Source organism: Pseudoalteromonas luteoviolacea CPMOR-1, from assembly GCF_001625685.1.
GTDB lineage: Bacteria > Pseudomonadota > Gammaproteobacteria > Enterobacterales > Alteromonadaceae > Pseudoalteromonas > Pseudoalteromonas luteoviolacea_K.
This window is the reverse complement of sequence record NZ_AUYC01000011.1, coordinates 1-57,174: the sequence shown is the minus strand read 5'-3', so window position 1 is coordinate 57,174 and position 57,174 is coordinate 1. Positions and strand designations below refer to the sequence as shown.

The following is a 57,174-nucleotide window of genomic DNA, read 5'->3' as shown; positions in this document are numbered from 1 at the left end:
CTGTTTTGGATAGAGAACACTGAAGTATATGGAGAAAAGCATGACAGTATTTTGCAATAAATGGTTTAAAAAAAAGCAGATCCTATTGAGTTATATATCTGTTCTGAGCGTTGTAAGTGTGTCGGCAGTTGCGAGTATACCCGCAGCGCCAAGGGTGACAGCCGCAGAGAGTAAGTTACCGCATTCGGAGCTACCTAATCTCGAAGTACCTTATATCGATTTTACGCCAGAAACGTTAAGCGATGGCATTCGAGTTGGCAATTTTGATCATATAAAAGCGGATAGGGCCATGCTGAATAAATTGGCCATGGAGGTGAGCACTCAAAAGCTCGGAAAGTATGATAGTTTGCTGGTCGTAAAAGGAGATACACTTATTTTTGAGTCGTATTATTTACGTGGGCGAATTGATAACCCCCACCCTCAAGCCTCTGTTACTAAAGCCATACTGAGTTTGGCGATAGGGCGAGCTATGGCTCTTGGTCATTTAACAATGGCGGACTTGGACAAGCCCATTGTATCGTTTTTCAATGACTTAAATTCTGAGGTGTTTTCTCCAGGTGCTCAGCGCATTACCTTGCATCAAGCTTTAACAATGCAATCAGGGCTACGCATTAAACGCGAATTATATGCGGCGTTAAGCACAAAGGTGGGGGGGAAAAGCACTCAAGCTCAGTTGCAAGCATTGCTATCTTCTTCATCACCGATTACGCCTTTAAAGCAAACTTTTAATTATCAAAGCGAAGATCCCGCACTTGCAATGCAGGTACTTAATAAGGTTGTGCCCAGTGGCGCAAAAGCATTTATCGAACAGGCGCTGTTCAATAAATTAGGGATTTTTAATTATCGATGGCGAGAAGAAGTCGACGGTCTACCTATTGGGGCATATGGCTCAGAGTTAACATCGAGGGATATGGTTAAGTTGGGGTTGTTGGCTAAATCAGACGGACAATGGCAAGGTGAGCAATTGATCCCTAAAGCATATTTGGCTCAATCATCAAATAAGATAGTCGCACTGAATGACAGTGATATCTTCTTCACTGGGAGTAAAGTAAAGCGTCCAAGTTATGGATACTATTGGTGGCAAGCGGACGTGCTGTTTGGTAATAAACGCTACTTTACACGTTCTGCACAGGGGGGCGGCGGGCAGTATATCGTTATCATTGATGAACTGGATTTAATCATTGTGACAACAGGTCATGAACGTGAAGAGCAAACTATGAAGATGATTGCTGAAAAGATATTGCCCGTATTTAATTAAAAAATTGCTATGGATAGTGTGTGGTTATTTTTATTCATTACTCTCTGATCTTCTTTATTTTCACCTTAAAATCACGTTTAAGGTGAAAATAACAAACAAACTGAAATTGGGGGCATTTGTTTATGTCGCATATTTCAACTTGTATTTATGTTTCAGTCAATTAAACACCAATAGGCAAGGCGTTTAGTTAGTAAGGTGAAAGTGCTTGGCGAGGGAGGTGCCATTGTTTGACTATCTGACTGATTGCACTTTTTTATACGTTTTGGGTATATGGTTTTAATTTTTGACTAAGGAGTAAGAAAGTTTTAAGTTGATACTGTTTACAATTTATTCAATAAAAGAGGGCAAAGCCAACGTTTGAGCTCACTTTAATTTTTCAAAGATGACAAATTAAAAATTTAAGTAATTGTTTTAATTTACCAAATAAAATTTTATCTATTTCTAGTTAATTGCTTTAGCGTCGGATATGCCCGATTTTTAATGAAGCAAATACTCCAAATTAACGTAATCTGTAAAATACAAAACTTGCAAGCTGGTTGTTTCTTTACTAATCGTTAAAGAAGTCATGCAGTTTAGGCAACAACGCCTATTGACAGTCATCCAATAATAAAAACCCCTTCAAGATTAAAATTATAAGGGATCGGAGACGTCACATGAATCTTGCGAATTTAAAGCTGTTCAATATCTTTGTCCCATTACTGGCAAGCTTCAGTGCAGCAGCCAGCGATTACAACATGCGTCAAGGGGTGACGGATGTCAGTAATGAGGTTTACCAGTTACATATGACGATCTTTCTGATTTGTTGTGTGATTGGCGCTATTGTCTTTTCGGTGATGTTTTGGGCGTTAATACATCACCGCAAGTCCAAAGGTGCTGAACCTGCTCAATTTCATGAGAGTACCAAAGTGGAAATTGTGTGGACCGCAATTCCATTTTTGATCTTGGTGGTGATGGCGATTCCGGCGACTAAAACGCTGATTGCAATGGAAGATACCAGCAAGTCTGATCTCACCATCAAGGTGACAGGGTCTCAATGGAAGTGGCATTACGAGTATATGGGCCATGATGTTGACTTTTTTTCTGTCCTATCGACGCCAAAAGATCAAATCGACAATTTGCAGGCGAAAGATGAGCACTACCTGTTAGAGGTCGATAAACCGCTGGTTATTCCTACCGACCGAAAAGTACGATTTTTACTGACCTCCGATGATGTTATCCACTCGTGGTGGGTGCCCGATTTTGCCGTAAAAAAAGACGCTAACCCTGGTTTTATCAATGAGGCGTGGACGCGGGTAAATGAGCAAGGAATTTATCGTGGCCAGTGTGCTGAGCTGTGCGGAAAAGATCATGGCTTTATGCCCGTTGTGGTTGATGCGCGCTCCCCCGAAGATTTTGATATTTGGCTCGCAGAGGCTAAGCAGGCTAAAGCTAAAGCGCTACAGGCTGAGGCAGCCTCTGTGGGTGTAACGCTTTCAAAAGATGAATTAATGGCAACAGGCGAAAAAGTGTACATGGCATATTGTGCTGCCTGTCATCAGCCAACAGGATTAGGGCTGCCGGGTGTTTTTCCTGCGATGAAGGGCAGTGCAGTCGTCAATGGTGAGTTAAAAGCGCATATTGACATACTTGTGAATGGGCGACCTGGTACAGCCATGCAAGCTTTTGGTAAGCAGCTCACGCTAACAGAAATTGCCGGTGTGATCACATACAAACGCAACAGCTGGGGTAATGATACTCAAGAGGTAGTTCAGCCTGGGCAAATTCAGGCCTTCATTGATGGGACTAAGGAGAAAGAATAATGTCGACTACCGCACAAGAGCAACCTGTATCTCATGAGCACCATCACGGTGCACCGTCGGGGCTAAAACGGTGGATTTTTACAACTAATCACAAAGACATAGGCTCTTTATATCTGCTTTTTTCGTTATTGATGTTTTTAACCGGTGGTGCCATGGCGATGGTTATCCGAGCCGAGTTATTTCAGCCGGGTATGCAGCTTGTTGACCCGCACTTTTTCAATCAAATGACGACGGTACATGGCTTAATAATGGTATTTGGTGCTGTTATGCCTGCATTCACAGGGCTTGCTAACTGGATGATCCCGATGATGATAGGGGCGCCTGATATGGCCTTACCGCGGATGAATAATTGGAGTTTTTGGATATTACCTTTTGCGTTTGCCATATTACTCGCTTCTTTATTTATGGAAGGCGGTGGTCCGGCTTTTGGCTGGACATTTTATGCACCTCTTTCCACGACTTATAGTAACGATAATACGGCGTTGTTTGTCTTTGCCGTGCATATTATGGGGGTGAGCTCAATAATGGGTGCCATCAATGTGATAGTCACCATTGTTAATATGCGTGCACCGGGTATGACTTGGATGAAGCTCCCGTTATTTGTTTGGACATGGCTAATCACTGCATTTTTATTGATTGCTGTCATGCCCGTATTGGCTGGTGCGGTGACCATGGTGTTAACCGATAAGTATTTTGGGACCAGCTTTTTTGATGCCGCAGGGGGCGGAGATCCGGTGATGTTCCAACATATATTCTGGTTCTTCGGGCACCCTGAAGTGTACATCATGATATTGCCTGCATTTGGTATTATCTCAACCATTGTGCCTACCTTTTCTCGCAAAAAACTGTTTGGTTATGCATCCATGGTGTATGCCACATCGTCGATTGCGTTATTGTCCTTTGTGGTGTGGGCACATCATATGTTTACGACAGGCATGCCATTGGCTGGTGAGCTTTTTTTCATGTATGCGACCATGCTGATCTCGGTGCCGACAGGTGTAAAAGTCTTTAATTGGGTTGCAACCATGTGGCGAGGTGCTATCAGCTTCGAAATTCCGATGATGTTTGCAATTGCGTTTATTGTTTTATTCACCCTGGGCGGTTTTTCTGGCCTTATGCTGGCCATCACACCCGCAGACTTTCAATATCATGATACGTATTTTGTGGTTGCCCATTTTCATTATGTCCTCGTAACCGGTGCCGTCTTTTCAATTATGGCTGCGGCGTATTACTGGTTGCCGAAATGGACAGGAAATATGTACAGCGAAACATTGGCACAGTGGCATTTTTGGCTCTCACTGGTGAGTGTCAACGTGCTGTTTTTCCCAATGCATTTCGTGGGGCTAGCCGGTATGCCAAGGCGTATTCCTGACTACGCACTGCAATTTGCAGATTTTAACGCCATTATCAGTATTGGAGGTTTTGCATTTGGCTTATCGCAGCTGCTATTCGTGGCGGTTGTTTTCAAATGTATCGCCGGGGGCAAACCTGCTGATAGCAAAGTATGGGACGGTGCTGAGGGGCTTGAGTGGCAAGTGGCATCACCTGCGCCATATCATACTTTCTCAACGCCGCCAAAGGTTGACTAATGCATACCGCGCTATTGCAAAAATTGGTGTTGACGGTACTAGGTATGTTTGCTTTCGCATTTGCCTTGGTGCCTCTTTACGATGTGTTTTGTGACATCACCGGCCTCAATGGCAAAGTGGATTTGGTCGTGGCGCAAAAAAGTGAAGGCGTTGATGCATCCCGAGAAGTTGAAGTGAGCTTCACGACGCATGCAAAGAGCACAACTCCTTTCAAAGTAAAAGCGCTGCAATACTCGGTGAGTGTTCAACCTGGCAAGTTATCGGAAGTAAAGTTTTTGGCGCAGAACACCAGCGATAGCGCGCGAATTATGCAAGCAATTCCCTCTGTGTCGCCTGGTCAAGCTGCCAAGTATCTACATAAACTGGCCTGTTTTTGTTTCGACCAGCAGCCCATGGCTGCAAATGCATCACTTGAATTTACATTGCGGTTTTATGTTGATACCGAATTACCCAAAGATGTACAAGAACTGACACTCTCTTACACCTTATACGACATCACAGAGAGCGTTACCGCAGGGAATATTGGGCAAACACCACAGGTGTTCACTCAACCGTTTATTTCGGTGATGTCATCTACTGTGCGAGGACCTCAAAATGGATAAGAGTTACCAAACCTACTATGTACCAGAGCAAAGCCCATGGCCTATTGTCGGTGCCATTGCAATGTTTTTTATTGCGGTTGGGGCAGGGTTAACGGTTATGCAGTTAGGTAAAGAAGCCAATTCGGGTCTGTGGACATTATTGATAGGTATTGTGGTGCTGATAGCGATGATCGTGGGTTGGTTTAGACATGTGATTGATGAGTCGATGAGCGGGCTCTATTCGGCGCAAATGGATCGCTCTTTTAGGCAAGGCATGGGGTGGTTTATATTCTCTGAAGTGATGTTTTTTGCCGCATTTTTTGGTGCTTTATTTTACGTCAGGATGTTTGCTGTGCCGTGGTTGGGTGGCGCGAGCAATAATTTGATGACCAATGAAGTACTGTGGCCTGATTTTGAAGCGGTTTGGCCATTGTTAGTCACACCAGATGGCACTGCGACGCAAGCCATGCCATGGCAAGGTTTACCACTCATCAATACCGTGATCTTACTTACTTCCTCGGTCACGTTGCATTTTGCGCACACGGCTATTGAGCGAGATGAACGAACAAAACTCAAAGTGTTTTTAGGGTTAACTATATTACTGGGGTTTATTTTTTTAGGTTTACAAGTTGAAGAGTACATACATGCTTATATCGAACTTGGGCTGAAACTGGACTCGGGAATTTATGGCAACACATTTTTTATGCTGACTGGGTTCCACGGTATGCATGTAACACTTGGCGCACTGATGTTGTTGGTTGTTTGGTTACGCGTGTTAAAGGGGCATTTAGACGCTAATCAACATTTTGCATTTCAGGCGTCGGCTTGGTACTGGCATTTTGTGGATGTTGTGTGGCTATGCTTGTTTGTTTTTGTGTATGTGCTTTAGAGGTTGGCTGAGCATTAAATGTAAAGAAGCCCAGTTGACTAGAGAGTGTGATGACGAGCATGGTAATTAGCGAAAAGAAAACCCGTTTTCCCAGAATTTTAGACATGTTTTTCGACTGTTCAGCGCCACTTAACATCACAAATAATGCGTGAAAAAGTTGGTATAGAATAACGAAAAGAAGTGCTGTGATAATCCATTTTATAAGCATTAGGGGGCCTGCCATTAGCGTGTTTACTAAAAAGGTTAGTACAATAATGCTGATTTTTGCAGTGGTGTTGGTGATGTCTATCTGCTTTAGATTGTCGTATTGGCAATGGCAAAGGGCACTCGATAAGCAAGCCCAGCTTATGATGTTGAGCGAGCAACCTGAAAATAAACGACTTTTGATAAACACGAACGCGGAGCTACTGCAAGGCGCTAAAGCCGTGTTAGTTGGGGAGTTCAGATCGGGTTATTGGTGGTTGCTTGATAACCAAATCGTCAACGGTCAAATTGGTTATGACTTGATAGCAATATTTGATGCGGGCGGGGTTGATGATCCCCTGATTATAAATTTGGGATTTGTAGCCGCGGGTAAAGATCGCGCTCAGTTGCCTATGATTGAGCTACCTGTTGGTCCCATTGAAATTGACGCTCAGTTTAAAATTGGCGAGTGGTCGGGGTTCACATTGGCAAAGTATCCAAACCAAAGCATTCACCATCGCAATGTCTTACAGTATTTAGAGCCGTCTTTTTTTAGCCGCGAAATAAACGCGGCGGTCTCGCCATTATTGGTAATAGCAAACCAAGCAGTGATGGCAGACGTTACTCCGCATTATCAGGCGGTTGTAATGAGCCCTGACAAACATCGAGCTTATGCACTGCAGTGGCTTTTGATCGGTTTATCGGCAGGCATCATCGCATTTTTTGCGACTAGGAAAAAATCCAAGGAGTTGATCAAATGAGTAAAACACTAGGGTTATTTATAGGTTGCTTTATCTTGCCAATCATTGCTGCTGTTACGGTGCTGAGTCTAGATTTAAGGCCCCAGAGCACCACGAATCATGGCGACTTTCTAGAGTCTGAAGTTTGGCTTCCTGTGCAATCAAAAGACAAGTTGTGGAACATTGTTTTAAATGTGCCAAAAGGGTGCCACTCAGCCTGTGATGTACAAAAAAATAATGTAGAAAATTTAGATGTTGCACTGGGTAAGCACCGTAATAAGGTTGCTATCGTAGTGGTTGGGGATGGTGATAATTCGGTAGAGCAAGATGCTCAGAATAAGCTGATGCCAGCAGCATTTTATTTAGTTGATAAGCATGGCCTAGTTGTTTTGGAATACCCTTACAAGTCAGATCCTGATGCGAATAGATTAGTTCTTAAGGGGCTCTTAAAGGACATGAAAAAACTCTTAAATTACGCTCGTTCTCAGTAAGGAGGCGTTATGTCTACTGTACTTCAAAGAACCATTACGTTTGCGTGTATGTTAGCTATTTGTGTCGTGGTGCTCGGTGCATATACTCGATTGAGTAATGCGGGGTTAGGGTGTCCAGATTGGCCTGGGTGTTATGGTTTTTTAACCGTACCCAACGAGGTGCATGAAATTTCGGCCGCGCAGTTAAAATATCCTAGTAGTACTATCGAGCCTCGAAAAGCCTGGATAGAAATGATCCACCGTTATTTTGCCGGTAGCTTAGCGTTGGTCGTCTTATTGCTATTTGTTGTGATCATCCGATCCAGAGCACAACAAGCGCCCAAGGTCTTAGCGGGTACTTTGGTGTTTATGATAGGAGTACAAGCGCTACTTGGTATGTGGACAGTGACGATGAACTTACAGCCATTTGTCGTGATGGGACATTTACTAGGGGGCTTCACCGTATTATCTCTGTTGACTTTGTTGTATTTGCGTTCTGCACCACCCGTAGTTGAATATGAGTCTCAAGCTGGTATGTGTTTGAAGGTTGGCGTGTTTTGTACAGGTGTGTTGGTATTGCAAATCGCATTGGGTGGTTGGCTCGCTGCAAACTATGCCGCGCCGCATTGTACAGGCCTGCCGCTATGCGCCAATAGTGAACTGTTTTCTTGGTCTAGTTTACTTGAGCTGCCAAAGCAATCAAGCACATACGAATATGGTGTCTTACCCTTTGAAACGCGCTTATCGATCCACCTGATGCATCGCATATGGGCCAGCGTTACCTTATTGGCGCTGGTCGCCATGGCCATCGTAATTCATTTTAAAATATCACAGCCCATTATTCGTAAAGCTGCTAACCAAGTTGCGATATTGGTGTTACTGCAGGTGGCAATTGGCGGGATCATTGTTTATTTCAAATTCCCTATTTTATTAACTTTATTTCATAACCTAATGGCAGCGCTGCTATTGTTGGCATTGATCAGAGCCTGCTTTTTGTTGTCACGAGCTAGGCAGGTGTGGATATGAATACTGAGCTTAGTAAATACACGTATGTGCTCGAAGGGGCAACAAAACAGATTCAAGCTTACTTTAATATATGCAAGCCAAAAGTGGTATTAATGCTGGTACTAACAGCCTGGGTTGGGATCGTTTTAGCGCCTGAGACTCAGCGCAGTGGCTGGTTTCAATTCGGGGCGTTGCTGGGTATTGGTTTGGTTTCTGCGGCTGCGGCTGCAATTAATCATATTCTGGATAGGGTCAGAGACAAACAGATGGCACGCACGCGGCACCGGCCGCTGGTGATGAACCAACTGAGTGTATCACAAGCTTACTTGTTTGCGTTGGTTATCGGTTCGCTCGGGGTTATTTTACTGCTGCTATTTAGTAACTGGTTGTGCACCTTACTGACCGTTTTGGCACTGTTTGGATATGCTGTGGTGTATACCGTATATTTAAAACATTCGACCCCGCAGAATATTGTAATTGGTGGGTTGGCAGGGGCTATGCCTCCGTTACTTGGGTGGGTGAGCGAAACACAGGCCTTAAGCGCCGAACCTTGGCTGTTGGTCATGATGATATTTACTTGGACACCACCGCACTTTTGGGCGTTGGCAATTGCTAGAAAACAGGATTATGAACGCGCCAATGTGCCCATGTTACCTGTCACACATGGTATTCGATTCACTAAATTATGCATGATTGCATATACCGTTTTATTGGTGTTGGTGTGTGTGTTGCCATATTTAATTGGCATGTCAGGGATACTATATCTTGCTGTCGCGTGCTTTTTAAATGCGCGTTTTTTACAAAAAGTGGTGCTTTTATATTTTGAATCAAACTCTGCGTCGGCAATGCAAGTTTTTCGTTTTTCGATCAGTTATTTGTTGTTACTCTTTAGTGCCTTATTCCTCGATAAGTTAGTGATCTAATGCGTTTAATATTATTGGTGTTATTATCAAGTTTACTACTGTCTTGCTCAAAGTCTGACAAGGTATCTGAGCTGACTGTGCAATATCCGAGCCCCAAATTATTAAAGCCGTTTGAATTAGTCGATCAAAACAACAATGTCGTGACAAATGCGCAGTTGCTGGGGCAATGGAATTTACTGTTTCTCGGTTATACCAGCTGCCCAGATATTTGCCCTATGACATTAGCCAAACTCAAACATATTAAAGGCAAGCTCAGTGCGCTCGAAAAAACGCAAGTGTGGTTTGTCTCTGTTGATCCCAGCCGGGATTCGGCGCAAAAACGTAAAGAATACATTGCGTACTTTGACGACTCATTTTTAGCGGTCACGCATTCTCATCAGCAATTGTTTCCCTTTGTGAGGGATATTGGCTTAATTTACGCCATTAACGATGCACAAGACACGGAGTATTACGTAGACCATAGTGCGTCGATTGCATTGATAAATCCAGCCGGTGAATTAAGCGCAATTTTTAAACCTGAATTCAAAAAGGGTCAGGTGCCAAGTGTGAATACTGACCAGATAGTTGCGGACTTTGAAATTATAACTCGTGCTAGAAGCACGGCCTTTTAATCGCACTTGGTTGTTTCTAAGTTAATAATATTTTTATTTCTTTTGCCTAATTTTTGGCAATTTTACTATCAACGTCTAATCTAATCTTATCTATAACTTTTACAGGGAATGTGCCAAGCGCATGATTAAACTTCCTTCTGAGTTAGCCATCAATAAAGTTGAAGAGCTCTATCAGATGTTTGTTCAAGAGCTGGAATCTGGGCAAGCAATCTGCATTGATATTAGTGATGTTTCAAAAGTTGATACTGCTTCGATTCAAATGTTGTGTGCATTGCAAAAACGGTTGTTGAATTTTGATCAGAAAATTACTTGGCATGGTGATAGCCCTATTTTGTTTGAGTCTGTAGAGCAACTTGGTTTAACCGAAATTTTATCCTTTAGCAGTAAGATTTAAGAGGTCAATATGAAAAAGATTTTAGCTGTGGATGATTCTGCTTCAATGCGACAAATGGTTGGATTTACTCTTAAAAAAGCAGGGTTTGACGTCACAGAAGCAAAGGACGGGAGTGAGGCATTAAATCTGGCCAAGCAGCAGGGGTTCGATGCTGTGATATCCGATGTGAACATGCCTGTGATGGATGGGATCACACTAATTAGAGAGCTGCGCAACCTACCAAATTACAAATTCACGCCGTTACTGATGCTAACGACGGAGTCTGGATTGGACAAAAAAAGTGAAGGCAAAGCCGCAGGGGCAACAGGCTGGATCGTAAAGCCTTTTAATCCGGATCAATTATTAGCTGTATTGAAGAAAGTCATCCGCTAGTACCAACGAGGTATAGGCATGAGCATAGATTTAAGCCAGTTTTTCGATGTGTTCTTTGAAGAAAGCTTTGAAGGTCTGGATGCAATGGAAGCTGAGCTTCTAAATCTAGAACCGGGCAAAGAAGATTCTGAGACCATAAATACAATTTTTAGAGCAGCCCACTCAATAAAAGGCGGCAGTGGTACGTTTGGGTTTGTGTCTGTGTCAGACTTTACTCATGTACTTGAAACATTGTTGGATCAAATCCGTGATGGACAAAGAGTACTTACTGCAGAGCATGTCAATTTGTTGCTCAAATCAGTTGACTGTGTTCGTGGCTTGTTGGGGGCATTACAAGCAGAGGAAGAGCCTGACTTAAGTGAGTCTAATGAGCTCAAAGCTCGGTTTGAAGCAATACTCGGTGGTGAATCTTCAGAGCCTACGGGGACTGAAGAGAATGAAGTTGCATCAGAAGCACAGCAAAGTACCACCTACCAAATAGATTTCAAACCAGAACCGCACTTATTTAAAACCGGCAATGAACCGCTTTACATGTTTTCAGAGCTGGCTGAACTAGGGCAATTGGAGGTCAGTGCATTCCATGACGGTATCCCTGACTTTTTAGAGTTCGACCCCGAAGACTGTTTTTTACATTGGCGTTTCTTTTTAACGACGACTAAGCCCGAACCTTGTATTTCGGAAATATTTGAGTGGGTTGAAGATGATGCGGATATTAAGATTGAAGCATGCGGTGGACTGTTCGAAGATGATACGCTTGATGCCCAAGATACGTCTGCTGAACCTATAAATAAACAACCAGAACAACCTGTTGTTGAAACACCAGCAAACACCAGTGCACAAGCAGAAGAAAACCTTGCTGCAGTACAGAAAAAAGTAGAGTCAGTTAAAACCAGTAAAGCGGAAAGCAGAAAGTCTAATGACTCGACAGCGACTTCTATTCGTGTTGGGATAGATAAAGTGGACTCATTAATCAACATGGTTGGTGAACTGGTAATAACACAGGCGATGTTGAGTCAAATTGGTGACCAAGAAATTACGGAGTCGAGCATTGCCGCATTGCAAGAAGGCTTAACTCAACTTGCTCACAATACGCGAGATTTGCAAGAAAATGTCATGCGAATTCGCATGCTGCCTATCAGCTTCGTGTTTAGTCGTTTTCCTAGGCTAGTCAGAGATACATCTCAAAAACTCAATAAACAAGTCGAACTTAAATTGGTTGGTGAGCAAACCGAACTAGATAAAACGGTCATGGAAAAGCTCTCGGATCCCATGGTGCACCTAGTCAGAAACTCATTAGATCATGGGTTGGAGACCCCTGAAGAGCGAATTGCCAACGGTAAGGACCCTGTCGGAACCGTGACACTTAACGCTTTCCATCAAGGTGGCAATATCGTGATCGAAATTATGGATGATGGCAAAGGCTTGGACACTGAAAAAATTCGCAGTAAGGCGATAGCCAATGGCCTGATCAACGAGGCAGATGATCTTAGCGTTGAAGAGGTTAATGAGCTTATCTTCATGCCGGGTTTCTCCACCGCAGACAGTGTGAGTGATATCTCGGGTCGTGGGGTCGGCATGGATGTGGTGAGAAGAAATATTCAAGCGCTAAATGGCTCGGTAGAAGTGACTTCAAAGCAAGGGGTTGGCTCCACATTCACCATCCGGTTACCACTCACTTTGGCTATTCTTGATGGGCAACTCGTGCAAGTAGCAACGCACACCTACATCATTCCACTGATATCTATTGTGGAGTCGTTACAAATTGATATTTCTAAAGTCAGTAAAGTGGGTAAAGGGTTAGAGGTGCTGCGCCTGCGTGATGAATATATACCGATATTGCGACTTTACGATATTTTTAGTCATCAAGGTGCGCGAGAAGAACTCGATAAAACACTGCTGGTCGTCGTGGAAAGTGATAACTACAAAATAGGGTTATTGGTTGATGACTTATTAGCTCAGCAGCAAGTCGTTATCAAGAGCTTAGAAGCGAATTATCAAAAGGTGGACGGCATTTCTGGGGCGACTATTTTAGGTGATGGTACGGTGTCGTTGATCATTGATATTAGTGGACTGATTAAATTGAGCGGTTTACGCAGGCCAGGATCAACTGAGCTATTGGTCGATTTGAAAGGTGAGGAGGCTGAGCCAGCATGATTGATCAAGTTGAAGTAAATCAGCAGCTGATGTTTGACGGTGAGTCGGATGAGAAGCAGTTCTTAACCTTTATGATGCACGACGAAGAATATGGCATGGATATTTTAGCAGTTCAGGAAATTAGGGGGTGGGAACCTGTTACCACAATTCCTAACTCGCCTAACTTTGTGAGAGGTGCAATGAACCTGCGAGGCACAATCGTCCCAATTATTGATTTGCGTATGCGCTTTGGCATCAGTGCGATTGAGTATGGTCCACTGACCGTAGTGATTGTGGTGTCAGTGCAAATAAAAGAGCAGCAAAAAATTATGGGGCTAGTAGTGGATGCCGTATCAGATGTCTACAGCATTGCTGAGGAAAAAGCGAAAGATGTACCTGATTTTCAGGATTCTGATAACGCTTATTTTGTTCATGGGCTAGTAAATGTAGGTCAAAAAATGGTTGTGCTTTTAAATCTAGAAAAGGTCTTAGATTTGAGTGATAAAAGTGGGCTCAAAGGCTAATTGGGGGTTGAAATGAGCGAACAGAGTATCCAAAGCAGTATTAATAACAAGATTCTAGTAGCAGGCATTATTCTGGTTATTAGTGTCATTGTTGGTGCTCAGCTAGGGTTAGCTGAATCAGAGCAAATACGGATGATATCATTTGCGGTTCCATTGCTGGGGACGATCGTTGCTTTAATCTTTTTGAAACATGGTTTGTCACCACTATCAGAGCAGCTTGTTGCCGTCTATTCAGCACTCCCATATATAGCCGTGAGTAACCGTGAACGGTTTGAACAATTAGACCTATCAGGGTTTCCTCAACTTTACCGCGTCTTATCACAAGTTGAAGTAAATGAAGATGATCACGTTGACGATCATACTGAAAGTTTGCTGTTGGCGCTTAAAGGCTGCCAAGCCAATATTATGGTTGCAGATGGTGACTTAAACATTGTGTATATGAATGACTCAGTCACAACTATGCTCAGACAAAATGAGCACCAATTACGTAAAGAATTACCGAGCTTTAACGTGGCTACAACCATTGGTACAAACATCGATATGTTTCATGCTAACCCTAGCCATCAACGTAATTTACTGGCCAATTTACGCGATGTATATAAAACCCAAATTACTGTGTCTGGGTTGACCTTTGATTTGATTGCAACACCTGTGTTTAACGGTAATAACGAGCGTATAGCGACATTAGTTGAGTGGAAAGACCTCACTGAGCAGCTCGCCTTTGAGCAAAACCAAAAAGCGGCAGCTCAGAGAAATGCCCGCATATCAAGTGCATTGAATGTGTGTCAAGCAAACGTGATGTTAGCAGATGATGATTACAACATCGTCTATGCCAATGAGTCTGTGATACGCATGTTGAGAAAGAATCAACCGCGCCTTCAAGAAGCTTTGCCTCGCCTAAATGTGGATGCATTGATAGGCCAAAATATAGATATATTCCACGTTAACCCGAGTCATCAAAGAAACTTGTTAGCCAATATGACCGAGGTGTATAAAACCAACATTGAAGTGGCCGGGTTTACCTTTGGCTTAATCGCCACACCGGTGCAAGACAGTGATGGTAATCGTCTAGGTACAGTCGTTGAGTGGGAAGATAAAACAGAGCGTTTGGCGCAAGAGCGCGAAGAAAGAAAAGCCGCAAATGAAAACCTGCGAGTAAGACGGGCATTGGATAACGTTGCGACGAACACCATGATCGCAGATGGTCATTTTAATATTGTCTATATGAATGATGCGGTCACGACCATGATGAAAAATGCGGAGCGTGATATACGTCAAGATCTACCTAATTTTGAGTGTGCCAAACTTATGGGCGCGAATATTGACGTATTCCATAAAAATCCAGCACACCAGCGTAATATGGTCACTAACCTGACAGAAACGTATAAGACGGAAATTAAAGTCGGAGGACGCACTTTTGGGTTAGTTGCGAATCCAATCGTGAGCGCGGAAGGTGATCGCATTGGTACGGTTGTTGAGTGGGAAGACCGCACTGATGAAGTGGCGATAGAGCTGGAAGTCAATGAACTGGTTGAGTCAGCACGTGACGGTAACCTGGCAGTTCGTCTTAACGAGAGTGATAAACAGGGTTTTTATCTCAGATTAGCAAAAGGATTGAATGGTTTAGTGTCTCTGGTTGACGACGCAGTCTCAGATACCGTGAATATGTTAGACGCGTTAGCCAATGGTGATTTGACGCAAAGAATTAATGCTGATTATAACGGGGCGTTTGATAAGTTGAAACAGGACGCCAATACAACAGCAGACAAACTAACAGAAGTGTTGAATCGGATCAGCTCATCAGCAGCGATGGTTGCGAGTGGCGCTGAGGAAATATCTCAGGGCAATGCGGATCTAAGTCAAAGAACTGAAGAGCAGGCATCTTCATTGGAAGAAACGGCTTCGAGTATGGAAGAGATGACCAGCACGGTTAGGCAAAATGCAGATAATGCAAAAGTAGCCAATGAATTAGCTGCTGAGACAAGTGAAAAGGCGGCGACGGGGGGCGAAGTTGTTAACCGTGCCGTGGCCAGTATGTCAGAAATCAATGAATCGAGTAAAAAGATAGCTGACATCATTAGTGTGATTGATGAGATTGCATTCCAAACTAACTTACTGGCATTAAATGCAGCGGTAGAGGCGGCAAGGGCTGGTGAACAAGGGCGTGGCTTTGCCGTGGTTGCTGGCGAAGTAAGAAATTTAGCACAGCGTTCTGCGGGGGCTGCCAAAGAGATCAAAGACTTGATCAGAGACAGTGTTGGTAAAGTTGAAGATGGCACATTATTGGTGAATGAGTCGGGCGCAACTTTGAAAGAGATCGTTGCTGCAGTTAAGCGGGTAACAGAGATGATATCCGATATCGCTGAGGCTTCAGAAGAGCAAAGTTCTGGTATTGAACAAGTGAACAAAGCGGTTTCGCAAATGGATGAAATGACCCAGCAAAATGCGGCACTGGTGGAGCAGGCATCTGCAGCTGGCGAGTCTATGGCGGAGCAAGCGAATGATATGCGCAGACTGTTAAACTTCTTTAATGTAGGTGATTCGGGCGCGCACAGCGCAGCACCTCAGGTGACAAGTGTACCCACAGAGCGGCTTACTACCCCTCCAAAAGCGCCAAATCACAACAATGGGAATAGGCAATTGAACAACACTTCTTCGGGAGCAACAGCAGATATATCTCAGCGAGTACCTGAGCCTGCAAACCGATTTGCTGATGACTCGGAAGAGTGGGAAGAGTTTTAACAGCACCCTAACTGAGTGCCCTAAAAACGTGGGCACTCTGATAGACATTAATAATTAGCCGTAGTCAATCAACATACGATTAAAGCTTTGTGAGCATATGAAAGAGTTTCCATTCACTGACACGGATTTTCAGAAAGTGTCTGAAAAAGTATATAGCGCATGTGGCATTGTGTTAGGACCGCACAAGCGTGAAATGGTGTATTCACGATTAGCCAGAAGAATTAGAGCTAATGGGTTAAGTAACTTTGAAGATTATCTCGCATTTTTAGATAGCAGCAGTGAGCAAGAGTTCAGTCATTTTATCAATGCGATAACGACTAACCTGACTTCTTTTTTTAGAGAGTCACATCATTTTGATTATCTGAAGAACAAACTGATCCCTAAAATTAAAGAAGATAATCGGCACTCAAGACGAGTTCGCGTTTGGTCCGCAGGTTGCTCTACGGGTGAAGAGCCTTACAGTATTGCGATGACTGTCGCGGGGGAGTTTCCCAGTGATTGGGACGTGAAAGTCTTAGCGACTGACTTGGACTCCAATGTCCTGCAAAAGGCATCGCAAGGCATTTATAGCAGTCAATCCGTGACAGGATTAGACGACGGACATTTAAGAAAATGGTTTTTAAAAAGTAGTGACGGTAGCCAATATCGCGTTAAAGATCAGTTGAAGAATTTGATTTTTTTTAAGCGTTTAAACTTATTGGAACCTTGGCCAATGCGAGGGCCCTTTGATCTGATCTTTTGCAGAAACGTATTAATTTATTTCGATAAAGAGACAAAAGATACATTGTTTGATGGTTATCACCGGATGCTTGAACCTACTCACGGGCACTTATTTATTGGTCATTCTGAAACCATGAGTAAAGAGCGCTGTGACTTCAAGAATTTAGGCAAAACTATGTATAAGAGGATAGATGCAGCATGAACCACTTTAGGCCGGTGATCAGGGGCTTTGAGCACGTTAAGCGGTTTTGGGATGCCGGACGCAATAAGGTTGTGGCCAAAGTCTTACCGGGCGAGTTTTATGTATCTAAGAATGATGAACTTATCTCCACAGTACTCGGGTCGTGCATCGCCGCATGTGTTTATGATGAAAAGCTTGGGATTGGAGGTATGAACCATTTTATGTTACCTGGCGCGCAAAAAATGAAGGATGTGACCAATGTTCACTCTGATGATTTTAACTGTCGTTATGGCAACTGGGCAATGGAGTTCTTGATTAACGAAGTGCTCAAAAATGGCGCCAGTCGTTCCAATCTTAAAGTGAAGCTATTTGGTGGCGGCAAAATTATCAGTGCGATGACAGATATTGGCGTGGGCAATATTCGATTTGCACAAGCCTACGTAGAGGAAGAAAATCTCGAGTTGGTTTCTCACGATGTTGGCGGGCCATGGCCGAGGAAAGTTGTGTTTCACCCTCAGTCAGGTACCGCTAAAGTCAAAAAGCTGAGACAAATGCATAACGATACGATTGAGAAACGAGAGGTTAAATACTTGCATGATATCGAAGCGCAGGATGCCACGACCGATATCGAGCTATTTTAGAGTAAGTTGCAATGATAAAGGTTTTGATAGTAGACGATTCCCCTTTGCTTAGAGCGGTTTTAAAAGCGGTTCTGGAGCAGGCGGGAGATATTGAGGTGGTCGGGGCCGCAAAAGATCCGTACGAGGCCAGAGATATGATTAAAGCACTTCAACCTGACGTGCTGACGCTCGATATCGAAATGCCTAAAATGGATGGGCTGAGTTTTTTGAAAAACTTAATGCGTTTGAGACCCATGCCCGTTGTAATGTTGTCTACGCTAACGCAAAAAGGGTCACCTGAAACATTGGAAGCGTTAGAAGTTGGGGCGGTCGATTTTATTGCTAAGCCCATGTCTAATGTTGCAGAGCAATTAGAAGCATACGCAGACGTACTTTACCAAAAAATACGCACAGCCAGTCGAGCTCGAGTGAGGGCATTTAAAGCGGATAAGCAAACAGGGGCAAGAACTGCACTGGCCGCGGGGAAGAAATTTCAATTACGTAGCGTGATGGCGATCGGGGCGTCCACAGGCGGCACAGAGGCGTTGCGTGAAGTATTAACAAAACTACCAAGTAATTGCCCACCTGTGGTGATCACGCAGCACATTCCGCCTGTGTTCAGCACTTCATTTGCACTTCGTATGGATAAATGCTGTGAGGTAAGTGTGAAAGAGGCTGAAGATGGTGATGAGCTCGGGGCAGGCAAAGTGTTTATTGCGCCGGGTGACAGGCATTTATTAATCGTCCAAAAAGGGACTAAGCTGATTTGCCAACTGAGTGATAGTGAAAAAGTGAACCGTCATAAACCCGCAGTCGATGTGCTGTTTGACTCTCTAATTCCCGTCGCAAAAAATGTACACGCGGCTTTATTAACGGGAATGGGATCGGACGGTGCGCAGGGGTTATTGCGTTTAAAAGAAGCTGGGGCGAGCACATTTGCTCAGGATGAGGCGTCGTGTGTGGTGTGGGGCATGCCTCGCGCAGCCGTCGAGCTCAATGCGGCAAATAAAGTGGTTTCTTTAGATGCCATGGCAAAAGCGTTATTGGACTCTGTGAGCAGTTAGTTACTGCGCTTTTTGAACTACCCAAGGCTGAGAAAACCAATGAAAGCGGCCCTTGTGTGTCTTTGACGGCGCAGTACAGTTGTATCTTGAACGGCCAGTATGTAAGGGCTCGGGTGTCGTCACAGTGACCGTCTTTTCCCCAGTCCAAGTTAGTGTCGCACGGCCAATACCAGACACAAAACATGCCAATTGACCTTGGCTAAAATCCATGGTGTTAAAAGAGAGCGTAAAAGACGGCGTTCTGTGTGTGGTGACAGAATTGTCGTAAGTCAGTTTGTCTATATCAAATGGAATAGAGTTGATTTTGACTTTTAACGTTTTTAAATTGCTATAAATACCAGAAGATGGGAATCTCGGCATCCGTGTAAAATCAGTCGTCGGGCCGACCGCCCCTGAATGCTGGCCAATCCCGATTAATCCTAATTTTTTAACCAATTCTTGTAATGAGGTATCAAACTCACCGTAAGGATAGGCGATATATGGATAATTGTGTCCAATTTCGGCATTGATCCGTTGTTGAGACCATGTCAGGTCATGACTTATACGCTGTTGCCACTGTGATTCGGATTCACCTTTTTTACGCAGGTGTAAGTAATCATGTTTGGCGCTATGGTTGGCAATAATAGCCCCGCGTTTTGATAAGGCTCTGAGCTCATCCCAAGTCATCACATAGCTTTGCCCTTCATCAATTAATTGCGGGTTGACGAAGATAGTGTATGGAAAGTTATAAGCCTCTAATAACGGGGCTGCGGCTTCAATATTATTGTCGTAGCCATCGTCAAAGGTAATAGCAACAGTATTCATTGGCAGAGACTTGCCTTGCTGCAGAGTATCAATAAAATCATTGAGCGCGATCACGTTGTAATTGCCTTGTTTCAAAAACTCTAAGTGAGACTTGAATGTGTCTTCACTGACACTGGTGACGGGGGGGAGTTTCTCACTGACGTGATGATACTGTAATATAGTCGCACTGTGTGCTTGAGCACTGGCTAAACCAACAAATAGAACTAAATTATGAAGCTTTTTCATTACCTGCGTACACCTTATCATATTCCACTACTCACTCTCGCAGCGCCGATGATCTTATCAAATATTTCGGTCCCCCTGTTAGGATTAGTTGATACCGCCGTGATCGGCCATTTAAGCCATGCACACTATTTAGCTGGTATCGCGTTGGGATCGGGCAGTATTGCATTATTATTTTGGCTTGCCAGCTTTTTACGTATGAGTACCACTGGAGAAATAGCTCAGGCATTTGGTGAGAAAAACCAGATTCGCTCATACCAATCCCTACTTGCGAGTCTGGCAATAGCGCTCTTTTTTGCACTTTCTTTGATTGGTTTATCACCTTTTTTACTCGATATAATCGAGCGTCTTGCTAATCCTAGTAGTGATGTGATGGCACAAGCCTCGACGTATTTTTCCATTCGAATTTACAGTGCACCTGCGGCAATGATGAACTTGGTCCTACTTGGGTTTATGCTTGGATTACAGTACGGCAAGGGGCCGTTTTATGTGGTGTTATTTACTAACATTGTCAATATCGTCCTCGACCTGCTGTTTGTCATTGGTTTTGAGTGGGGCGTGGCGGGGGCTGCTTGGGCATCGGTTATCGCCGATTACAGTGCGCTTATTCTTGCTGTGTGCTTAACGGCATCATTGCTCAAACAACGTGGGTGGACGTTCGCATGGCGACTACCTAACCGTGAGCATTTGATGCATCTACTCACGCTCAACAAAGATATTTTCATACGTTCATTGGTCTTACAATTGTGTTTTAGCTTTATGACTTTTTATGGTGCGCGATTAGGAGAGAATACGTTAGCGGCTAATGCGGTGTTGCTGAACTTTTTAATGTTGGTCAGTTTTGCATTAGATGGCATTGCCTATGCTGTTGAAGCCAAAGTCGGGCAAGCGAAAGGTGAGAGAGATGTTGAAAAGTTAAAAGCTTGGGTGGCAGTGAGTATATTATGGGGAGGGGTTTTTGCCCTATTATACTGCATCACGTTTGCGTTATTTGGCCCGATGATCATCAGCATGTTAACCAGTATTCCGAGTGTAGTGGAAACGGCGTTAATCTACCTGCCTTGGTTAGTTGTCTTACCGCTTATCGCGATGAGTTGCTTTTTATTCGATGGTGTTTTTGTTGGCCTTACGAAGGCGAAAGAGATGCGCAACAGTATGATATTCTCTGCGCTGTTTGGCTTTTTCTTACCGGTATTTTTACTATTAGATCATGGCAACCACGCTTTGTGGTTTGCCATGAGCTGTTTTATGGCGCTACGTGGCGTTACTTTGATTTACCGTTATCGAAAGCTTGGCGTGCAGAACGCCTTGCTGAAATAACTTGTGAAAATCGGTTTGCAAAGATCCCTAAGTAGCCATATCCCGCGATGCCTAGTGCTGGAAATAAAACGGCTAAGCCAGCGTATCGCCAACTAGGATCATGGTAATGGCTAAGAGCAAACAATCCCATAGCGATCACAAAAAGGCCAATACCTGTAAAAAAGCGCTTTAGACTTCGCTTGGGGTTGGAACCCAAGCGATAAATATATTGCGTGAACATAGTGATTAATAGTAAGAGTGGTCACCACGTGCGTGCTCAGTAACATCGCGCACACCTGTGATTTCTTCAAACTTGGCTATCATTTCTTTTTCAATGCCTTCTTTTAGCGTCACATCGATCATGGAGCAGCCGTTACAGCCGCCACCAAACTGTACTACTGCGATGCCATCTTCTGTGATTTCAACTAAGCTTACCTGTCCGCCATGGTTTGCAAGCTGTGGATTGACATCGGTTACGAGCATATGTTCAACTCGTTCTTCTAAAGAGGCGTTATCTTTCAGTTTTTTTGCTTTGGCGTTTGGTGCTTTCAAAGTAAGCTGACTACCCATTTTATCGGTGACGAAATCGATTTCAGCTTCTTCTAAGAATGGTGCACTTTCTTCGTCAACAATGGCATCAAAACCATTGAAGTTAAAGCGCATATCGCTTTTTTCTACGGCATCTGCAGGACAGTAAGATACACCACATTCAGCTTGCGCTGTGCCTGGGTTAACTACAAATACACGAATACTGGTTCCCTCAGCTTGGTCGCTGAGTAGCTTTGCAAAATGGGTTTGGGCTGATTCTGAAATTGTGATCATAATCTGGCTATACTTGACTAATTTACTCGGTTACTTCCTATGATACTCCCCTCGTCCGGTTGTAGCTAGTGTTGGACGTAAAAATTTGCTGTGAAATAGTGCAACTTGCTAGCGTATAGGGGAACATTAAAAGATGGAATTGATATGAGAGTTTTTTTGATACTACTGGTTTTATGGGCATTCCAAAGCCAAGCTAAACCTATCAGCTATTATTTTTCTTCAGATATAGAGTTTGATCAAAGTATCAGTAAACCCAGCGATATTCTGGGGTATGAAGTCGGTGAGTGGCATGTACGTCATGACCAATTAGTTCAATATTTGACGCTCTTAGCCAAACAAAGCCCGCGACTCAGCATTTCAACAATAGGGTATAGCCATGAGCGTCGGCCCTTGCTCTTACTCAGTGCAACCAGTGCCTCGCAGTTAAAAAACCTAGAATCTTTGCGTCAAGCGCATGTGGCAAGATTAAACGGGCAAGAGACCACGTCGCAGCCGCCAAATGTGATTTGGATGGGGTATAGCGTGCATGGTAATGAGCCTTCGGGAAGCAATGCTGCATTGCTGGTGGCTTATTATTTGGCAGCCGCGAAAGGACAAGAAGTCGAGCGTTTACTGGAAAACAACATCATTTTGCTCGATCCAGCGATGAATCCTGATGGACTTGCCCGATTTGCACAGTGGGCGAATAGCCACCGTGGGCAAGTGTTATCATCCGATCCGGCGCATCGCGAGCATGTTGAAGGGTGGCCTTCCGCGCGAACAAATCATTATTGGTTTGACCTCAATAGAGACTGGTTGTTGTTGCAACACCCTGAGTCACGTGCCAGAGTGACTCAATTTCATCATTGGAAACCAACCGTCTTAACTGATTTTCACGAAATGGGCACCAATAGCAGTTACTTTTTTCAGCCCGGGATCCCATCGCGGACACATCCAATCACACCTGCACAAAACCAATCACTGACACAAAAATTAGCCACCTACCATGCACAAACTTTAGATCGTGAGCAGCAGTTATATTTTACGCAAGAAAGTTTTGATGACTTTTACATTGGTAAGGGCTCGACTTACCCTGATGTAAACGGCTCTGTTGGGGTCTTATTTGAACAGGCAAGCAGTCGTGGTCATGTTCAAGAATCCATCAATGGTGATTTACACTTTCATCGCACGATAAAAAATCAATTACTGACTTCCTTATCAACATTTGCCGGTGTGACCGAGCTTAAATCTGAACTGACGGCTTATCAGCAAGCATTTTTTTCACAGTCTAAACAGTTAGCCAGTAAAGAGAAATATCACGGTTATATGGTAAGAAGAGGTCAAGATACTTACCGTTTTGAACAATTTGTTGAATTATTGAAAAGTCATCAAGTAGTCGCTTACCCGCTTACTAAGGCGTTTAAAGCTGCAGGAAATGAATATCAAGTCGGGGATTTATATATCCCGTTACAACAGGCTCAATTTCGTTTTATTAAAGCTGCTTTTTCCACACAAACACACTTTAAAGACAATACGTTTTACGACGTGTCTGGCTGGACTTTGCCCTATGCGTTTGATTTAGACTTTGCCAAGGTATCGAGTAGTTGGGGGCTAAATTATAGCGATACACCATGGCATAAAGCGCCTATCGAAGCGAGCTCTGCAGAGCTTGAACGTGGGTATGCATTTGCATTTGAATGGCATCATTATCTCGCTCCAAAATTGGCCAACTTATTATTGGCAGAAGGGATTCAAATCAGAGGTGCTTTAAAGCCATTTACCGCACAAACGCAAAACGGCCAGCATGCGTTTTCTGCTGGCAGTATAGTGATCCCTGCCGGTTTACAAACCGCCTCAAACTGGTTTAAGAGGCTCACTGCGTTGGCTGCAAGTGTGGATATCCCGTTATTTTCGATTGAAACCGGACTCACTGCGCAAGGCATTGATTTGGGCTCTCGGTTAATGTCACCACTTGAGCAACCGCATGTGTTGCTGGTGGGCGGAAAAGGCACCAGCCAGTATGAAGTAGGGGAGTTGTGGTATCAGTTAGATCGTCATCTCAGTTTGGCGCCGACCCTCGTCGAGCAACATCGTTTAGGGAAGCTCGATCTCTCTCGCTACACACATATTATTTTGGCGGATGGCCGCTATGAACAGATGGACAATCAAGCCAAAAGTGCCATTTACTCTTGGGTAAAAAAGGGTGGAGTCATTTGGGGACAAAAACGCGGCGCTAAATGGTTAGTAGATCAACAGCTACTAAAGGTTGAAACCGTGTCAACTAAAGAAATGAAAGCGTTATTTAAAACGGATGGTCTGCCTTTTTCAGAGCGGGAAGCTTTGGCTGCCAAGCAACGTATTGCGGGGGCTATTTTTCAGGCCAAAATTGACGTATCACACCCCTTAGCATTTGGTTTTGAGGATGCAAACCTGCCGCTATTTAAAAACAGTACTTGGGTAATGAAGCACAGCACTAAGCCCTTTACCAATGTGGCGCAGTATACTAGCTCTCCGTTGCTCTCTGGGTATGCGGATGAACGCAATATTTCGCAAATAGCAGGAAGTAGTGCATTAGTCGCTGCGCGTTATGGTAAAGGGGTCGTCGTTGTTATGACTGATAACCCTGTTTTTCGCGGTTACTGGTATGGCTCTAGCCGTCTGCTCAGTAATGCGCTTTTCTATGCGGGTAGTATCTAGCATTTTTATAATTCAGTAATGCAGGTTGCACAGGCCCAGATGCTTTGTGCACCTGCCTGCTTACATAGCGCTGCGATGGCATTCATGGTTGCGCCGCTGGTGATCACATCATCAACGATTAAAATTCGTTTGTGTTGAATATCACCAGTGAGATAAAAGGCATGCCGAGCATTTTGTTGTCTGGCATGTTTCGAGAGTAAAACATGAGAAGGTCGAGTGCGCTTGGCAATGACTGTTAATATCGGAATTTGGTGGTGTGTTAACAATTTTTGCCAAGTTTGATAGACCTGATTGTAGCCTCGATTTAGCAGGCGGGTTGATGCCAGAGGGACTATGACACACGCATCAGCTTGAATAAGTTGTTGTAGATGTAAGTGTGCCCATTGCTTTGCAATAATTTGTCTGATTATCATCATGGCATGTCGGTCACGGTTATATTTGACCTGTTTCAGCCAGATGGCTAATTGACCTTGATACCAGCCGCACGCACTCAGCCCATCACATTCAGGTAAGTTGAACATCCGATTTATATCTGGGCGCAATAGCAAATTTCCCTCCTCTGATCCAAATAGTGGGAGAGTGGGGTAGCACGTTTGGCAAATCCCAGGGGACTCGATATCGCTTTTACACGCGGCACATTTTGCAGGCAACAGGCTTTTTCGAAGTGCATTAATAAGTGACATTGCTTTCATTCCTTGAAACGCTATCATAGCCATAATTTTGGCTTGAGACGTATTAATATGCAAAGAGAAATTGTATTACTGCATGGTTGGGGAATGAACAAAGAGGTTTGGCAGCTTATCGAAACTGAGCTTGAAAACGTCTTAGGCCTTTCTGTCAAAGCCCTAAATTTACCTGGGTTTGGTGGAGAGCCAATCAATAGTGAAGCGTATGAACTTGATACTATTGTGCAGTCCTTAGCGAATAAAGTGAACGAAAATAGCATCGTGGTTGGTTGGTCACTTGGTGGCTTGGTTGCCACGAAGCTGGCTGCGGCTCATCCAGATAAAGTGGCACATCTTATCCTGGTTTCTTCGAATATTCAGTTTTGCGAAGATGACACATGGCCAGGAATTAAGAGTCAGGTACTGGCACAATTTAAAGTGCAGCTTGCTAAAGACAGTAACAAAACCATCGAGCGTTTTTTAGCTATCCAAGCAATGGGGAGTGAGCATGCTAAGGGAGATATTAAGCAGCTCAAATCATTATTATTTCAGGCAGCGGAACCGCACGAAATAGCACTTAGTGCAGGCTTAGATATACTACAAAACACCAATTTGAAGAGCGAGTTTGAGACGTTACACTGTCCTGTGAGTGGTATATTTGGTCGTCTTGACGCTTTGGTGCCACCAACGGTAGCCGCAGAAATGGCCAAGGTGAATCCGCAATTTAGTTATGAAATACTGCCAAAAGCATCTCATGCACCTTTCATTTCTCATCGCAACGAATTTATTAATTACCTAAAATCAAGACTTTAAATTGGATACGCCAAATGGGCGGCAATTTTTTGCCGCCCACGCTTTATTTTGAACATAATATGAGCAATAATTAGGTTAGTGAAAAAGTAACTAGGAGTCTATTATGCCTATTGGTGACGTGCTTAATGCAGGCGTTGAAGGGTTTAATCGTGCTCAACAAAATATTGAGCAAGCGTCGGCTGATATTAACCGTGCGACGATTGATCAACAAAGCGACGAACAATTAGCGCAACAAAGACAGCTTGAAGCTGCCCGTCCTGAAGAGGCCGTAACAGCACCGGTTTCTCAGCCACCAAGAATCGATGAGTCTCTGGTGAACCTGAAAGTAGAAGAGTTCAATGCCAAAGCCAATACCCAATCTATTCAAACTGCAGACGAAGTGCTGGGAACCTTGATTGATATTAAAGTGTAGGTATGAATATCGTCACGCCACAACCGGCGGTTAGTCTCAATACTGCAAACGTCTACACTGAAACTGCTAGGCGAGACAACCAGCTGCGCGAGGTGATCCCAAAACCGGCTGCGGTTACACCGCCAGCAACAGAAAACAAATCATTACAAGACAACGACAAGGCGCGCCTGAGCGAAAGTGAAGCGCAAGAGACATACGACGCGAATGGTCAACTAAAAGACAGTAAAACCGTTCAAGAGCGCGGCGATGAAAAGAGCGAAGAGCAGCAAGCTCAGTCTGGTAGTGATGATGAACCTTCTGAACGCGAGCAAGCGCAACAAGAACAGGATGAGCAACAACTTAAAGAGTTGAAAGACCGTGACCGTGAAGTCAGGTTGCATGAGCAAGCACACGCCCGTGTAGGTGGCCAATATGCGGGGTCTCCAACATACGATTACCAACGAGGCCCAGACGGTAATAATTATGCGGTCGGCGGGCAAGTGATGATTGATGTTGCACCCGTTGAAGGTAACCCGCAGCAAACCATCGAAAAGATGCAAACGGTTAGAGCTGCTGCTTTGGCACCAGCTGAACCCTCGGGTGCGGATCGTGCCATTGCCGCAGATGCGACATCTAAAATCGCCACAGCGCAAGCTGAACTAGCAAAGCAATCTATCAGTGGTTCAGAAGAAGAAAGTGCATCCAGTGGGGTGCAGAAGTTTGAGAATCGCCGCCTGACAGAAGAAGGGAGCGCACAGTCTGAACAACCTGTGTTAGAACGTGCGAGGCTCAAACAAGAGTCTGATCCATTTGCCGTTGCACTGCCGATAGAAAGAGATCCTGAAATTGAATCACGAGCCCTGAGAATAGAGGGGTTTTATGGGCAAGTTGCTAAGCCTGATAAAGACGCTCGTCTCTCTGTTTCAGTCTAAAGTTATGAGCAATAAAAAAAGGAAGGGGTCCCCTTCCTTTTTTTACGTTAAGCCATTTTATTTTTTCAACTTAGCAAAGGCTTCTGCAAATGCATTGCCCATAGCGGCGTTACCTTGATCGCGTCGATTTCCTTTTTGGTTATCTCTGCGGTCGTTTTTACGGCCATGATTTTGAGCGGCTTTTTGTTGAGGTTTATTCTTATGTGCATCGCTGCTGGATGGTGTTGCGTCATTTAAGCGCATGGTAAAGCTGATACGCTTTCTGTCTACGTCAACTTCAATCACTTTTACTTTTACAATATCACCCGCTTTTACAACTTCTCTTGGATCAGAGATAAACTTATCGGTGATCGCGGAAATATGTACAAGGCCATCTTGGTGTACACCGACATCAACAAACGCACCAAAGTTGGCAACATTGGAAACAACCCCTTCTAAAACCATGCCCACTTTCAAATCAGAGATTTTTTCTACGCCCGCTTTAAACTGAGCCGTTTTAAACTCTGGACGCGGATCTCGACCTGGTTTATCCAGCTCTGAGATGATGTCAGTGACCGTTGGCAAACCAAACTTTTCATCAACATAGTCATTAGCTGATAGCTTTTTCAATAAATCACTATTGCCAATCAAGCTTTGTAAATCGAGTTCATTGGATTGAGAGATCTGTTTAACAACCGGGTAAGCTTCTGGATGCACGGCTGATGCGTCGAGTGGGTCATCCCCATCGATAATTCTTAAAAAGCCAGCTGCTTGTTCAAATGCTTTAGGCCCTAAACGCTCAACTTTTTTAAGTTGCTTACGATTTGAGAAAGAACCATTACTATCGCGGTATTTTACAATGTTGTTTGCCAGCGTTTTGTTCAACCCTGATACTCGCGTGAGTAGTGGCACTGAAGCGGTATTGACGTCAACACCCACTGAGTTTACACAGTCTTCAACGACCGCAGTCAATGTTTGACCTAATTGGCTTTGCGAGACATCGTGCTGATACTGACCCACACCAATAGATTTCGGTTCAATTTTTACCAGCTCGGCAAGTGGATCTTGCAAGCGTCTCGCAATAGATACTGCGCCACGCAAAGACACATCTAAGTCTGGGAACTCATTCGCTGCAAATTCAGAAGCGGAATAGACCGATGCCCCGGCTTCACTGACCATGATTTTGGTCAAGTTAAGATCTGATGCTGCTTTTTGAACTTCAGCCGCCAGCTTGTCGGTCTCTCGCGATGCGGTGCCGTTACCGATCGCAATAAGCTGAACTTTATGCTGGCGAGAAAGCTGTTCAATGGTGCGAATTGATTTGTCCCAATGGTTTTGAGGAGCATGTGGATAAATGGTGGTGGTGGCGAGTAATTTGCCCGTAGCATCTACAATGGCAATTTTACAGCCAGTGCGCAATCCAGGATCGATACCCATGGTGACCTTCGGTCCTGCTGGTGCTGCCATGAGTAGATCTTTGAGGTTTTTAGCAAACACATCAATGGCGCCATTTTCTGCTTTTTCTCTTAAAGAGCCAAGGAACTCATTCTCTAAGTGCAGAGATAATTTAACTTTCCAAGCCCACTGGACAACAACCATAAGCCATTCACTGGCCGCTGCGCCTTGCACCACTAATCCATAATGATCAGCAATCATTTGCGCGCAAAACTGTTGGTGATCTTGCGCTTCGGGTTCGGGGTTAATCGTGATTTGTAAAACCCCTTCATTTCGTGCTCTGAGCATAGCAAGCGCACGATGCGAAGGCACTTTAGAAAGAAGCTCATTGTGCTCGAAATAATCTCTATATTTGCTACCACTGTCTTCTTGGCCTTTAATCACTCGGCTCTGAAGCTGTGCATTGGCGCTAATATGTGCTCTAAACTTGGCAAGTAATTTTGCATCTTCAGCAAATCGTTCCATCAAAATAAACTTTGCCCCATCAAGGACACTTTTTGTATCTGCAAAGCCCGCATCTGGGTTGATGAAATCTTCAGCGATTAATTCCGGCGATAAATTTGGATCTTCAAATAATCGATCAGCCAGAGGCTCTATGCCAGCTTCAATGGCGATTTGGCCTTTGGTACGGCGCTTAGGTTTGTAGGGAAGGTATAAATCTTCTAACTCAGTTTTGCTGTTAGCTTGCGCAATATCACTGGCCAGTTGTGCAGTCAGCTTCCCTTGCTCTTCAATGGTTTTAGTAATGAATGCACGTCGTTCTTCTAACTCTCTTAAATAGGAGAGACGTTGTTCTAGTAGACGCAATTGAGAGTCATCTAAACCACCTGTGACTTCTTTACGATAACGGGCGATAAAGGGAACAGTTGCGCCCTCATCTAACAATGTGGTGGCAGCCAGCACTTGCTGTTCTGAGGCATTTAGCTCTTGGGCTAAACGAGCTGAGATGTTGCTCATGCAAAATCCTTATAAAGTTCAATTAGCTACGCTAAAAAATCTATTAAGCGTTAGTTTTTATCATACCATATTAGTGGAAATTTTATCAGGCTTGATATTCGATTCTATTGATATACCACAGGGCTTCACCTTGGGGAGTTTTTACCATGAAATCATCATCAACTGACTTACCGAGTAGCGCTCTTGCCATCGGTGAGTCTATAGAAATATAGTCATTGCGTTCATAAATTTCATCCGGACCGACAATCCTGAAATTTTTGATTTCACCATCATCGTTCTCAATTTCAACCCAAGCACCAAAATAGACCTTTCCAGCTTGTTGTGGATCATACTCAACGACTTTTAAATCGGGTAGTCGTTTTCGTAAATATCTTACACGGCGATCAATTTGTCTGAGTAAGCGTTTGTTAAACGTATAGTCGGCGTTTTCCGAGCGATCGCCGAGACTGGCGGCCCAATTAACTATTTTGGTTATTTCAGGACGTTTTTCAAACCAGAGGTGATCATGTTCCTGCTGTAATTTTCGATACCCTTCGGGTGTAATTAAGTTCGTTTTCATAATGTACTATATTAAAAAACCTATAAAGGTACGCATATTTGAAAAGTTGTAACGTTCAGTAACAATCTTATCAGTACGTTATGGTGTCTAAGCAGCTTAATTTCAATTATATTTAACCAATAGTTAAATGATAACAAGAAGAATCAGATGGGAAACGAAACAACAAAAGTATTGGTCGTTGATGACGATATGAGATTGCGCAGCTTGCTAGAGCGCTATTTAGTCGAACAAGGCTTCATTGTTAGAAGTGCTGCAAATGCAGAGCAAATGGATAGGTTACTCGAAAGAGAAAACTTCCACTTGATGGTATTGGATCTCATGTTACCTGGTGAAGATGGATTATCGATTTGTCGACGTCTCAGACAAAAAGAAAATGAGATCCCCATTGTCATGCTGACAGCAAAAGGGGATGAAGTTGATCGTATTATCGGCCTAGAGTTAGGTGCGGACGACTATTTACCAAAACCTTTTAACCCAAGAGAATTGTTGGCTCGCATTAAAGCCGTGTTACGCAGAAAGACAAAAGAAGTGCCAGGTGCGCCAGCTGCACAAGAAAATGAAGTCGAATTTGGTATTTTCAAACTCAATTTGGCGACCAGAGAAATGCAAAAGGGAGATGAGACGATTGCCCTAACGAGCGGAGAGTTTGCGGTTTTAAAAGCGCTGGTAAGCCATCCGAGAGAGCCTTTAAGTCGAGATAAATTAATGAATTTGGCCCGAGGGCGAGACTATAGTGCATTGGAACGCAGTATCGATGTTCAAGTGTCTCGATTACGCCGTATGATTGAAGAGGATGCTTCAAACCCAAGGTACATCCAAACGGTGTGGGGGCTGGGGTATGTATTTGTGCCCGACGGCGAAAAGTAATGGGTATTTTTCCTCGCAGTGCGTTTGGCCAGACGGTATTCTTTGTCGCAGCTTTGCTATTGATAAACCAAATCGTCTCCTATATTACCGTCACTTTATATGTTTTTAAGCCGACTTTTGAGCAGGTTAATTTGATGCTCGCGAAACAGGTTAAAACCGTATTTATTGACTGGGAAGAAGGCGTTGAAGTGGACTCGGCGTTATCGGATAAGTTTTTTGAGATAACCGGCATCGCGGTGATGACACAAAAAGATGCATATAGAAATGGACTGGGTCAAGCGCGTGAGTACAGCTTGCTATCCCGAAGTATGTCTGAGCAGTTAAACGGCTCAGCACGTGTCAGAATTAGCCAAGGCGACCCTGTTGTATACTGGGTTGAAGCACCACAAGCACCAGGCTATTGGGTCAGAGTGCCTTTAACCGGTTTTTCTGAAACTAAGTTAGAGTTTTTGGTCTTTTACTTATCAAGTATTGGCTTTTTAAGTGTTTTGGGAGGGTGGCTCTTTGCCAGGCATTTGAACAGGCCGTTAAAAGCATTGCAAACGGCTGCCAGCAGAGTTGGGGTAGGAGATTTTTCTACACGCTTAGTTGAGCAGGGGTCAACAGAGGTCATTGAAGTGACCAAAGCCTTCAATCAAATGTCTAAAGGGATCGCTGAGCTGGAAAGTGACCGCCGGTTACTGATGGCTGGTGTATCACATGATCTGCGCACACCATTGACTCGCATTCGTCTGGCAACAGAAATGATGTCGGATGAGGAAGCCTATCTAAAAGAAGGGATCATTGATGACATCGAAGATATGAACGCGATCATTGATCAATTTATTGAATATCTGCGCCATCATAGCAGTGGTGAAATGAATAAAGAAAATGTCAATGCGCTGGTAGAGGAAGTGGTTCATGCTGAACAGCAACATAAGCGCATTATTAATATCAGCCTTGCTGAAACAGCACCTTGGGTAGTCGCAAATCATGTAGCATTAAAACGTGTTTTAACCAACATGATTGAGAATGCCATCAAATACTCAGAAGATGAGATAGATGTGAGCACTCAAGCGGATATCAAAAATAAACGGGTCGTGATCCAAGTGAAAGACCGAGGCCCTGGTATTCCTGAATCTGAGCTGGAATCGGTGTTTGAGCCATTTAAGCAAGGCGATCAAGCCAGAGGATCAGAGGGGAGCGGTTTAGGTTTGGCCATTATCAAACGTATTGTGGTAACGCATGGTGGTAAGGTGTCTTTGAGGAATAGATCGAAAGGGGGTCTATGCGCTGAGGTACAGTTGCCACTGTGTAAATAACCATTGAATTGGCAGCTAAGGGTCAGCTGCCAATTATCGTAGAGTTATCTACCGCATGTTGATGTACACACTGCAGGGTGTGTTGGACAAATTTGCCAACTGTTTTGTGGTGCAATACGTGTTTTACGAGCGCCGGCTATTTCTTTAGTAAGTGCAGTGTTAATTTGATTGTCTTGTAAGCTTTTAAGTGCTTTTTTCTTCAAATTTAATTTCATGGTTTAATCCTTTTCTCATTATTCATTGATAAGCGAGGTGACCTGCACCTCACTAACTACCCTAAACAGAACGATAAGTCGTGTAAATCATTCGTGGTTGAACAATATTCAACCAGAAGGTGTTAGTTAGCGATTGGTGTATGAAAATAGTGCTGCACTTTTGAACATCAGCTAGCTGTGCCTGTATACTCGTATTTTGGAGCATAACTTGAGCTCATGGGGCTATGGAGTGCAAGCGAGTTGGACCTGCTTAAAACTTCAGGTAATGAAACACATATTATAGATGGGCATTAGCGAGTGTGTTTTTGGCTATAATAGCTTGGGTCAACTGCTGGGTAGTTAAGGTAACCCGTTACTGCCATACAGGCATAAAAAAACGCCCAACGAGGGGCGCCTTTGATAAAGGAAAAGGTAGTGCTTAACCGCGAGGACCTGCTGACTTAATCGCGTCAGACACGTCGTATTTTTCGAAGTTAGCTTTAAAGTCTGCTGCTAGCTTGGCTGCATACTCTGCATACTTGTCTTTATCTTCCCACGTGTTGATTGGGTTAAGTAGTTTCTCGTCTACGCCGTCCACAGACACAGGGATGTCTAAGTTCAATGCTTCAATATGTTGTGTTTCAACACCTTCTAATGTGTCATTCACGATAGCATCAATAACAGCACGTGTTGTTGGGATATCAAAACGCTTACCAACACCGTAAGGACCACCTGTCCAACCTGTATTGACTAGGTAAACTTTTGCGCCAAATTCACGTACACGCTTCATTAGAAGCTCAGCATAAACACCTGCTGGACGTGGGAAGAATGGTGCGCCAAAACACGTTGAGAATGTAGACTCGATATCAGATGTTGAGCCGATCTCTGTTGAACCAACTTTGGCAGTGTAACCACTTAGGAAGTGATATGCCGCGGCTTCTTCAGACAGGATAGACACTGGAGGTAATACACCACTTACATCACATGTTAAGAATACCACTGCACGAGGTTCTCCTGCACGGTTTTCTACTTTACGCTTTTCAACATGCTCAAGTGGGTACGCAGCGCGCGTGTTTTGCGTTAGGCTTGTATCTGCAAAGTCTGGTACGCGGTTTTCATCAAGTACAACGTTTTCTAGGATTGTACCGAACTTAATCGCATTCCAAATTACTGGCTCATTCTTTTGTGAAAGGTCGATACATTTTGCGTAACAACCGCCTTCAATGTTGAATACACTGCCAGGTGCCCAGCCGTGCTCATCATCACCGATAAGGAAACGCTTAGGGTCCGCAGAAAGCGTAGTTTTACCTGTACCAGATAGACCAAAGAACAAGGTTGTGTCGCCTGCTTCGCCAACGTTCGCACTACAGTGCATAGGTAGAACACCTTTAGCTGGCAGTAGGAAGTTCTGTACAGAGAACATCGACTTTTTCATTTCACCGGCGTAATGCATACCTGCGATGAGCACTTTGCGCTCTGCAAAGTTGATAATAACGGTACCATCACTGTTTGTGCCATCACGTTCTGGGTCACATACAAAAGAAGGTACGTTCATTACCTGCCATTGGGGTAAATCAGCTGCATTGTATTTGCTAGGTTCGATAAACATGTTTTTAGCAAAGATATGGTGCCAAGCCGTCTCAGTAGTAACGACTACTGGTAAATAGTGCTCAGGATCTGAACCAACTTCTAAGTGAGAGACAAAGTGGTCGTTGCTGTGCACGTGTGCTTCTACACGAGCCCATAGAGCATCAAACTTTTCTGCATCGAATGGACGGTTGACGTTACCCCATTGGATGTCATTTTCTGTGCTTGGCTCTTTAACAATAAAACGGTCGTTAGGAGAGCGACCTGTACGGCGGCCTGTTTTTGCTACAAAAGCTCCATTCGCTGCTAAAGTCCCTTCACCACGCGAGATAGCGTGTTCGACAAGTTCAGCTGCAGTTAAATCGACAAAACGAGTAGCGCTTGAAGTCATGTTTATACCTAAATGTGAGAATTGAACGGGATAGCTCTGGTTATTAAGTACCTAAAGCTTGAAATTATACTAACAGAAGCATTTGAGATATTCGAGCCCTAAAGGGGGCAGAAATTGCAATTTTTTGACAAAAAAACTGAATAATTTCAATGATACCGGTGTCATAAAAGTTGGCGTTTTAATGACACCGGTATCATTTTTTTCCAAATAAAAAGCCGCCAAAATGGCGGCTTTAACTGAAATGAGTTGGATGTACCCTATTTAATTAAAAATAGACTTGATCTCTTGTTCATTAAATCGGTAATCAGTAAGACAGTAGTGGCAACTTAGTTTAACCTCGCCATGCTGTTCTATATCCTCTAATAGCGCTTGTTGGCCAACATTGACTAACGCACTGATGGTTTTTTCTCGACTACAGCCGCACACAAAGTTGACTTCTTGAGGTTCGAATAACTGAGGATTGTCTTCATGATATAAACGCGTCAACACGGTTTGCGCGTCAAGGCTCAACAATTCATCAGCTTTAATCGTGTCACTGAGTGCTTCTAAATGCTCAAAGTCACTTTGTGACTTTTCTTTATTAACAGGCAATACCTGTAAGAATAAACCAGCCGCTTTGACGGTCTCTGCATTTATCTGTGTGGCAAACCATAGTCTTGTTCTCAACTGCTCTGATTGCTCAAAGTAATCTTCTAAACATTTTGCAAGAGAGTCTGATGTTAAAGGCACGACACCTTGGTATCTTTCACCTTTCACAGGAGATATGGTGATGATCATATGGCCTTTGCCGATGAGGTCGCTGATCCCAGAACCGGTGATCTGACCTTCTACTCTTGCAATACCACGCATGTTTTGCTGATGGTCACCATTGATCACGGCATATTTTACAGGGCCGTCACCTTGAAGCTGAACGGCAATGTCACCTTCAAACTTCAGTGTTGCTGTTAATAGGCTCGTTGCAACGAGTAATTCGCCTAGCAACGTCTGTACTTCTGTTGGGTAGTTATGACCTGCAACAATGTCTTTCAGTGTATGCTCGACTTGTACTAACTCACCTCGTACATCGAGATCATCAAAAATATAACGATGAAGTAAATCTTGTTTCATCTATAAGACCCTAATTTGATTTTAACTTTAGCAGCTCGCGTCGCTGCTTTTTATCTGGCTTGTGCTCGGGGCGCGGTGCGAAGAAACTATTGTTTTTTCTAGCAATGGCGTTCTGAGCGCGCTTTTCGATGCTGTCTGCGGACTCTTCATAGAGTGTTTGTGCGATCGGAGCGGCTTGACGTTTATCCATTAACTTTAACACTGTGATGTGCTTTTCGTCGTGACCCTGGGCTAATTCGATGACGGCGCCAACATCGACATGACGGCTGGGCTTGCACCTTTGGCCGTTGTATTTGACTTTCCCACCTTGGATCATTTCGCGGGCAATTGAGCGTGTTTTATAAAACCGCGCGGCCCACAGCCATTTGTCCAATCTGACTTTTGCATCATCTTGGTTGTTTTCTGGATTGACTTTTGTCACAATTCTTTAACTACGTTGCTGGCGACTTGCTCGAGGGTGAAATTTATCATATTTTAACCGTCAAAAAAAGCATACTGCCCGTTAGGTCAAGGAATGGCATATTATGATTAGTTGAACAAATGGTTAATACTGTGTTCAGGTAAGTCATGTCATATCTTGTACCGATTTAATTTAAAGTTTCACATTTGCGCGCTTGTTGAATCGAAGTCTAAACGGTACACTGAGGCGCTTAATAGAATAAAAAAAGTCTCATTAAAGAATTTTATATGGAATTACAAATACAGCAGTTACAGAAAATATTACAAGGGTTGCCCCACGCAAAGCTTAGTCGCGCAGTGGTGTTCTTAGCTGTTGTATATATTGCATTTTTACTGTCTCAACTATTTTGGTTACTGTTCCCTAAACCAGACTCTTCGCCCATTAGTCTCACGCCAAATCAAACGCAAAACGCAGCTCAAACGGTCAGTAGTGCGTCTATTTTGGCGCAGCATATTTTCGGAAAAGCGAATGAAAAACCCAAAGAAGAAGATAAGCCTAAACCGGTTATTTCTAATGCGCCTGAGACACGCTTGAATGTAAAACTCACCGGTATTGTTGCTGTGAGTAAAAATGACAGTGCAGGTCTTGCGATTATCGACTCGCAAGGACGACAAGAGACTTATTTGGTTCAAGATGTCATTAAAGGGACGCGAGCAAAGCTGGCGCAAGTCCTGCCTGATCGCGTTATTTTAGATGTCAGTGGACGATTTGAAACCTTAATGTTAGATGGCCTAGACTTTACACAGCAAGTCGCTATGCCAACAACGCCTAAACGCAGTGCCGCACCTAAAGAAAGCCGTATTAGCGAAAGTACGCGCTCCGAACTTGCACAACGTCGCCAAGAGCTCTTAAATGAACCAGGTAAGCTGTTTGACTATATAAGAATTTCACCAGAGCGTCGCAATGGCCAACTTGTTGGTTATCGTTTACGTCCTGGAAAAGATCCTGAACTTTTCAAAAAGATGGGTCTCAAAAATAACGATCTGGCCATTGCGATAAATGGCTATCAACTCACGGATATGAAACAGGCTATGACGGCGATGAACGAACTCAGAGAGAGTACCGATGCCAACATAACTATTGAGCGCGAAGGCCGCACTTTAGATGTGCAATTCAGCCTGTAAAAGACACTAATTTTGGAGTTTAAGAATAATGGGTAGAAAGCTACACCTCACAAGAATCAGAAAAGGGTTAGCTAAGTATGCAGCTCTGTTGTTTGCAGCTGGATTGTCATTGTCTGTGTCTGCGGTTGAGTATGCGGCCAACTTTAAGGGGACTGACATCAATGAGTTCATTCTCATTGTGGGTAAAACGCTCAATAAAACGATAATAATAGATCCAAATGTGCGCGGCAACATCAATGTACGTAGCTTCGAATTAATGGATGAAGAGCTTTATTACCAGTTCTTTTTAAGTGTATTAGAAGTTTATGGCTATTCGGTTGTAGAAATGCCAAACGGCATCATGAAAGTGGTGCGCAGTTCTGATGCGAAAAAAGCCAACGTCCCACTGGTGAATGATAACAGCGAAGGCGATGGCGATGTGATGATCACCCGCGTTGTTCAAGTAAAGAATGTATCAGTACAGGAATTAGGTCCGCTTATTCGTCAATTCAGTGACCAAAAAGACGGGGGTCACGTTACTAACTTCAACTCAGCAAACGTGATGATGTTGACAGGTCATGCCGCGTCGGTAAATCGCTTAGTGAGTATTATCAAGTCGGTTGACCAAGCTGGTGACCAGCGTGTTGATATTGTAAGACTAAAACATGCGACTGCGGATGACGTAGTGCAAGTTGTAGAGAAAATTTACAAAGATACAGGAAAAGGCCGTGTTCCTGAGTTTTTGATCCCTAAAATCGTTGCTGATGGCAGAACCAATAGCGTGGTTGTGAGCGGTGAAAGCCAAGCGCGTACCAAAGCCATTGAGTTGATAAAACGTTTGGATGATGAGCTCGAAAACCAAGGCAATACACAGGTATTCTACCTAGATTATGCGAAGGCAGAAGATTTGGTTAAAGTGTTGCAAGGTGTGAGTAAAACACTGCAAGAAGAAGCGCAAGGGGCAGGTAAAACGGCCCGCTCTCGCAGCAATAACCGCAACGAGACAAGTATTGAAGCGCACGATGAAACAAACTCATTGGTGATAACCGCGCAGCCAGATACCATGCGTTCGTTGGCAAACGTCATTGAAAAGTTAGATGTGCGCCGTGCACAAGTTTTAGTTGAAGCGATTGTGGTTGAAGTCCTTGAAGGGGACGGCATCAACTTTGGCTTACAGTGGATCACAGAGCAAGGCGGTATGCTGCAATTCAACAATGGTACCACCGTACCTGTTGGCGCATTAGCGGTGGCAGCTGAACAAGCCCGTGACAAAACCATTAAAAGAACCGTTACAGGTGATGATGCGCAGCTAAATGATTTTGAAGAAACGGTTGAAGGTGACTTAAATGCCCTAGGCCAGTTGCTAGGCGGTGTAAATGGTTTGGCCGCAGGTGTCGTTAAAAATGACTGGGGTGCAATTATCCAGGCAGTGTCGACAGATACGAACTCGAATATTCTAGCAACGCCTTCTGTCACCACCATGGACAATGAAGAAGCGTCTATGATTGTTGGTCAAGAAGTCCCAATTATTACAGGCTCTGCAGCGGGTGAAAATAACTCTAACCCATTCCAGACAGTTGACCGCCAAGAAGTGGGTATCAAGCTGAAAGTGACCCCACAGATCAATGACGGCACAGCGGTTCAGTTAACGATTGAGCAAGAGGTATCGAGTGTCAGCGGGGCGACAGCGGTTGATATTTCCGTGAATAAACGTGCGATTAACACCACGGTCATTGCCGATGATGGTGGCATGGTTATTCTAGGTGGTCTAATCGATGAAGATGTACAAGAAAGTGTGTCTAAAGTACCTCTGCTAGGTGATATTCCAATTTTAGGTCACTTATTTAAGTCTACTAACACCAGTAAACGTAAACGTAACTTATTGGTCTTTATTCGCCCGACCATTGTACGTGATAGTCGCAGTATGAATGAACTGAGTCATGCTAAGTACAAGTTTATTCGTAATGAGCAAATTAAAAAGCAAGACGACGGTATCGACTTAATGCCATTCGAAGATGCGCCAGTATTGCCTGAGTGGAATGATGCAATGGTATTACCGCCGACTTATGAGCAGTACCTAGGCGAGCAAAACGAGAAGAAAGATGACTGAAGCAAGCATGAGTGTTGTTGAAGCGCCAGTTGAAGCAGAAGCGGCCTCGGCCGCGACTGATGAGGCGCTTGAAGAGCAGCAAGCTCAGCTGCGTTTGCCGTTCTCCTTTGCGCGCCGTGAAGGCATATTATTAAGTGATGATCCCAAAGGGCTAAAAGTCTTCCATAAAGGGGATGTGTCATTAGAGGCACTACTTGAAGTACGTCGAATTTCTGGCGGTGGCTTCACCATTGAAGTGATTGATGAGGAAAAGTTTGAACTCCTGCTAGAAGCAGCTTATCAGCGCGACAGTTCTGAAACCCAGCAAATGATGGAAGATATCGGCAACGAGGTTGATCTCTTTTCATTGGCTGAAGAAATGCCTCAAACTGAAGACTTGCTGGCTGCCGATGACGATGCACCAATCATTAAATTGATCAATGCTATGCTCAGTGAGGCCATTAAAGAAGGCGCATCTGATATTCATATCGAAACATTCGAAGCAGATCTCGTCATTCGTTTTCGTGTAGATGGTGTCTTAAAAGAAGTCCTCAAGCCAAATAGGAAATTGTCTTCGTTACTGGTTTCTCGTATAAAAGTTATGGCCAAATTAGACATCGCTGAAAAGCGGGTGCCACAGGATGGTCGTATCAGTTTGAGAATCGCTGGTCGTGCAGTTGATGTGCGTGTATCGACTATGCCATCAAGCTTTGGTGAGCGAGTTGTACTGCGTCTATTGGATAAGAACAACGCGAGACTTAATTTAGAAGACTTGGGAATGACTGAGCGTAATCGCGAGTTGTTCTCCGAAATTATTGCAAAGCCGCATGGCATTATCTTGGTCACGGGGCCGACAGGTTCTGGTAAAAGTACCACCTTATATGCAGGCATGACGCAGATTAACTCTAAAGACCGCAATATATTGACGGTTGAAGATCCAATCGAATATGAAATCCCAGGCATTGGTCAGACTCAGGTTAATCCGAAAGTAGATATGACTTTTGCACGAGGATTACGTGCGATTCTTCGTCAAGACCCGGATGTTGTTATGGTCGGTGAGATCCGAGACTTAGAAACGGGACAAATCGCTGTTCAAGCTTCACTAACCGGTCACTTGGTAATGTCGACACTGCATACAAATACGGCGTCGGGTGCGATAACGCGTATGGAAGACATGGGGGTTGAGCCCTTCTTGCTTTCTTCATCGCTACTTGGTGTCTTGTCACAGCGTCTTGTACGTACACTTTGCCCAAGTTGTAAAGAGCCTCATTTGGCAGATGAACGAGAGTGTGAGTTATTAGGCGTTGAAAAAGAGTCACAAACGACCATTTATCGCGCTGTAGGCTGTGAAGAATGTAACTTTAACGGTTACAAAGGCCGGACTGGTATTCATGAGTTACTCATAGTTGATGAGCATATTCGCGAACTTATCCATAATGGTAAAGGTGAGCAGGCGGTCGAGAAGTATATCCGTCAATTTAGCCCGAGTATTCGCCAAGATGGCTGTTCACGTGTTCTAGCTGGACAAACAACGCTAGAAGAAGTGATGCGAGTGACACGTGAGGAAGGATAATGGCGGCGTTTGAATATCGTGCCTTGGATGCAAAAGGCAAGGAAAAAAAAGGCATTTTAGAAGCCGATACTGCCAAACAAGTTAGGCAGATGCTGCGCGAAAAGGCCATGATGCCACTTGAAGTAGAGCCCGCAGCTGAAAAAGAAAAGTCTCAATCCACTGGTGGATTTAGTTTAGCAAGAAAATATAAGCCCTCGGTCAGTGATATTGCCCTGATAACGCGTCAGCTAGCCACTTTGATCCAGTCATCATTGCCTGTAGAAGCGGCAGTGATGGCCGTTGCTGAACAGTGTGAAAAACCTAGGTTGAAGCGCATGCTCATGGCTGTGCGCTCAAAAGTGGTCGAAGGTTACACGCTGGCAGATGGCATGTCAGACTTCCCGCATGTTTTTGATAATTTATATCGTTCAATGGTTGCTGCTGGGGAAAAGTCAGGCCACCTTGATGAAGTATTGAATCGTTTGGCGGATTACACTGAGCAACGTCAGCATATGCGCAGTCAAATAACACAGGCTATGGTATATCCAATGATTTTGGTGGTTTTCGCCATCGCAATCGTGACTGTGTTGTTAGGTACAGTTGTGCCTGAAATTCTCAAAACATTTGAAAAGTCAAACCAAGTGTTGCCATGGACAACGGAGTGGGTACTTGCTGCCAGTCATTTTGTTCAAGATTATTGGATGCAATCTACGGTGTCTTTGGCGCTGTTAATTGTAGCTGTTCAGCAAACGTTAAAGCGTCCTAAAGCACGCTTTTGGTATGATACTAAGTTACTGCAGTTACCAGGTATTGGTAAGATCAGTCGTGGTATCAATACTGCTAGATTTGCAAGAACATTGAGCATTCTATCATCCAGTGCTGTGCCGTTACTGGAAGGTATGAAAATATCTGGTCAGGTATTAGAAAATGAGAAAATCAAAGCTGCAGTAGCTGAAGCTGCCACGCATGTGAGTGAAGGGGCGAGCCTCAAAGCAGCATTACATCAAACAAAGCTATTTCCGCCAATGATGCTACATATGATTGCCAGTGGTGAAAAGTCTGGAGAGTTGGAGCAAATGTTAGAGCGTGCAGCCAACAACCAAGACAGGGAGTTTGAAAGTATGGTAAGCGTCTCGCTTAAACTACTTGAGCCGGCGATGATTGCCAGTATGGCATTAATTGTACTCTTCATCGTGATGGCAATACTCCAACCTATTATGGCAATGAACAAAGCAATTGGTTTGTAGTCAACATATTTAAAGATAAACACACTGGACTACACGCACGTGTAGCCAATGCAACAGCATAGAGGTATAAATTGTGAAGAAACAGTCTGGTTTTTCATTACTAGAGGTAATGGTAGTACTGGTAATTATCGGTATGATCCTGTCAATAGTCGCACCTAATATTATGGGTAACCAAGAGCAAGCTGCGATTGATAAAACGCGTTTAGACATCACGCAAATTGAAAGTGCGATGAAAATATATAAGTTACAAAACAAACGCTACCCAACAACAGAGCAAGGCTTAGAAGCGTTAGTTGAGAAAACAACGATTGATCCTGTGCCAAAGCGTTTCCCTGATGGTGGTTTCATTAACGAGCTGCCTCTTGATCCATGGGATAACCCATACCAGTTAGTGAGCCCAGGTGAAATTGGCAAAATTGATATTTTCTCAATGGGCCCTGATGGCGAAGTCGGTACCGAAGATGATATCGGTAACTGGAGAGATGAAGAAGATCGCTAATGTCGTTACCTGTGAATTACTCAACTCAAAAGCTCAGTAGATCTCGGGGGTTCAGCCTCTTAGAGATCTTGGTGGTTATCCTGATCATCGGTTTTTCTATTCAAATTGTCACATTCACAGTGGGTGAAGATGATGAGGAGTTGTTAGAAAAAGAAGCGCTAAAGCTTCATGGTATTGTGAATTTGGCATCAGAATTTGCAGTATTGAATCAGGTTGAGTTGGGTCTTCACTTGGACAAGCGCACATTAGAGTTCTTGGTCTTCGACGGTGAGCAGTGGACCACTTTCGAAGCCGAAGAGCTTTATAAGCCAATTGAGTATACTGAAGAATACAAGATTGAATTGGTGTTAGAAGATCTCGCTTGGTCACAAGATAACTTGCTCGAACAATCAAATTGGCAAGAAATAATGGGTTCTGGCGATGAGGATAACTTGCTAGAACTTAAAAAGAAGAAAATACCACAGGTGTTAATTCTATCGTCAGGTGAAGTAAGTGCTTTTCAAATATCCCTAGAATTAACACAAGAGCCAGAACCTGTGTATTACATTGAAGGTGAGTTTATGGCGCCAGTGAAGCTTCGTCGGGAGCCTGAATATGACTAAGCAAGCACAGACTGGGTTTACCCTATTAGAAGTGATGGTTGCCATGGGCATATGTGCAGTCGCTGGGATTGCAGCTTTACAAGCCACAGGTTCACACATCAATCATATGAGCACGATAGAGCAGCAAACCTATGCCGCTTGGGTGGCTGAAAATCAAATGGTGATGGCGCGTACGAAAGCCAGTGGTGGTAAATGGAATGGCAAAAATTCTGACAGTGGTGATGAAGAGTTTGCAGGTCATACGTGGTACTGGAGCCAGAAAGTAGAAAAGACCGCGGATGCTGAGTTTGTAAAATTAACGATAGAAGTGTTTGAAGATGAAAGACGAGAAAACTCGGTCTACGACCTGACCACTTTCATGCACAAGGGCAAAAAGTGATGTTATCTATAAAACGCAAACAAGTTGGTTTTACACTGATTGAAGTTATGGTTGCGTTGGTGATTTTGGCTTTTATTGTTACCGCATCGCATCAAATTCTAAATACATCCATCATGGCCAAAGAGGCGTCCGATGAGACCATTGCCGAGTTAGAAGGACTTCAGACGACTTTCCGGTTTATGGACCAAGATTTCAACCAAATGACTAAGCGAGAAGTGCGCAATGAAGCAGGCGACTTTAGTCCGACCTATATCATTCATGGTCGTTACGCTTTAGAGAGTCAATACGATGGTATTGCGTTCATTCGAGATGGCTGGACGAACCCAGTTAGCCTCTTACCTCGCTCAGAATTACAAGGTGTCGGTTATCGCGTTAAGGAAGATAAATTAGAACGTATTTATCGAGTGTATGTCGACGAGTTAGATGGCACAGAACCCCGAGCGCAAGTGTTGTTAGATAAGGTTGAAGAGCTCAAGTTTGAGTTTTTAGATGACAAGCAGAAATGGCAAGATAACTGGCAAATTAAAGCGCTACCATTAGCTGTTGCAGTGACGATTCAGAGGCAGGACTCTGAGCCATTGAGACGCGTATTCTTGACACCAGGAGATGGCAAAGTGCAACAAGCAAAAGCTGCACAAAGCAATGGTAATGGCGTGTCTAACGGGTCAGATAATAGACTCAATCGCGACAACAATAATAATTCAGGCGGCAATGCCAATCAGCGTGGAGGGAAACCATGAAGAAGCAGCAAGGCGCAGCGCTGATAATTGTATTATTTATTGTTGCATTGGCGGCAAGTTTGGCTGCCGAAATGGCCTCATCACTAATGGTACAAGTACAAAAAGCTGCAAATATTCAAACGCATCAGCAAGCTAAGTGGTACAGCTACGGGACAGAAGAGCTGGTGAAAAAAGTGTTGTTGGAAAGCCGTAAAGATGACCCTGATAAAGTGCATTTGGGCCAACCATGGGCTATCGATGAGGTGCCTTATCCCGTCGACCACGGTACCTTGAGTGGTAAAATAACGGACTTACAAGCGTGCTTAAATCTAAATGCGTTAAGAGCGCCTAAAGATCAGAATGCTAGCACCAACGCAACCAATCCTGCACATAGAGCTCTTTTAGAGCTACTGAAAAATATTGAGGATTTGCCAGCGCAAGAAAGTGAAGAAGCGATGGCTGACAGCGTTTATGATTGGCTGGACGAAGACAGCATCACATTTCGTTCTGGTGCTGAAGAAGACGAATATATGTCTAGACAGATGCCCTATATGACGGCAAACAATCTGATGGCATCTGAAAGTGAATTAAGAGTGATTAAAGGGTTTAACCCGTTAGTCATGGAGAAGTTATTACCTTATGTATGTGTCATACCTGGTAGTACAGATTTGGCTATCAATGTGAATACGGTATTGCCTGAGCAGGCTTTATTGTTAAGTGCATTATTAGATGGGCTTAGCTTATCTGGTGCTGAAGCCGTTATTGCTGCACGCCCAGAAGAAGGATTTGATAACTTGCAGGATTTCTTTACGGAAGCAAAAAATCAAGGTGCTCAGGATACTAAAAAAGCTGAGAAAATTTTTACAATAACAAGCAATTATTTTAAGTTGCGTGCCAAGGCGTCGTTTGATGAGCGGTTGTTTAAGATGACCTCAATACTCGAAATAAAAGACGGTCGAGCAACTGTGTTGGCACGCAAGTTTGGAGGCGTTCAGTGACAGAAAAACTATTGGTCCGCGTAGGCCAGTCACAGCAGGAACCTGTCAGTTGGTTAATATGGTCTGAGTCGGATTCGCAGATCATTGCCAGTGGTGAGTTAGAGCACAGTGGGTTACTTGGAGAGTTAACAGAGAAAGCATCGGGGCGCAGTATCGCATTACTGTTACCAGCGTCGGATGTTCAGCTAAAACAAGTGGCATTGCCAACCAAATGGAATCGCAAATTAGAGCGAGCATTACCATTTATGTTGGAAGAGCAGGTAGCCAGTGACATTGATGATGTATTCATCGCAATTGGAGAGCCTGCAACGATTGAAGATAAGCATTTCATCAATATTGCTTTGTGTGATTTAGCATGGCTTCAATCTTGGATGTCAGTATTGGACGATTTTGATATTGAGCCAACTGTGGTGATCCCTGATGCGTTATTATTGCCTTCGCCTGAAGCGGATGCATTGAGTGCTATTGAGCTTCAACAGCAATGGTTATTCAAAGGAGAAAACTGGCATATTAGTGCGGTCGAGTCTGACTGGGTTAGTGACTACTTGTCTCTTACTCCTGAGTCGCAAGTTGTACATTATAGTCCGGCAGAGAGCCTTGTTTGCACGAAAGAGCTTAATGCAAAAGCAGATGAATACGACTTACCATTGGCGATTTTTGCAAAAGGGCTTAATGCTTTACCAATTAACTTGCGCCAAGGTATTTTTGCTGCGAAGAAAAAACAGCCACAGTGGTGGCGTGATTGGAAAGCTGGTGTGATGGCTGCGGGGGTTGCATTGTTGGCTTTTGTATCTGTGAAGTCTACCCAACTTGTGATGCTCCAAAACGAAGCGGATGCCTACAAAGCTCAGGCTATGGATGTGTATAAACAAGCATTTCCAAATAAAGTTGTACGCCCACATTTACTGCGTAAACAAATTCAAAATGACCTCGATGCCTTAAGTGGTGGTGAGCAAGGTGGGTTTTTAGAATTAACCAATCATTTTGTGTCAATTTATTCGCAGGTAGATGGCTTTGATCCTGAGACTTTCCGTTATGATCACAAGCGGAATGAATTAAGGATCCGAGCTAAAGCTAAAGGATATCAGACGTTTAGCCAAGTTAAATCTATTCTTGAGCAAAGAGGTATCGAAGTACAGCAAGGCGCTTTGAATCAAGATGGCGATTACGTCATTGGCGAAATAAGAATCAGAGGTGCAGCATGAAGCAGCAAGTGATTAATTATTGGCAATCTCTCAAAGAGCAAGAGCAAAAACTGCTGATGGTCGCCGGTGTTGTGTTTGTCATTTTTGTTTTGGTGATGGGCATCATTAAGCCCCTTAATGACGGAGTAGAAAAAGCGCAAGCTGATCTTCAGAAGCAGCAAAACTTTCATGCTTGGGTGTCAAAAAGTGTTGCACAATTAAAAGCCAGTGGCGCAAATCAAGCCACATCTCGCAATCAAAACTTAACGCAATTGGTTAATCGTACTCGTGGTAGACATGGTATTCAGATCAGCAAGATGCAGCCAAGGGACAATACTCTGCGTATCAACATTGATAATGTAGAGTTCAATAAATTAGTCAGTTGGCTGGAAGTGCTGACTAACCAACATGGGGTTAAAGTCGCAAATCTTGATTTAGGTGAAGAGCCGCAGCAAGGATATGTTCGCGTGAGCCGTTTGGTGTTAGAGAATTAAATATGAAAAATGCAGTTAGTGTAGTATTGGCTTTTTTGTTTGCGTTTATTGTTTTTACTGTCGTGAGTATTCCAGCGCCAATTGCGTTGCAATTAGCACAGTCACACATCCCGCCTAATATGCGCCTAGGGACTGTGACGGGCACACTTTGGGATGGTCAAGTAAGTGGTGTGCAATATCAAGATGTACAATTAAATGATGTGAAGTGGCAACTGAACGGTTGGGGACTGCTTACTGGCCAAGTTCAGGGCAAGATAAATTTTGGCAATGCCCGCCAGTCTTCTGAAATATCAGGACGGAGTCACTTTGCGGTTTCCCTATTTGGTAATGACATTGAGCTTGCGAATACAACGCTTCGATTCAGTGTTGAGCAGGCGATGCGCCAAGTTAATTTGCCTTTACCTGTTGACGCAAAGGGGCGCGTGATCTTAGAACTGGATGAATACATGAGTGGTCAGCCTTATTGTGAAAATCTTAAAGGTGATATTAGCAGCCCGGATATTCAAGTTAAGGGGATGTCTGGCTGGTTTAGCGTTGGTGAATTAAGCGGTGTATTGAGTTGTAAATCAGGGGATATCGCCATTGTGGTTGAACCGGAGAACTTACTTGGTTTGCGTGCGGATGCGACACTAGCTGAAAACATGGAGTTTAAAGTAGCTGGTAATGTTAAGCCAGATGCATCACTACCAAAAGAAGTACACGATGCGGTTAAATATTTAGGGCGTCCTGATTCTCAGGGCCGATACCCAGTGAGTTTATAAATAATGATGGACTTTAGTTACCAGCCTGCTCATGAGGCACTACTCATTGCGTACTTAGATCAACGCATGCAAACGAATCCAGAGGTGTTTGAGTTAAAAGCACTAGAAGGGTTTTTATTTGCTACTGTGTGTAGTCCCGATGGCATAGAGCCTGAAATGTGGTTAAGTCATGTGACAGGGGGCGATGAGCAAATATCAGAGGATGTGGTGTTTGCAATGCTGGCGCTACACCACCATGTCAGTGAACAGGTGTTTTCAAGTGGGTTTACGCTCCCATTTGATGAGGCGTCACTTTGGCAAGACAAACAACTTTGGAGTACCGGTTTTTTGCATGGTTGCCAAAGTTATTTAAACAAGCTAAATGAGAGTGAACAACTTTCTGATGAACTCAAGCAGGCACTTGTGACAAGTACAGAATTGCTTGGCTTTTTTAGTTTAGAGTATGCGCAGGTTGAAGTGTATTGCCAATCTATCGAAGCTGACATTAATGACTTTGTTACTCAGCAGTTCCAATTAGCCGCAGACGTTGCGCCAGCTTATGCTGAATTAATTGAGCAGGTTGCATTAGGCAGCGGTTTATATAACGATTAAAGAGTTAGACGTAGCTTAGGCTACGTCTAACTCAATATGCGTACAGCCTGTTGGGCATTGCGCAGAAGCTTTCTCACCTTCTTTAACAGCAACATTCAAACTTATTGCTTTACCACATGTTTTACAGAGTACCGTCTGGCCTTTAGCAAGTTTTTTTAACAGCGCTTTTTGGTCGTTAAAGGAACGTGCACGGAGCTTGTTAAATTGATTAATGTCAATCATTTAAAACTCTGCCTTTTTGATTGCCTTGGCCGCAATATCACAAATTGTATTTAGCTTGGGTCCAAAAAAGTATAAGTTGAGCTCATGTTCTTGGCAGAATCGTACGTGAAACACCTTTACTTTTTCATCTGTTGCTAAAGCATCAAGCAAGTATGCCTGCTCAGAGGCAGAGAGCTCAATTTCTCTTGCTATTTCATGCCTAGCTTGTTTAGCTGCAAGGCTATATTGGGTTTGGCTAGTTTCGCCGAGTGTATCGACGCCCTGCTGTAGTAATTTATCTCTTGGCTCTTTAATCAAAGGGTGATCTATGGTGAAAAGGGCCAACACAATGAGTACTAATAAAAGATATTTTTTCATAAATCTCGCTAATTTGATCTATTCGACTCAATCAAAGTCACAGTGTAATAAAATGCAAGAATCAAAAGCAAGCGAATTGCTCAGGAAATATTCGTAGTTTTTGTCACCGTCGTGCGATTTAAGGTTACGCGAAAAGCGTGCTGTTGCATATAATATCCTTAGTAAAAGTAAGGTCACTGTAGCAAGTAGCCTGTCCAAAGCGCTTAAGGAGCTTGTATGGACAATAAGATCAAGATTAAGAATATCCCAGTAGAGATCCAAAAACCCGAAAACCTCCAGCCCGATAGGTTTAATCCGCGCAATCGTATCTATGTGCGAGCGGTAAAAGGCATGCATCAATTGCTTCGACAGCGAATTGGTTTTTTGGGCATGCTGGCCTTTATGCTTTTACCCTGGCTCAATTTTAATGGTCAACAGGCTGTGTTGTTTGATTTGTTTGAGCAGAAATTTAATATCTTTGGCCTGACACTTTGGCCACAAGATTTAACCATTTTAGCATTCATATTAATGATAGCTGCCTTTGCACTCTTTTTGGTTACTACTTTTTATGGACGGGTTTGGTGTGGATATACATGTCCTCAAACTGTTTGGACATTTATCTTCATTTGGTTTGAAGAGAAATGTGAGGGCTCTGCTAATCAGCGGAAAAAATTAGATCAACGTCCTATGGACTTAGATAAATTTCTTCGTAAAGGGATGAAGCATTTTAGTTGGTCTGTATTTTCATTTTATACGGCGGTAACGTTTGTTGGTTATTTCACGCCTATCAGAACGTTATTACCGGATTTATTGATGTTCTCTGCCAGTGGCTACGCCACCGTGAGTGTGGTGGTATTTGCCATCTGTACATATGGTAATGCCGGGTGGATGCGAGAGATCATGTGTCTGCATATTTGCCCTTATTCACGTTTTCAATCTGCCATGTTTGATAAAGACACGTTTACCGTCAGCTACGACAACAAGCGTGGAGAGGGGCGAGGACCAAGGGGCCGAAAACAAGATCCTAAAGCGCTGGGGCTAGGTGACTGTATTGATTGTAAGTTATGTGTGCAGGTGTGTCCTACTGGGATTGATATTCGCAACGGTTTGCAATATGAATGTATTAACTGTGGCGCGTGTATCGATGCATGTGATGGTGTGATGGATAAAATGAATTATGCACGAGGGTTAATTTCGTATACAACGGAGCGAAATTTAGAACATGCAAAGAAAGTTACCCAACCTGTACGTATGAAGTTAATTGGTTATATCCTTATTTTGTTAGTATTAAGCGGTGCGTTAGCGACAAATATAGCAATGCGTAAAACTTTTGAACTAGACATCATTAGGGATAGAAACCAGCTCTATCGGGTAAACTATGATGGGATGGTCGAAAACACGTACACTCTCAAACTCATCAATAAAGCGCAGTCAGTGCAAACATTTACTATTTCAGTGACAGGTCTTGAGCACTTTGAACTACTAGGCAAGCAATCTGCTACGGTGGCAGCTGGGTCGACACTAGATATACCTGTGTCAGTTGTCATGGACCCTTATGATCTCACAAAACCTGTGACTGAATTTCATTTTGTACTGTCGAGTGATGAGGGATCACAATCTCAAGTATCTCAGCCAACTAATTTCTTTAAAGGGCGCTAGTGCTATTTATGGCTTGAGTGAAATATAGAATAAACACTCAAGCCATAATATATTTTGCTTCCTAACATACTACGCTTTATCCTATGGTGCTGTGGTCTAAAGGCAAGATATGCCAATACCAGATCTTTTATATTTTCAATGGACAGCAGCAATGAGCGACTTTAGCTATCAAAACCTCACACCTGATCTCATTCTTGATGCAATCGAAAGCATCGGTATTTATCCTGAATCAGGTCTCCTGCCTTTAAATAGTTATGAAAACCGTGTTTATCAGTTTCGTGGTGATGATGCCAAGCGTTATGTTGCAAAGTTCTATCGACCAAACCGCTGGTCAAATGAACAAATCAAGGAAGAGCATGCATTTTCCTTTGAGGTGGCGGAAGCTGAAGTACCAGTTGTTTGCCCAATAAGGCGTGATAATGAAAGCTTGTTTGAGCATCAAGGCTATCGTTTTGCCTTGTTTCCAAGTGTCGGTGGCCGACAATTTGAAATGGATAACCTAGATCAATTAGAAGTGCTTGGGCGTTACATCGGCAGGCTGCATAGTGTCTCAAAGAAATACAGTTTTGAATGTCGGCCGAGTATAGATACTGCGAGCTTTTTAACGGATGCGAGTCAGGATATTTTAGCTAGTGAGTGCTTACCTCACACTTTACAATTGGCTTTTTCAACAGTTTTAGAGCAAGTTATTAAAAAAACAGAAGAAAAGTTCAAAGTTAATGATACGATCAGATTGCATGGAGATTGTCATGCTGGCAATATTCTGTGGTCGCATGAGCAACTCATGCTTGTAGATTTAGATGATTGTCGTCAAGGGCCTGCGATTCAAGACCTGTGGATGATGTTAAACGGTGATCGTCAAAACCAAGCGTTGCAATTGGACACTTTACTCGGAGGTTATGAGGAGTTTAGTGAGCTTGATATGACTCAATTGCAATTAATTGAACCACTGCGAGCAATGCGCATGATCCACTATATGGGGTGGTTAGCAAAACGTTGGCAAGATCCTGCATTTCCGAGGAACTTTTCTTGGTTTGCAACAGACAAATACTGGGAACAGCAGATCTTGGCATTAAAAGAACAATTAGCTGCGCTTGATGAGCCGGCTCTAACAATTTATCCATAAAATTTAAGAGAGAAAGTACATGTTGAAATCAATTAAAGTAGCACTGTTGGCACTGTGTTTGCCACTTGCTGCATTTGCTGCTGACTTTAAAGAAAGTGTGCACTACGAAACACTGTCATTAGAAAAAAGCAAAGCACCTAGGGTTGTTGAGTTCTTCTCATTTTATTGCCCTGCTTGTTATAGGTTTGAAGGCGCAGCAAAAGCGCTAGATGCAAGCCTGCCGGCTACAGTGCCACTTGAAAAGCTCCACGTTAACTTTTTAGGTGGCCTACCACCGGAAGTACAAGGTTATCTGAGTTATGGTTATATTATTGCTAAGCAGTTTGGTGTCGAATCACAAGTTGTTGATCAAGTGTTCAGTACCATTCATGAGCAGAATGGTCGCTTTGCCAACATGAAAGATGTACAAAAGCTACTAGAGGCGCATGGCGTTTCAGCGGAAAAGTTTAATTCAGCATTAGCAAGTATGCCTGTTATCTCAGCTGAAAAGGCCATGCAGGATGAACAGAAGCGATTCAGTGAGGCTGGTGCAGTGCGAGGCGTGCCGACTTTTATCGTGAATGATAAATACCGCGTGATCACCAGCTCTTTGAACAGCCAAGCTCAGTTCAATGAATTAGTTAAGTATTTACTAGAAAAATAATAACTGGAGAATAATATGTTGAAATCGATTAAAGCTGCGCTATTAGCGTTGGTTTTACCATTGGCAGCAAGTGCTGCAACATTTGAAGAAGGCAAGCACTATGAAGTGATTGCTGAACGCGGCACCAAAAAGCCAGAAGTGACCGAGTACTTCTCATTTTATTGCCCTGCCTGTAATAACTTCGAAGGCTTGATTGACCAGTTTACGCCGAAACTAGATGAAGGCGTGAAATTCAAGAAAAGTCATGTTGATTTCATCGGGGTTCGCGATCCTGAACATCAAAAAATGATTGCAACGGCATTGGCAACTGCTGAAGTTTTGCCTCAGAAAAAACAAATTGTTTCTGCAATGTTTAACCATATCCATACGAAGCGTGGAAAGTTCAATGAGCTTGCGGACATTAAAGATGTATTCGTAGCACAGGGTGTTGATGGTGCTAAGTTTGATAAGATGTATAAGAGCTTCTCTGTACGTACTAAAGCATCCAAAATGGCGAGACAACAAAAGCAGCTACAAGAAAAAGGCGCGCTATCAAGCGTTCCAACGTTCATTGTTAGCGGTAAGTACAAGTTAGTACTGGGTCGAGAGTCTGGTGTGACAAGCCCAGAGGATATTGCGAAGCTGATTAATTATTTAGCAAGTAAGTAATATAGCGTGTTGATGATAAAAAAACCCCGCATTTGCGGGGTTTTTTGTGAATTATGAAATAGGTTATTTGCGTGTTAAAAATACACCTGACTCAACATGATGTGTGTAAGGGAACTGGTCAAAGATTGCGATGCGAGCGATGTCATGCGTTTCGCTTAATATGTCTAGGTCTCTCTCCAGCGTGTCTGGGTTACACGATATATAGATAATATTGTCATAATTACTTACCAGTCGACAGGTGAGTTCATCCATGCCTGCGCGAGGTGGATCAACTAATATGGTTTGGCAATTATAAGAGCTCAGATCGATGCCATTGAGGCGAGAAAAATGACGTTTACCTTGCATTGCATCTGTGAACTCTTCACTCGACATACGTATGATATCTAGGTTGGAGACGCGATTGGCGTCAATATTGTATTGTGCCGAATGCACTGAAGACTTAGAAATTTCAGTTGCTAAAACACGGTCAAAATGTTCCGCTAGAGCAATAGAAAAATTACCATTACCACAATAAAGCTCAAGCAAATCATTAGATAGCGGTCGGGCGATAGATTTAGCCCATGACAGCATCTTTTCATTCACTTTTGCATTTGGCTGGGTGAAGCTATTCTCGACTTGCTGATAAGTATACTCTTTATCATCTACAGTGAGCTTTTCAGTCACAAAGTCGTTACCAAATACGACTTTTTGTTTTCTAGCACGGCCGATAAAATCGATTTTGTAGGTTTGTTGTAGCTCTTCTCTCAGCGCAGTCATTGCTTCATGCCAATTATCATCAAGCTGCTTGTGATAAAGTAAGCTAACAAGTATTTCGCCACTCAGTGTTGATAAGTAGTCAATTTGAAATAGTTTACGTCTTAAGATCTCGTTATGACGCAGTTTTTCCATCATGACCTGCATGAGTTCATTGACTAAAGGTGCACCTGGATCAAAGTGGTCTACGCGTATTTTCTCTTTGCTTTGTTGGTCGAACATGATGTGATACAAATCTTCGCCATCGTGCCACACTCGAAACTCACAACGTTGCCTATAATGGCTTTTTTCTGAGTCATATACTTCTAGTTCTGGCGCATTGAAGCGAGCGAATTGTGCGCTGATACGCTGTTGTTTTTCTAAAAGCTGCTGTTCGTATTGCGAAGCATCGATTTTGATCACGGCCATGCTGAGGCTACCTTTATATATTGCAAGGAGGCGCTATTTTAGGGGGCGAGGAACATTTGTCCAGTGCTTACACCTAAAATTGCACTTTTATTGTACAAATCACCTTTAGCTTTGTCACATATGGCCGATAATTAACTGATAGGGTATAGCGGAGAGCAATCATGAAGATCGGACAGTTGAATCAGCTGTTGAATCCAGCAATGCAGCATAATGCAGCAAAAGCTAAACCAAGTGTGCCTAATATCTCGATAAATTCTGATGTTTATCAGGGGAATAAGTCTCAGGTCGCAGCAAAAGTGCTCGATGATAAGTTGGCCCAAGCACTAGGCATCGAGAAAAAAGATGAGCCAGAAAAGCCGTTTTTTGATTACGAAGAGATCGTGAAAAATGTTTTAGGCTTTGTACAAGGGGCCATCAATAAAGCAAAAGCAGATGGTCAAGACGACGATACGCTTAAGAATATGCTAGAACAAGCACGCAAAGGCGTACAAACGGGGATTGATGAAGCCACAGGTGAATTGAAAGATTCAGGACTATTTGATGATGAGATCTCTGAGGGGATAGAAAAGTCAAAAGAAGGGATCTTTAATGGCCTAGATGAATTTGAAAAAGAGCTGTTCAACCCGACGCCTCAGCTTTTATCTGTCAGTGCTGCGCAGTTTGCGAGTTTATCGAATAAAGCCGAATATGCATTTACGACGGCAGAAGGTGATGAAGTTGTTATTTCATTCAGTGACGCATATAGCCAGTCACGCGGTGCTAGTTACGAGCGCAATGGTGATAATGTTGGTTTTGCATATGGTGAGAGTGCATCTCAAGAGGTGAGCTTTTCTATTAGCGTTAATGGAGAGCTGAATGAAAAAGAGCAAGAAGCGATTAATGCAATGATGGAAGATATTCGCGATGTAAGTGACTCATTTTTTGCTGGCGAATACGATGAGGCATTTGAGTTAGCGCAAGGATTGAGCTTGGATAATGAGCAAATTACAAACTTCACGATGGATTTAAGGCAAAGTAAAACGTCTGCAGCCATTGCTCAATATCAGCAAAGTAATCCAATGAAAGAATTAGAACAGGCGTTTGCACCTTTGGATAAGCGCTTAGAGGGGCTGAATAGCGATGCTGAATCACTAGGCCTTCAGGCACAACTTCCAGATATCATGGCATGGATGAATGAAGGACAACAAAGACTAAATCAGTTTTTAGATTATGCACAAAACTACTTTAGCGCCCTAAATAGTAAAGAAGAGACACAAAATAGTTAAGTCACTTCGGCGTTGTTTATTTTCTTCGGATAGCGTGGCAAACTTCGAGTCTTGATTGCTTGGAGACTTAAGTTTGCCACATATACTCGTATTTGACTCAGGAATTGGTGGAACGAGCGTCCTATCACACCTTAGAGAAAAACTACCCTATGCACATTACAGCTATGTAATGGATAATGCATTACTTCCATATGGATTACAGTCCCAAGAAACAATCAAAACAAGATTGGTGTCTTTACTCGCTTGGCTTAATAGAACACAAAGCACCGTAGATGTGATCGTCATTGCGTGTAATACCGCGTCAACGTATGCGTTAGACACTGCACGCCAATATACGGATATTCCCATTGTGGGAGTCGTTCCTGCGATTAAACCTGCGGCAATAACCAGTGAAAGTAAGCATATTGGCCTATTGGCTACGCCTGCAACGTCGAAAAATGCTTACACTGGTAATTTAATCTCCGCATATGCACAAGATTGTCAGGTTGATATTTATCATTCAACTGAGTTGGTCAATATTGCAGAGCATTATTATTGGCATCAAGTGTGGCAACTGGAGCGTTTACGCAATGAACTGGACAGGCTTAATATAAATACCAATATCGACAGGCTTGTCTTAGGGTGTACACACTTTCCGATTATGAGAAAGCCACTGGAGGCACTATTACATGATGATCTTGAGCTGGTTGATTCAGGTAGTGCAATTGCAAGGCGTGTAGATTTTTTATTAAAACAGTCAAAAATAAATGGGATTGGCGATAGAAGGGAAAGAAGAGTAGCGTCAAATCAAGTTGAATTGACGCTATGGTATGCGACTGACATTACTGCGATAAAAAATGGAGCTAATGTACAGTTGATTAAGCTATAGAGTTGGGTTCAGACTCTTCTTGCTTTTGTTTTGCTTCACGTACTTTTAAGGTACGTTGCTGAAATTCCATTTCATTAAGCTCTGTTATGGCTTTGTTTGCATCGCTCTCCGGCATTTCTACAAAACCAAAGCCTCTTCTTTTCCCTGTGTTCTTATCTTTTAACAAGCGAACAGAAAACACTTGGCCTTTTTCTTCAAACAGCTCTCTAACTGCTTGTTCATTTGCTCGGTAAGGTAAGTTACCAACATAAAGTGTTTTTGTGGGGATAGCATTAGTGTTATCTGAAGGAGCAATAGTTGTTTTATTAATTGTTATTGCCACTAAACCACCGATCACAATACCCAGCGCAAATAATACCGCGGAATTGACTTGGCTATTTGCTAATAAAAACGTCACCATGACATACCCCAGAATTGCGAGTATAAAAATAGTAACGAGTGTTTTACGACCTGAAGAATTCATAACGATCTACCAATAAACAGTGAATACACATTAATTTAACAAAGAAAGGTTGCTATCTTAACGACTTAATTAAACATCGCAATAATAAAATATAGATGTTGTGTAAAATTATGCTGATTTATTGTGCTCAACGTTATTAAAAGTATAGTTTTGTTGGGTTTTTGAGCGGTTAGGCATGTTTTTTAAAATTTAATAAAAAAACGCTTGCGCCAATCTTAAATCTCCCTATAATGCGCACCCACTGACACGGAGCAACACGCTGAAAAGCAAGAAGCAAAGTGAAGGT

At 43.4% G+C, this 57,174-nt stretch carries 59 protein-coding genes; 44 read left to right on the top strand and 15 right to left on the bottom strand.

Annotated features, from left to right (window positions below):
- Nucleotides 1-40 precede the first annotated feature (40 nt).
- From N473_RS01400 to N473_RS01380, 5 genes are all read left to right on the top strand, one after another.
- Nucleotides 41-1,258, top strand: coding sequence for a serine hydrolase domain-containing protein (locus tag N473_RS01400; RefSeq protein WP_063366405.1), 1,218 nt, complete (start codon nt 41-43; stop codon nt 1,256-1,258).
- Between the two features lie 653 nt (nt 1,259-1,911).
- Nucleotides 1,912-3,057: a cytochrome c oxidase subunit II gene (coxB, locus tag N473_RS01395; protein ID WP_063366404.1), complete on the top strand. Its 1,146-nt coding sequence runs from the start codon at nt 1,912-1,914 to the stop codon at nt 3,055-3,057.
- A complete protein-coding gene (gene ctaD, locus N473_RS01390) occupies nt 3,057-4,646 on the top strand; it encodes a cytochrome c oxidase subunit I (protein WP_039607668.1) in 1,590 nt (529 codons plus the stop codon). Before coxB ends, ctaD begins: the two co-directional genes overlap by 1 nt.
- Nucleotides 4,646-5,248, top strand: a complete 603-nt coding sequence (locus N473_RS01385; RefSeq protein WP_081220874.1) for a cytochrome c oxidase assembly protein — start codon at nt 4,646-4,648, stop codon at nt 5,246-5,248. The genes ctaD and N473_RS01385 overlap by 1 nt, the downstream gene beginning before the upstream one ends.
- Nucleotides 5,241-6,116 carry a cytochrome c oxidase subunit 3 gene (locus N473_RS01380; protein ID WP_039607669.1) on the top strand — a complete coding sequence of 292 codons (876 nt, stop codon included), beginning with the start codon at nt 5,241-5,243 and terminating at the stop codon, nt 6,114-6,116. Before N473_RS01385 ends, N473_RS01380 begins: the two co-directional genes overlap by 8 nt.
- On the opposite strand, the gene N473_RS25735 is transcribed toward N473_RS01380, so the two are convergent.
- Entirely contained in the window at nt 6,022-6,324 is a 303-nt protein-coding gene (locus N473_RS25735) for a DUF2909 family protein (RefSeq protein ID WP_155735503.1), read from the bottom strand. The genes N473_RS01380 and N473_RS25735 overlap by 95 nt on opposite strands.
- Before the next feature lie 46 nt (nt 6,325-6,370).
- Between N473_RS25735 and N473_RS01375 the strand changes: the two genes are divergently transcribed.
- The 13 genes from N473_RS01375 to N473_RS01315 all read left to right on the top strand — a co-directional run bounded on the left by N473_RS01375 (nt 6,371) and on the right by N473_RS01315 (nt 18,798).
- Nucleotides 6,371-7,060: an SURF1 family protein gene (locus N473_RS01375; RefSeq protein ID WP_063366403.1), complete on the top strand. Its 690-nt coding sequence runs from the start codon at nt 6,371-6,373 to the stop codon at nt 7,058-7,060.
- Nucleotides 7,057-7,530 (top strand): hypothetical protein, encoded by a 474-nt coding sequence (locus N473_RS01370; protein WP_063366402.1) that lies wholly within the window; start codon nt 7,057-7,059, stop codon nt 7,528-7,530. The genes N473_RS01375 and N473_RS01370 overlap by 4 nt, the downstream gene beginning before the upstream one ends.
- A gap of 9 nt (nt 7,531-7,539) precedes the next feature.
- Nucleotides 7,540-8,535: a COX15/CtaA family protein gene (locus N473_RS01365; protein WP_052262080.1), complete on the top strand. Its 996-nt coding sequence runs from the start codon at nt 7,540-7,542 to the stop codon at nt 8,533-8,535.
- Complete coding sequence (cyoE, locus tag N473_RS01360) at nt 8,532-9,437, top strand: heme o synthase (protein ID WP_063366401.1); 906 nt, start codon at nt 8,532-8,534, stop codon at nt 9,435-9,437. Before N473_RS01365 ends, cyoE begins: the two co-directional genes overlap by 4 nt.
- Nucleotides 9,437-10,048 carry an SCO family protein gene (locus N473_RS01355; RefSeq protein WP_063366400.1) on the top strand — a complete coding sequence of 204 codons (612 nt, stop codon included), beginning with the start codon at nt 9,437-9,439 and terminating at the stop codon, nt 10,046-10,048. The genes cyoE and N473_RS01355 overlap by 1 nt, the downstream gene beginning before the upstream one ends.
- 121 nt (nt 10,049-10,169) lie before the next feature.
- Nucleotides 10,170-10,442, top strand: coding sequence for an STAS domain-containing protein (locus tag N473_RS01350; protein WP_039607674.1), 273 nt, complete (start codon nt 10,170-10,172; stop codon nt 10,440-10,442).
- A 9-nt stretch (nt 10,443-10,451) separates the two neighbouring features.
- On the top strand, nt 10,452-10,814 hold the full coding sequence (locus tag N473_RS01345; RefSeq protein ID WP_039607675.1) for a response regulator: 363 nt from the start codon (nt 10,452-10,454) through the stop codon (nt 10,812-10,814).
- Between the two features lie 18 nt (nt 10,815-10,832).
- A complete protein-coding gene (locus N473_RS01340) occupies nt 10,833-12,968 on the top strand; it encodes a chemotaxis protein CheA (RefSeq protein WP_063366399.1) in 2,136 nt (711 codons plus the stop codon).
- Complete coding sequence (locus N473_RS01335; protein WP_046355950.1) at nt 12,965-13,471, top strand: chemotaxis protein CheW; 507 nt, start codon at nt 12,965-12,967, stop codon at nt 13,469-13,471. The genes N473_RS01340 and N473_RS01335 overlap by 4 nt, the downstream gene beginning before the upstream one ends.
- A 12-nt stretch (nt 13,472-13,483) precedes the next feature.
- Nucleotides 13,484-16,213, top strand: a complete 2,730-nt coding sequence (locus N473_RS01330) for a methyl-accepting chemotaxis protein (protein WP_063366398.1) — start codon at nt 13,484-13,486, stop codon at nt 16,211-16,213.
- Nucleotides 16,214-16,310: 97 nt separating this feature from the next.
- Nucleotides 16,311-17,135 (top strand): CheR family methyltransferase, encoded by an 825-nt coding sequence (locus N473_RS01325; RefSeq protein WP_063366397.1) that lies wholly within the window; start codon nt 16,311-16,313, stop codon nt 17,133-17,135.
- Nucleotides 17,132-17,755 carry a chemoreceptor glutamine deamidase CheD gene (cheD, locus tag N473_RS01320; RefSeq protein ID WP_039607680.1) on the top strand — a complete coding sequence of 208 codons (624 nt, stop codon included), beginning with the start codon at nt 17,132-17,134 and terminating at the stop codon, nt 17,753-17,755. Before N473_RS01325 ends, cheD begins: the two co-directional genes overlap by 4 nt.
- 11 nt (nt 17,756-17,766) lie before the next feature.
- Nucleotides 17,767-18,798 carry a protein-glutamate methylesterase/protein-glutamine glutaminase gene (locus N473_RS01315; protein WP_063366396.1) on the top strand — a complete coding sequence of 344 codons (1,032 nt, stop codon included), beginning with the start codon at nt 17,767-17,769 and terminating at the stop codon, nt 18,796-18,798.
- On the opposite strand, the gene N473_RS01310 is transcribed toward N473_RS01315, so the two are convergent.
- Nucleotides 18,799-19,848 (bottom strand): polysaccharide deacetylase family protein, encoded by a 1,050-nt coding sequence (locus tag N473_RS01310; protein WP_063366395.1) that lies wholly within the window; start codon nt 19,846-19,848, stop codon nt 18,799-18,801.
- On the opposite strand from N473_RS01310, the gene dinF reads away from it, so the two are divergent.
- Nucleotides 19,813-21,144: an MATE family efflux transporter DinF gene (dinF, locus tag N473_RS01305; protein ID WP_081220870.1), complete on the top strand. Its 1,332-nt coding sequence runs from the start codon at nt 19,813-19,815 to the stop codon at nt 21,142-21,144. The two genes, N473_RS01310 and dinF, sit on opposite strands and share 36 nt — an antisense overlap.
- Here dinF and N473_RS26675 read toward each other — a convergent pair.
- Nucleotides 21,089-21,364, bottom strand: coding sequence for a hypothetical protein (locus N473_RS26675; RefSeq protein ID WP_080760063.1), 276 nt, complete (start codon nt 21,362-21,364; stop codon nt 21,089-21,091). The two genes, dinF and N473_RS26675, sit on opposite strands and share 56 nt — an antisense overlap.
- Before the next feature lie 5 nt (nt 21,365-21,369).
- Nucleotides 21,370-21,945, bottom strand: a complete 576-nt coding sequence (gene nfuA, locus N473_RS01300; protein ID WP_063366394.1) for a Fe-S biogenesis protein NfuA — start codon at nt 21,943-21,945, stop codon at nt 21,370-21,372.
- A 144-nt stretch (nt 21,946-22,089) separates the two neighbouring features.
- On the opposite strand from nfuA, the gene N473_RS01295 reads away from it, so the two are divergent.
- The gene (locus tag N473_RS01295) at nt 22,090-24,621 is read left to right on the top strand and encodes a M14 metallopeptidase family protein (RefSeq protein WP_063366393.1); all 2,532 of its coding nucleotides are present in this window, start codon (nt 22,090-22,092) and stop codon (nt 24,619-24,621) included.
- 5 nt (nt 24,622-24,626) lie between these two features.
- Here N473_RS01295 and N473_RS01290 read toward each other — a convergent pair whose 3' ends face one another.
- Nucleotides 24,627-25,304, bottom strand: coding sequence for a ComF family protein (locus tag N473_RS01290; RefSeq protein WP_063366392.1), 678 nt, complete (start codon nt 25,302-25,304; stop codon nt 24,627-24,629).
- A 57-nt stretch (nt 25,305-25,361) separates the two neighbouring features.
- Between N473_RS01290 and bioH the strand changes: the two genes are divergently transcribed.
- From bioH to N473_RS01275, 3 genes are all read left to right on the top strand, one after another.
- Complete coding sequence (gene bioH, locus N473_RS01285; RefSeq protein ID WP_063366391.1) at nt 25,362-26,099, top strand: pimeloyl-ACP methyl ester esterase BioH; 738 nt, start codon at nt 25,362-25,364, stop codon at nt 26,097-26,099.
- Nucleotides 26,100-26,202: 103 nt separating this feature from the next.
- Nucleotides 26,203-26,511, top strand: coding sequence for a hypothetical protein (locus N473_RS01280; RefSeq protein WP_039607688.1), 309 nt, complete (start codon nt 26,203-26,205; stop codon nt 26,509-26,511).
- 2 nt (nt 26,512-26,513) lie between these two features.
- Nucleotides 26,514-27,422, top strand: a complete 909-nt coding sequence (locus tag N473_RS01275; protein WP_063366390.1) for a putative metalloprotease CJM1_0395 family protein — start codon at nt 26,514-26,516, stop codon at nt 27,420-27,422.
- Between the two features lie 57 nt (nt 27,423-27,479).
- Here N473_RS01275 and N473_RS01270 read toward each other — a convergent pair whose 3' ends face one another.
- Complete coding sequence (locus N473_RS01270) at nt 27,480-29,813, bottom strand: Tex family protein (protein ID WP_063366389.1); 2,334 nt, start codon at nt 29,811-29,813, stop codon at nt 27,480-27,482.
- Nucleotides 29,814-29,898: 85 nt separating this feature from the next.
- Nucleotides 29,899-30,372, bottom strand: coding sequence for a transcription elongation factor GreB (gene greB, locus N473_RS01265; protein ID WP_039607691.1), 474 nt, complete (start codon nt 30,370-30,372; stop codon nt 29,899-29,901).
- 147 nt (nt 30,373-30,519) lie between these two features.
- On the opposite strand from greB, the gene ompR reads away from it, so the two are divergent.
- Both ompR and envZ read left to right on the top strand, forming a co-directional pair.
- On the top strand, nt 30,520-31,239 hold the full coding sequence (gene ompR / locus N473_RS01260) for a two-component system response regulator OmpR (protein ID WP_039607692.1): 720 nt from the start codon (nt 30,520-30,522) through the stop codon (nt 31,237-31,239).
- Nucleotides 31,239-32,540: a two-component system sensor histidine kinase EnvZ gene (gene envZ, locus N473_RS01255; RefSeq protein WP_063366388.1), complete on the top strand. Its 1,302-nt coding sequence runs from the start codon at nt 31,239-31,241 to the stop codon at nt 32,538-32,540. The genes ompR and envZ overlap by 1 nt, the downstream gene beginning before the upstream one ends.
- 44 nt (nt 32,541-32,584) lie before the next feature.
- Here the strand turns inward: envZ and N473_RS26445 are convergent, their stop codons facing one another.
- From N473_RS26445 to hslR, 4 genes are all read right to left on the bottom strand, one after another.
- Nucleotides 32,585-32,755 carry a hypothetical protein gene (locus tag N473_RS26445; protein WP_196766349.1) on the bottom strand — a complete coding sequence of 57 codons (171 nt, stop codon included), beginning with the start codon at nt 32,753-32,755 and terminating at the stop codon, nt 32,585-32,587.
- A gap of 418 nt (nt 32,756-33,173) precedes the next feature.
- Entirely contained in the window at nt 33,174-34,712 is a 1,539-nt protein-coding gene (locus tag N473_RS01250) for a phosphoenolpyruvate carboxykinase (protein ID WP_063366387.1), read from the bottom strand.
- Between the two features lie 261 nt (nt 34,713-34,973).
- Nucleotides 34,974-35,819 (bottom strand): Hsp33 family molecular chaperone HslO, encoded by an 846-nt coding sequence (hslO, locus tag N473_RS01245; RefSeq protein WP_039607695.1) that lies wholly within the window; start codon nt 35,817-35,819, stop codon nt 34,974-34,976.
- 10 nt (nt 35,820-35,829) lie between these two features.
- Nucleotides 35,830-36,240, bottom strand: a complete 411-nt coding sequence (gene hslR, locus N473_RS01240; protein ID WP_039607696.1) for a ribosome-associated heat shock protein Hsp15 — start codon at nt 36,238-36,240, stop codon at nt 35,830-35,832.
- A gap of 266 nt (nt 36,241-36,506) precedes the next feature.
- Here hslR and gspC point away from each other — a divergent pair, with 266 nt between their 5' ends.
- The 13 genes from gspC to N473_RS01175 all read left to right on the top strand — a co-directional run bounded on the left by gspC (nt 36,507) and on the right by N473_RS01175 (nt 48,497).
- Nucleotides 36,507-37,403, top strand: a complete 897-nt coding sequence (gene gspC / locus N473_RS01235) for a type II secretion system protein GspC (protein WP_039607697.1) — start codon at nt 36,507-36,509, stop codon at nt 37,401-37,403.
- Nucleotides 37,404-37,431: 28 nt separating this feature from the next.
- On the top strand, nt 37,432-39,492 hold the full coding sequence (gene gspD / locus N473_RS01230) for a type II secretion system secretin GspD (protein ID WP_063366386.1): 2,061 nt from the start codon (nt 37,432-37,434) through the stop codon (nt 39,490-39,492).
- Nucleotides 39,485-41,044 carry a type II secretion system ATPase GspE gene (gspE, locus tag N473_RS01225; protein ID WP_063366385.1) on the top strand — a complete coding sequence of 520 codons (1,560 nt, stop codon included), beginning with the start codon at nt 39,485-39,487 and terminating at the stop codon, nt 41,042-41,044. Before gspD ends, gspE begins: the two co-directional genes overlap by 8 nt.
- A complete protein-coding gene (gene gspF / locus N473_RS01220) occupies nt 41,044-42,270 on the top strand; it encodes a type II secretion system inner membrane protein GspF (RefSeq protein WP_039607700.1) in 1,227 nt (408 codons plus the stop codon). Before gspE ends, gspF begins: the two co-directional genes overlap by 1 nt.
- A gap of 73 nt (nt 42,271-42,343) precedes the next feature.
- The gene (gene gspG / locus N473_RS01215; protein WP_039607701.1) at nt 42,344-42,769 is read left to right on the top strand and encodes a type II secretion system major pseudopilin GspG; all 426 of its coding nucleotides are present in this window, start codon (nt 42,344-42,346) and stop codon (nt 42,767-42,769) included.
- Nucleotides 42,769-43,371: a prepilin-type N-terminal cleavage/methylation domain-containing protein gene (locus N473_RS01210; protein WP_039607702.1), complete on the top strand. Its 603-nt coding sequence runs from the start codon at nt 42,769-42,771 to the stop codon at nt 43,369-43,371. The genes gspG and N473_RS01210 overlap by 1 nt, the downstream gene beginning before the upstream one ends.
- A complete protein-coding gene (gspI, locus tag N473_RS01205) occupies nt 43,364-43,750 on the top strand; it encodes a type II secretion system minor pseudopilin GspI (protein WP_039607703.1) in 387 nt (128 codons plus the stop codon). The genes N473_RS01210 and gspI overlap by 8 nt, the downstream gene beginning before the upstream one ends.
- The gene (gene gspJ / locus N473_RS01200; protein ID WP_063366384.1) at nt 43,750-44,490 is read left to right on the top strand and encodes a type II secretion system minor pseudopilin GspJ; all 741 of its coding nucleotides are present in this window, start codon (nt 43,750-43,752) and stop codon (nt 44,488-44,490) included. Before gspI ends, gspJ begins: the two co-directional genes overlap by 1 nt.
- Nucleotides 44,487-45,467 carry a type II secretion system minor pseudopilin GspK gene (gene gspK, locus N473_RS01195; protein ID WP_063366383.1) on the top strand — a complete coding sequence of 327 codons (981 nt, stop codon included), beginning with the start codon at nt 44,487-44,489 and terminating at the stop codon, nt 45,465-45,467. Before gspJ ends, gspK begins: the two co-directional genes overlap by 4 nt.
- A complete protein-coding gene (gspL, locus tag N473_RS01190) occupies nt 45,464-46,672 on the top strand; it encodes a type II secretion system protein GspL (RefSeq protein ID WP_063366382.1) in 1,209 nt (402 codons plus the stop codon). The genes gspK and gspL overlap by 4 nt, the downstream gene beginning before the upstream one ends.
- On the top strand, nt 46,669-47,145 hold the full coding sequence (gene gspM / locus N473_RS01185; RefSeq protein WP_039607707.1) for a type II secretion system protein GspM: 477 nt from the start codon (nt 46,669-46,671) through the stop codon (nt 47,143-47,145). Before gspL ends, gspM begins: the two co-directional genes overlap by 4 nt.
- A 2-nt stretch (nt 47,146-47,147) precedes the next feature.
- The gene (locus N473_RS01180) at nt 47,148-47,906 is read left to right on the top strand and encodes a type II secretion system protein N (protein WP_063366381.1); all 759 of its coding nucleotides are present in this window, start codon (nt 47,148-47,150) and stop codon (nt 47,904-47,906) included.
- A 3-nt stretch (nt 47,907-47,909) separates the two neighbouring features.
- The gene (locus N473_RS01175) at nt 47,910-48,497 is read left to right on the top strand and encodes a UPF0149 family protein (protein WP_063366380.1); all 588 of its coding nucleotides are present in this window, start codon (nt 47,910-47,912) and stop codon (nt 48,495-48,497) included.
- Nucleotides 48,498-48,512: 15 nt separating this feature from the next.
- Here the strand turns inward: N473_RS01175 and N473_RS01170 are convergent, their stop codons facing one another.
- The gene (locus N473_RS01170) at nt 48,513-48,719 is read right to left on the bottom strand and encodes a hypothetical protein (protein WP_039607710.1); all 207 of its coding nucleotides are present in this window, start codon (nt 48,717-48,719) and stop codon (nt 48,513-48,515) included.
- Nucleotides 48,720-49,076: a hypothetical protein gene (locus N473_RS01165; protein WP_039607711.1), complete on the bottom strand. Its 357-nt coding sequence runs from the start codon at nt 49,074-49,076 to the stop codon at nt 48,720-48,722.
- A gap of 216 nt (nt 49,077-49,292) precedes the next feature.
- Between N473_RS01165 and ccoG the strand changes: the two genes are divergently transcribed.
- The 4 genes from ccoG (at nt 49,293) to N473_RS01145 (ending at nt 53,131) form a co-directional block, all read left to right on the top strand.
- Nucleotides 49,293-50,714: a cytochrome c oxidase accessory protein CcoG gene (ccoG, locus tag N473_RS01160; RefSeq protein WP_063366379.1), complete on the top strand. Its 1,422-nt coding sequence runs from the start codon at nt 49,293-49,295 to the stop codon at nt 50,712-50,714.
- Nucleotides 50,715-50,865: 151 nt separating this feature from the next.
- Entirely contained in the window at nt 50,866-51,840 is a 975-nt protein-coding gene (locus N473_RS01155; protein WP_063366444.1) for a serine/threonine protein kinase, read from the top strand.
- A 19-nt stretch (nt 51,841-51,859) separates the two neighbouring features.
- A complete protein-coding gene (locus tag N473_RS01150) occupies nt 51,860-52,483 on the top strand; it encodes a thiol:disulfide interchange protein DsbA/DsbL (RefSeq protein ID WP_063366378.1) in 624 nt (207 codons plus the stop codon).
- 15 nt (nt 52,484-52,498) lie between these two features.
- Complete coding sequence (locus N473_RS01145; RefSeq protein ID WP_063366377.1) at nt 52,499-53,131, top strand: thiol:disulfide interchange protein DsbA/DsbL; 633 nt, start codon at nt 52,499-52,501, stop codon at nt 53,129-53,131.
- Nucleotides 53,132-53,194: 63 nt separating this feature from the next.
- Here N473_RS01145 and trmA read toward each other — a convergent pair whose 3' ends face one another.
- Nucleotides 53,195-54,292, bottom strand: coding sequence for a tRNA (uridine(54)-C5)-methyltransferase TrmA (gene trmA / locus N473_RS01140; RefSeq protein WP_063366376.1), 1,098 nt, complete (start codon nt 54,290-54,292; stop codon nt 53,195-53,197).
- A 161-nt stretch (nt 54,293-54,453) separates the two neighbouring features.
- Here trmA and N473_RS01135 point away from each other — a divergent pair, with 161 nt between their 5' ends.
- A complete protein-coding gene (locus tag N473_RS01135) occupies nt 54,454-55,557 on the top strand; it encodes a DUF5610 domain-containing protein (RefSeq protein WP_063366375.1) in 1,104 nt (367 codons plus the stop codon).
- Between the two features lie 73 nt (nt 55,558-55,630).
- The gene (gene murI, locus N473_RS01130) at nt 55,631-56,425 is read left to right on the top strand and encodes a glutamate racemase (protein ID WP_081220866.1); all 795 of its coding nucleotides are present in this window, start codon (nt 55,631-55,633) and stop codon (nt 56,423-56,425) included.
- Here the strand turns inward: murI and N473_RS01125 are convergent.
- Nucleotides 56,415-56,888, bottom strand: a complete 474-nt coding sequence (locus N473_RS01125) for an RNA recognition motif domain-containing protein (protein WP_039607718.1) — start codon at nt 56,886-56,888, stop codon at nt 56,415-56,417. The genes murI and N473_RS01125 overlap by 11 nt on opposite strands.
- Nucleotides 56,889-57,174 lie beyond the last annotated feature (286 nt).

What these genes read in the sequence shown, in the direction of transcription:
- N473_RS01400 (WP_063366405.1), top strand. Translation starts at nt 41, where the DNA reads ATGACAGTATTTTGCAATAAATGGTTTAAAAAAAAGCAGATCCTATTG.
- coxB (WP_063366404.1), top strand. Translation starts at nt 1,912, where the DNA reads ATGAATCTTGCGAATTTAAAGCTGTTCAATATCTTTGTCCCATTACTG.
- ctaD (WP_039607668.1), top strand. Translation starts at nt 3,057, where the DNA reads ATGTCGACTACCGCACAAGAGCAACCTGTATCTCATGAGCACCATCAC.
- N473_RS01385 (WP_081220874.1), top strand. Translation starts at nt 4,646, where the DNA reads ATGCATACCGCGCTATTGCAAAAATTGGTGTTGACGGTACTAGGTATG.
- N473_RS01380 (WP_039607669.1), top strand. Translation starts at nt 5,241, where the DNA reads ATGGATAAGAGTTACCAAACCTACTATGTACCAGAGCAAAGCCCATGG.
- N473_RS25735 (WP_155735503.1), bottom strand. Translation starts at nt 6,324, where the DNA reads ATGCTTATAAAATGGATTATCACAGCACTTCTTTTCGTTATTCTATAC.
- N473_RS01375 (WP_063366403.1), top strand. Translation starts at nt 6,371, where the DNA reads ATGCTGATTTTTGCAGTGGTGTTGGTGATGTCTATCTGCTTTAGATTG.
- N473_RS01370 (WP_063366402.1), top strand. Translation starts at nt 7,057, where the DNA reads ATGAGTAAAACACTAGGGTTATTTATAGGTTGCTTTATCTTGCCAATC.
- N473_RS01365 (WP_052262080.1), top strand. Translation starts at nt 7,540, where the DNA reads ATGTCTACTGTACTTCAAAGAACCATTACGTTTGCGTGTATGTTAGCT.
- cyoE (WP_063366401.1), top strand. Translation starts at nt 8,532, where the DNA reads ATGAATACTGAGCTTAGTAAATACACGTATGTGCTCGAAGGGGCAACA.
- N473_RS01355 (WP_063366400.1), top strand. Translation starts at nt 9,437, where the DNA reads ATGCGTTTAATATTATTGGTGTTATTATCAAGTTTACTACTGTCTTGC.
- N473_RS01350 (WP_039607674.1), top strand. Translation starts at nt 10,170, where the DNA reads ATGATTAAACTTCCTTCTGAGTTAGCCATCAATAAAGTTGAAGAGCTC.
- N473_RS01345 (WP_039607675.1), top strand. Translation starts at nt 10,452, where the DNA reads ATGAAAAAGATTTTAGCTGTGGATGATTCTGCTTCAATGCGACAAATG.
- N473_RS01340 (WP_063366399.1), top strand. Translation starts at nt 10,833, where the DNA reads ATGAGCATAGATTTAAGCCAGTTTTTCGATGTGTTCTTTGAAGAAAGC.
- N473_RS01335 (WP_046355950.1), top strand. Translation starts at nt 12,965, where the DNA reads ATGATTGATCAAGTTGAAGTAAATCAGCAGCTGATGTTTGACGGTGAG.
- N473_RS01330 (WP_063366398.1), top strand. Translation starts at nt 13,484, where the DNA reads ATGAGCGAACAGAGTATCCAAAGCAGTATTAATAACAAGATTCTAGTA.
- N473_RS01325 (WP_063366397.1), top strand. Translation starts at nt 16,311, where the DNA reads ATGAAAGAGTTTCCATTCACTGACACGGATTTTCAGAAAGTGTCTGAA.
- cheD (WP_039607680.1), top strand. Translation starts at nt 17,132, where the DNA reads ATGAACCACTTTAGGCCGGTGATCAGGGGCTTTGAGCACGTTAAGCGG.
- N473_RS01315 (WP_063366396.1), top strand. Translation starts at nt 17,767, where the DNA reads ATGATAAAGGTTTTGATAGTAGACGATTCCCCTTTGCTTAGAGCGGTT.
- dinF (WP_081220870.1), top strand. Translation starts at nt 19,813, where the DNA reads ATGAAGCTTTTTCATTACCTGCGTACACCTTATCATATTCCACTACTC.
- N473_RS01310 (WP_063366395.1), bottom strand. Translation starts at nt 19,848, where the DNA reads ATGATAAGGTGTACGCAGGTAATGAAAAAGCTTCATAATTTAGTTCTA.
- N473_RS26675 (WP_080760063.1), bottom strand. Translation starts at nt 21,364, where the DNA reads ATGTTCACGCAATATATTTATCGCTTGGGTTCCAACCCCAAGCGAAGT.
- nfuA (WP_063366394.1), bottom strand. Translation starts at nt 21,945, where the DNA reads ATGATCACAATTTCAGAATCAGCCCAAACCCATTTTGCAAAGCTACTC.
- N473_RS01295 (WP_063366393.1), top strand. Translation starts at nt 22,090, where the DNA reads ATGAGAGTTTTTTTGATACTACTGGTTTTATGGGCATTCCAAAGCCAA.
- N473_RS01290 (WP_063366392.1), bottom strand. Translation starts at nt 25,304, where the DNA reads ATGTCACTTATTAATGCACTTCGAAAAAGCCTGTTGCCTGCAAAATGT.
- bioH (WP_063366391.1), top strand. Translation starts at nt 25,362, where the DNA reads ATGCAAAGAGAAATTGTATTACTGCATGGTTGGGGAATGAACAAAGAG.
- N473_RS01280 (WP_039607688.1), top strand. Translation starts at nt 26,203, where the DNA reads ATGCCTATTGGTGACGTGCTTAATGCAGGCGTTGAAGGGTTTAATCGT.
- N473_RS01275 (WP_063366390.1), top strand. Translation starts at nt 26,514, where the DNA reads ATGAATATCGTCACGCCACAACCGGCGGTTAGTCTCAATACTGCAAAC.
- N473_RS01270 (WP_063366389.1), bottom strand. Translation starts at nt 29,813, where the DNA reads ATGAGCAACATCTCAGCTCGTTTAGCCCAAGAGCTAAATGCCTCAGAA.
- greB (WP_039607691.1), bottom strand. Translation starts at nt 30,372, where the DNA reads ATGAAAACGAACTTAATTACACCCGAAGGGTATCGAAAATTACAGCAG.
- ompR (WP_039607692.1), top strand. Translation starts at nt 30,520, where the DNA reads ATGGGAAACGAAACAACAAAAGTATTGGTCGTTGATGACGATATGAGA.
- envZ (WP_063366388.1), top strand. Translation starts at nt 31,239, where the DNA reads ATGGGTATTTTTCCTCGCAGTGCGTTTGGCCAGACGGTATTCTTTGTC.
- N473_RS26445 (WP_196766349.1), bottom strand. Translation starts at nt 32,755, where the DNA reads ATGAAATTAAATTTGAAGAAAAAAGCACTTAAAAGCTTACAAGACAAT.
- N473_RS01250 (WP_063366387.1), bottom strand. Translation starts at nt 34,712, where the DNA reads ATGACTTCAAGCGCTACTCGTTTTGTCGATTTAACTGCAGCTGAACTT.
- hslO (WP_039607695.1), bottom strand. Translation starts at nt 35,819, where the DNA reads ATGAAACAAGATTTACTTCATCGTTATATTTTTGATGATCTCGATGTA.
- gspC (WP_039607697.1), top strand. Translation starts at nt 36,507, where the DNA reads ATGGAATTACAAATACAGCAGTTACAGAAAATATTACAAGGGTTGCCC.
- gspD (WP_063366386.1), top strand. Translation starts at nt 37,432, where the DNA reads ATGGGTAGAAAGCTACACCTCACAAGAATCAGAAAAGGGTTAGCTAAG.
- gspE (WP_063366385.1), top strand. Translation starts at nt 39,485, where the DNA reads ATGACTGAAGCAAGCATGAGTGTTGTTGAAGCGCCAGTTGAAGCAGAA.
- gspF (WP_039607700.1), top strand. Translation starts at nt 41,044, where the DNA reads ATGGCGGCGTTTGAATATCGTGCCTTGGATGCAAAAGGCAAGGAAAAA.
- N473_RS01210 (WP_039607702.1), top strand. Translation starts at nt 42,769, where the DNA reads ATGTCGTTACCTGTGAATTACTCAACTCAAAAGCTCAGTAGATCTCGG.
- gspI (WP_039607703.1), top strand. Translation starts at nt 43,364, where the DNA reads ATGACTAAGCAAGCACAGACTGGGTTTACCCTATTAGAAGTGATGGTT.
- gspJ (WP_063366384.1), top strand. Translation starts at nt 43,750, where the DNA reads ATGTTATCTATAAAACGCAAACAAGTTGGTTTTACACTGATTGAAGTT.
- gspK (WP_063366383.1), top strand. Translation starts at nt 44,487, where the DNA reads ATGAAGAAGCAGCAAGGCGCAGCGCTGATAATTGTATTATTTATTGTT.
- gspM (WP_039607707.1), top strand. Translation starts at nt 46,669, where the DNA reads ATGAAGCAGCAAGTGATTAATTATTGGCAATCTCTCAAAGAGCAAGAG.
- N473_RS01180 (WP_063366381.1), top strand. Translation starts at nt 47,148, where the DNA reads ATGAAAAATGCAGTTAGTGTAGTATTGGCTTTTTTGTTTGCGTTTATT.
- N473_RS01175 (WP_063366380.1), top strand. Translation starts at nt 47,910, where the DNA reads ATGATGGACTTTAGTTACCAGCCTGCTCATGAGGCACTACTCATTGCG.
- N473_RS01170 (WP_039607710.1), bottom strand. Translation starts at nt 48,719, where the DNA reads ATGATTGACATTAATCAATTTAACAAGCTCCGTGCACGTTCCTTTAAC.
- N473_RS01165 (WP_039607711.1), bottom strand. Translation starts at nt 49,076, where the DNA reads ATGAAAAAATATCTTTTATTAGTACTCATTGTGTTGGCCCTTTTCACC.
- ccoG (WP_063366379.1), top strand. Translation starts at nt 49,293, where the DNA reads ATGGACAATAAGATCAAGATTAAGAATATCCCAGTAGAGATCCAAAAA.
- N473_RS01155 (WP_063366444.1), top strand. Translation starts at nt 50,866, where the DNA reads ATGAGCGACTTTAGCTATCAAAACCTCACACCTGATCTCATTCTTGAT.
- N473_RS01150 (WP_063366378.1), top strand. Translation starts at nt 51,860, where the DNA reads ATGTTGAAATCAATTAAAGTAGCACTGTTGGCACTGTGTTTGCCACTT.
- N473_RS01145 (WP_063366377.1), top strand. Translation starts at nt 52,499, where the DNA reads ATGTTGAAATCGATTAAAGCTGCGCTATTAGCGTTGGTTTTACCATTG.
- trmA (WP_063366376.1), bottom strand. Translation starts at nt 54,292, where the DNA reads ATGGCCGTGATCAAAATCGATGCTTCGCAATACGAACAGCAGCTTTTA.
- N473_RS01135 (WP_063366375.1), top strand. Translation starts at nt 54,454, where the DNA reads ATGAAGATCGGACAGTTGAATCAGCTGTTGAATCCAGCAATGCAGCAT.
- N473_RS01125 (WP_039607718.1), bottom strand. Translation starts at nt 56,888, where the DNA reads ATGAATTCTTCAGGTCGTAAAACACTCGTTACTATTTTTATACTCGCA.